Annotated in this window: 46 protein-coding genes (1 of these 46 cut by a window edge); 14 read left to right on the forward strand and 32 right to left on the reverse strand. The window is 58.5% G+C overall.

The window, feature by feature from the left end; translation table 11 throughout:
* Positions 1–669: 669 nt before the first annotated feature.
* The 4 genes from pssA to C3938_RS03810 all read right to left on the reverse strand — a co-directional run bounded on the left by pssA (position 670) and on the right by C3938_RS03810 (position 5,018).
* Complete coding sequence (gene pssA / locus C3938_RS03795; RefSeq protein ID WP_105101903.1) at positions 670–1,548, reverse strand: CDP-diacylglycerol--serine O-phosphatidyltransferase; 879 nt, start codon at positions 1,546–1,548, stop codon at positions 670–672.
* A gap of 117 nt (positions 1,549–1,665) precedes the next feature.
* On the reverse strand, positions 1,666–2,691 hold the full coding sequence (ilvC, locus tag C3938_RS03800; protein WP_105101904.1) for a ketol-acid reductoisomerase: 1,026 nt from the start codon (positions 2,689–2,691) through the stop codon (positions 1,666–1,668).
* Between the two features lie 83 nt (positions 2,692–2,774).
* A complete protein-coding gene (ilvN, locus tag C3938_RS03805; RefSeq protein WP_105101905.1) occupies positions 2,775–3,266 on the reverse strand; it encodes an acetolactate synthase small subunit in 492 nt (163 codons plus the stop codon).
* A gap of 15 nt (positions 3,267–3,281) precedes the next feature.
* Positions 3,282–5,018, reverse strand: a complete 1,737-nt coding sequence (locus tag C3938_RS03810) for an acetolactate synthase 3 large subunit (RefSeq protein WP_105101906.1) — start codon at positions 5,016–5,018, stop codon at positions 3,282–3,284.
* 564 nt (positions 5,019–5,582) lie between these two features.
* Here C3938_RS03810 and C3938_RS03815 point away from each other — a divergent pair.
* Positions 5,583–6,062 carry a DUF4124 domain-containing protein gene (locus C3938_RS03815; RefSeq protein ID WP_105101907.1) on the forward strand — a complete coding sequence of 160 codons (480 nt, stop codon included), beginning with the start codon at positions 5,583–5,585 and terminating at the stop codon, positions 6,060–6,062.
* Between the two features lie 7 nt (positions 6,063–6,069).
* Here C3938_RS03815 and C3938_RS03820 read toward each other — a convergent pair whose 3' ends face one another.
* From C3938_RS03820 to rluD, 5 genes are all read right to left on the reverse strand, one after another.
* Positions 6,070–9,186 (reverse strand): efflux RND transporter permease subunit, encoded by a 3,117-nt coding sequence (locus C3938_RS03820; protein ID WP_233998635.1) that lies wholly within the window; start codon positions 9,184–9,186, stop codon positions 6,070–6,072.
* Positions 9,187–9,215: 29 nt separating this feature from the next.
* Entirely contained in the window at positions 9,216–10,403 is a 1,188-nt protein-coding gene (locus tag C3938_RS03825; protein WP_105101908.1) for an efflux RND transporter periplasmic adaptor subunit, read from the reverse strand.
* Positions 10,404–10,446: 43 nt separating this feature from the next.
* Positions 10,447–13,053 carry an ATP-dependent chaperone ClpB gene (clpB, locus tag C3938_RS03830; RefSeq protein WP_105101909.1) on the reverse strand — a complete coding sequence of 869 codons (2,607 nt, stop codon included), beginning with the start codon at positions 13,051–13,053 and terminating at the stop codon, positions 10,447–10,449.
* Between the two features lie 561 nt (positions 13,054–13,614).
* Positions 13,615–14,376, reverse strand: a complete 762-nt coding sequence (pgeF, locus tag C3938_RS03835; RefSeq protein ID WP_105101910.1) for a peptidoglycan editing factor PgeF — start codon at positions 14,374–14,376, stop codon at positions 13,615–13,617.
* A gap of 48 nt (positions 14,377–14,424) precedes the next feature.
* On the reverse strand, positions 14,425–15,378 hold the full coding sequence (gene rluD, locus C3938_RS03840; protein ID WP_105101911.1) for a 23S rRNA pseudouridine(1911/1915/1917) synthase RluD: 954 nt from the start codon (positions 15,376–15,378) through the stop codon (positions 14,425–14,427).
* A 123-nt stretch (positions 15,379–15,501) separates the two neighbouring features.
* Here rluD and C3938_RS03845 point away from each other — a divergent pair, with 123 nt between their 5' ends.
* Complete coding sequence (locus tag C3938_RS03845) at positions 15,502–16,458, forward strand: outer membrane protein assembly factor BamD (RefSeq protein WP_105101912.1); 957 nt, start codon at positions 15,502–15,504, stop codon at positions 16,456–16,458.
* A 76-nt stretch (positions 16,459–16,534) separates the two neighbouring features.
* Here the strand turns inward: C3938_RS03845 and C3938_RS03850 are convergent, their stop codons facing one another.
* Positions 16,535–18,163 (reverse strand): NAD+ synthase, encoded by a 1,629-nt coding sequence (locus C3938_RS03850; RefSeq protein ID WP_105101913.1) that lies wholly within the window; start codon positions 18,161–18,163, stop codon positions 16,535–16,537.
* Between the two features lie 101 nt (positions 18,164–18,264).
* Here C3938_RS03850 and C3938_RS03855 point away from each other — a divergent pair, with 101 nt between their 5' ends.
* The 3 genes from C3938_RS03855 (at position 18,265) to C3938_RS03865 (ending at position 22,112) form a co-directional block, all read left to right on the forward strand.
* The gene (locus C3938_RS03855; RefSeq protein WP_233998637.1) at positions 18,265–19,923 is read left to right on the forward strand and encodes a sensor histidine kinase; all 1,659 of its coding nucleotides are present in this window, start codon (positions 18,265–18,267) and stop codon (positions 19,921–19,923) included.
* Between the two features lie 44 nt (positions 19,924–19,967).
* Positions 19,968–21,389: a sigma-54-dependent transcriptional regulator gene (locus tag C3938_RS03860; protein ID WP_105101914.1), complete on the forward strand. Its 1,422-nt coding sequence runs from the start codon at positions 19,968–19,970 to the stop codon at positions 21,387–21,389.
* A gap of 153 nt (positions 21,390–21,542) precedes the next feature.
* Positions 21,543–22,112 carry a GspH/FimT family pseudopilin gene (locus tag C3938_RS03865; RefSeq protein WP_105103211.1) on the forward strand — a complete coding sequence of 190 codons (570 nt, stop codon included), beginning with the start codon at positions 21,543–21,545 and terminating at the stop codon, positions 22,110–22,112.
* Here C3938_RS03865 and C3938_RS03870 read toward each other — a convergent pair whose 3' ends face one another.
* The 12 genes from C3938_RS03870 to murJ all read right to left on the reverse strand — a co-directional run bounded on the left by C3938_RS03870 (position 22,113) and on the right by murJ (position 36,521).
* Positions 22,113–22,556 carry a type IV pilin protein gene (locus C3938_RS03870; RefSeq protein ID WP_105101915.1) on the reverse strand — a complete coding sequence of 148 codons (444 nt, stop codon included), beginning with the start codon at positions 22,554–22,556 and terminating at the stop codon, positions 22,113–22,115. It lies immediately after the preceding gene.
* 61 nt (positions 22,557–22,617) lie between these two features.
* On the reverse strand, positions 22,618–25,950 hold the full coding sequence (locus C3938_RS03875) for a pilus assembly protein (protein ID WP_105101916.1): 3,333 nt from the start codon (positions 25,948–25,950) through the stop codon (positions 22,618–22,620).
* A gap of 37 nt (positions 25,951–25,987) precedes the next feature.
* The gene (locus tag C3938_RS03880) at positions 25,988–26,524 is read right to left on the reverse strand and encodes a pilus assembly PilX family protein (protein ID WP_105101917.1); all 537 of its coding nucleotides are present in this window, start codon (positions 26,522–26,524) and stop codon (positions 25,988–25,990) included.
* On the reverse strand, positions 26,524–27,501 hold the full coding sequence (locus C3938_RS03885; RefSeq protein ID WP_105101918.1) for a PilW family protein: 978 nt from the start codon (positions 27,499–27,501) through the stop codon (positions 26,524–26,526). Before C3938_RS03885 ends, C3938_RS03880 begins: the two co-directional genes overlap by 1 nt.
* 1 nt (position 27,502) lies before the next feature.
* Entirely contained in the window at positions 27,503–27,967 is a 465-nt protein-coding gene (pilV, locus tag C3938_RS03890) for a type IV pilus modification protein PilV (RefSeq protein ID WP_105101919.1), read from the reverse strand.
* 11 nt (positions 27,968–27,978) lie between these two features.
* Positions 27,979–28,497 (reverse strand): GspH/FimT family pseudopilin, encoded by a 519-nt coding sequence (locus tag C3938_RS18175; RefSeq protein WP_105101920.1) that lies wholly within the window; start codon positions 28,495–28,497, stop codon positions 27,979–27,981.
* 190 nt (positions 28,498–28,687) lie between these two features.
* The gene (gene ispH / locus C3938_RS03900; protein WP_105101921.1) at positions 28,688–29,620 is read right to left on the reverse strand and encodes a 4-hydroxy-3-methylbut-2-enyl diphosphate reductase; all 933 of its coding nucleotides are present in this window, start codon (positions 29,618–29,620) and stop codon (positions 28,688–28,690) included.
* Between the two features lie 18 nt (positions 29,621–29,638).
* Positions 29,639–30,079 carry an FKBP-type peptidyl-prolyl cis-trans isomerase gene (locus C3938_RS03905; RefSeq protein WP_105101922.1) on the reverse strand — a complete coding sequence of 147 codons (441 nt, stop codon included), beginning with the start codon at positions 30,077–30,079 and terminating at the stop codon, positions 29,639–29,641.
* Positions 30,080–30,126: 47 nt separating this feature from the next.
* Entirely contained in the window at positions 30,127–30,663 is a 537-nt protein-coding gene (gene lspA / locus C3938_RS03910; RefSeq protein WP_105101923.1) for a signal peptidase II, read from the reverse strand.
* A complete protein-coding gene (gene ileS / locus C3938_RS03915) occupies positions 30,656–33,460 on the reverse strand; it encodes an isoleucine--tRNA ligase (RefSeq protein WP_105101924.1) in 2,805 nt (934 codons plus the stop codon). Before ileS ends, lspA begins: the two co-directional genes overlap by 8 nt.
* Positions 33,461–33,892: 432 nt before the next feature.
* Positions 33,893–34,870, reverse strand: a complete 978-nt coding sequence (gene ribF, locus C3938_RS03920; protein ID WP_105101925.1) for a bifunctional riboflavin kinase/FAD synthetase — start codon at positions 34,868–34,870, stop codon at positions 33,893–33,895.
* Between the two features lie 97 nt (positions 34,871–34,967).
* Entirely contained in the window at positions 34,968–36,521 is a 1,554-nt protein-coding gene (gene murJ / locus C3938_RS03925; protein ID WP_199775549.1) for a murein biosynthesis integral membrane protein MurJ, read from the reverse strand.
* A 329-nt stretch (positions 36,522–36,850) separates the two neighbouring features.
* Between murJ and C3938_RS17755 the strand changes: the two genes are divergently transcribed.
* The 5 genes from C3938_RS17755 (at position 36,851) to rpsT (ending at position 41,364) form a co-directional block, all read left to right on the forward strand.
* On the forward strand, positions 36,851–36,991 hold the full coding sequence (locus C3938_RS17755) for a hypothetical protein (protein ID WP_158681553.1): 141 nt from the start codon (positions 36,851–36,853) through the stop codon (positions 36,989–36,991).
* 204 nt (positions 36,992–37,195) lie between these two features.
* On the forward strand, positions 37,196–37,918 hold the full coding sequence (locus tag C3938_RS03930; RefSeq protein ID WP_105101926.1) for an OmpA family protein: 723 nt from the start codon (positions 37,196–37,198) through the stop codon (positions 37,916–37,918).
* 256 nt (positions 37,919–38,174) lie between these two features.
* Positions 38,175–38,873, forward strand: coding sequence for a proteobacterial dedicated sortase system response regulator (pdsR, locus tag C3938_RS03935; RefSeq protein ID WP_105101927.1), 699 nt, complete (start codon positions 38,175–38,177; stop codon positions 38,871–38,873).
* Between the two features lie 10 nt (positions 38,874–38,883).
* On the forward strand, positions 38,884–40,950 hold the full coding sequence (locus C3938_RS03940) for an ATP-binding protein (protein ID WP_105101928.1): 2,067 nt from the start codon (positions 38,884–38,886) through the stop codon (positions 40,948–40,950).
* 147 nt (positions 40,951–41,097) lie between these two features.
* Positions 41,098–41,364, forward strand: a complete 267-nt coding sequence (gene rpsT, locus C3938_RS03945) for a 30S ribosomal protein S20 (RefSeq protein ID WP_105101929.1) — start codon at positions 41,098–41,100, stop codon at positions 41,362–41,364.
* Between the two features lie 129 nt (positions 41,365–41,493).
* On the opposite strand, the gene proB is transcribed toward rpsT, so the two are convergent.
* From proB to rplU, 4 genes are all read right to left on the reverse strand, one after another.
* Positions 41,494–42,627 carry a glutamate 5-kinase gene (gene proB, locus C3938_RS03950; RefSeq protein ID WP_105101930.1) on the reverse strand — a complete coding sequence of 378 codons (1,134 nt, stop codon included), beginning with the start codon at positions 42,625–42,627 and terminating at the stop codon, positions 41,494–41,496.
* Between the two features lie 73 nt (positions 42,628–42,700).
* Positions 42,701–43,906: an Obg family GTPase CgtA gene (cgtA, locus tag C3938_RS03955; protein ID WP_105101931.1), complete on the reverse strand. Its 1,206-nt coding sequence runs from the start codon at positions 43,904–43,906 to the stop codon at positions 42,701–42,703.
* A gap of 130 nt (positions 43,907–44,036) precedes the next feature.
* On the reverse strand, positions 44,037–44,294 hold the full coding sequence (gene rpmA / locus C3938_RS03960) for a 50S ribosomal protein L27 (RefSeq protein ID WP_010132157.1): 258 nt from the start codon (positions 44,292–44,294) through the stop codon (positions 44,037–44,039).
* A gap of 18 nt (positions 44,295–44,312) precedes the next feature.
* Positions 44,313–44,624, reverse strand: coding sequence for a 50S ribosomal protein L21 (rplU, locus tag C3938_RS03965; RefSeq protein ID WP_105101932.1), 312 nt, complete (start codon positions 44,622–44,624; stop codon positions 44,313–44,315).
* 325 nt (positions 44,625–44,949) lie between these two features.
* On the opposite strand from rplU, the gene ispB reads away from it, so the two are divergent.
* Complete coding sequence (gene ispB, locus C3938_RS03970; RefSeq protein ID WP_105101933.1) at positions 44,950–45,912, forward strand: octaprenyl diphosphate synthase; 963 nt, start codon at positions 44,950–44,952, stop codon at positions 45,910–45,912.
* Between the two features lie 401 nt (positions 45,913–46,313).
* On the opposite strand, the gene C3938_RS03975 is transcribed toward ispB, so the two are convergent.
* Positions 46,314–47,663, reverse strand: coding sequence for a phosphomannomutase (locus tag C3938_RS03975; RefSeq protein ID WP_105101934.1), 1,350 nt, complete (start codon positions 47,661–47,663; stop codon positions 46,314–46,316).
* Position 47,664: 1 nt separating this feature from the next.
* Positions 47,665–48,501 (reverse strand): UTP--glucose-1-phosphate uridylyltransferase GalU, encoded by an 837-nt coding sequence (galU, locus tag C3938_RS03980; protein WP_105101935.1) that lies wholly within the window; start codon positions 48,499–48,501, stop codon positions 47,665–47,667.
* A 270-nt stretch (positions 48,502–48,771) separates the two neighbouring features.
* Here galU and fabA point away from each other — a divergent pair, with 270 nt between their 5' ends.
* Positions 48,772–49,296 carry a 3-hydroxyacyl-[acyl-carrier-protein] dehydratase FabA gene (gene fabA / locus C3938_RS03985; protein ID WP_105103213.1) on the forward strand — a complete coding sequence of 175 codons (525 nt, stop codon included), beginning with the start codon at positions 48,772–48,774 and terminating at the stop codon, positions 49,294–49,296.
* A gap of 76 nt (positions 49,297–49,372) precedes the next feature.
* The gene (fabB, locus tag C3938_RS03990; RefSeq protein WP_105101936.1) at positions 49,373–50,596 is read left to right on the forward strand and encodes a beta-ketoacyl-ACP synthase I; all 1,224 of its coding nucleotides are present in this window, start codon (positions 49,373–49,375) and stop codon (positions 50,594–50,596) included.
* 81 nt (positions 50,597–50,677) lie between these two features.
* Here fabB and C3938_RS03995 read toward each other — a convergent pair whose 3' ends face one another.
* From C3938_RS03995 to C3938_RS04010, 4 genes are all read right to left on the reverse strand, one after another.
* Positions 50,678–51,538: a sugar nucleotide-binding protein gene (locus C3938_RS03995; RefSeq protein WP_105101937.1), complete on the reverse strand. Its 861-nt coding sequence runs from the start codon at positions 51,536–51,538 to the stop codon at positions 50,678–50,680.
* 17 nt (positions 51,539–51,555) lie between these two features.
* Positions 51,556–52,122 (reverse strand): single-stranded DNA-binding protein, encoded by a 567-nt coding sequence (gene ssb, locus C3938_RS04000; RefSeq protein ID WP_105101938.1) that lies wholly within the window; start codon positions 52,120–52,122, stop codon positions 51,556–51,558.
* A 216-nt stretch (positions 52,123–52,338) separates the two neighbouring features.
* On the reverse strand, positions 52,339–53,511 hold the full coding sequence (locus C3938_RS04005) for an MFS transporter (protein ID WP_105101939.1): 1,173 nt from the start codon (positions 53,509–53,511) through the stop codon (positions 52,339–52,341).
* A 127-nt stretch (positions 53,512–53,638) separates the two neighbouring features.
* Entirely contained in the window at positions 53,639–55,045 is a 1,407-nt protein-coding gene (locus tag C3938_RS04010; protein WP_105103214.1) for a mannose-1-phosphate guanylyltransferase/mannose-6-phosphate isomerase, read from the reverse strand.
* 164 nt (positions 55,046–55,209) lie between these two features.
* On the opposite strand from C3938_RS04010, the gene uvrA reads away from it, so the two are divergent.
* On the forward strand, positions 55,210–57,671 hold the 5' portion of the coding sequence (gene uvrA / locus C3938_RS04015) for an excinuclease ABC subunit UvrA (RefSeq protein WP_105101940.1). The gene runs 364 nt beyond the window's last position; only the first 2,462 of its 2,826 coding nucleotides appear in the window; it begins with the start codon at positions 55,210–55,212; its stop codon lies off the right edge, out of view.

Genomic DNA, 57,671 nt, shown 5'->3' on the forward strand with positions numbered 1-57,671 from the left:
TTAAAACGTAATTCATTGACATGAGTTACTTGCTTCCGATAAATCTTTTTCTAGCCGAAGCTAGATGTTCGATCCATCACTCCGCAAGCACCCACACATATTGCTTGATCGAATTTTTAAACAACGCAGCGTGACGCTCGGTCATCACTGGGGACGCGTATTCTACACATCCAATCTGCTGAAGCAAGTGCTTTTTGGCAGACTTTTTTGGCTTCGAAACCGTTGAACTTTCTACTGAACTTCAACGCTTTCGAGCACCTCGACCACCGCTTCCGGTGACCTTCGAAGTGGCGCGCATTATAGCGACCTCTTCGACCTTGGCAAGCGCTTTCTGAAATTCTTTTTCCGGGAAAACCCTTTGAAGATCAACAGCTTACTTCGCCTTAACGCCGCGCTTTGAGTTGCCTCGTCAGCGGCGAGGGCGCGAACTATACGAACCTGACCTCGCCGGTGCAAGCACTTTTCAAAAAAAAATTTACGCGCGTCCAGATTGGCGACAAGAAAACCCCGTGGCCACACGGGTAGCCCTGCCGTTTCTCGAGGTGGATTTCTTAAGAGTAGTCTGGCGGGGAGAATCTGCCAAAAAACGGGAGGGAAGTCCGGCCAACATCAAGCGATACCGGCCGGACAGAATCAGAAATGGCCCGGTCTCAATCCGAGCATGAGTGATCAGCTGCTTGGCTCATCATCACTTTTCGGCGACACACCTCCAGCAGCCCCCTCCTGTTGAGCCCTGCGACGCTCACGTAGCGCCTTCAAAGCCCACATAGCCGGCCCGGAGAAGGTATAGATAACCGCGATCACCAACAGGACCCTGGGGGGATCAATAGTCACCAGACTGAACACAAGGATAATGACCAACAACATGACGAAGGGGACGCGCCCCTTGAAATCGAGCTTTTTGAAACTGGTGTAGTGGAAATTGGAAACCATAAGCATCCCCGCCACCACAGTAACCAGTGCCGCCACAACGGCCAGACCGGTGCCAACATCTGCGTCGTGTCCCGCCCACACCATGCTGGCGACAATAGCCGCTGCGGTTGGGCTGGCAAGGCCGATAAACACCCCCTTGTCGACGGTGTCCACCTGGGTATTGAAGCGGGCAAGGCGCAGCGCCGCGCACGCCGCATACAGAAAGGCCGCCGCCCAACCCAGCTTACCGAGAGGGCCAAGCCCCCAGCTGAACACGACCAGAGCCGGCGCCAACCCGAAGGAAACCATATCGGAAAGGGAGTCGTACTGGACGCCGAATGCGCTCTGGGTGTCTGTCAGACGGGCAACCCGTCCATCCAGTCCATCCAGAATCATGGCCGCAAAAATGGCAATAGCGGCAGCTTCAAAGTTACCCCCCATCCCCGCGACAATTGCATAGAAACCACTAAACAGGGCACCCGTAGTGATCAGATTCGGCAGTAAGTAAATGCCTTTCGCACGCACTCTCTTACCGCTGGCTGAAACTTCCTCCTCGATATGCTCATCGACGGGAAGACGGATCTCCTCTTCCGCAGGAGAGCCTGCTGATCCCCGAGCTTCCGGTTTATCGCTCATACAACTTCCTTCCAAATCCAGTCAGGTTGATATGCCTGCGAGTGTACAGTGGCGAGCCGACAAAAAAAAAGCGGCGAGACCATCTGGTCTCGCCGCTTTTTTGCCAAAGTGCAGAGATCAGCTGTTGCCTTCGGTCTTGTCGATAATCTTGTTGGCCTTGATCCAGGGCATCATCGCACGCAGCTTGGCACCAACCTCTTCGATCTGATGCTCACTGCCGATGCGGCGCTCGGCTTTCAGGCGGGGCTGGCCTGCGAGGGACTCCAGCATAAAGTCTTTGGCGAACTTACCAGTCTGAATATCCTTCAGAACACGCTTCATTTCCGCCTTGGTTTCTTCGGTCACAATACGTGGGCCGGTTACATAGTCGCCATACTCCGCCGTATTGGAGATAGAGTAGCGCATATCCGCGATGCCACCCTGATACATCAGGTCAACAATCAGCTTCAGCTCGTGCAGACACTCGAAGTAGGCCATTTCCGGCGCGTAACCGGCTTCGGTCAGGGTTTCGAAACCGGCCTGTACCAGTGCAGAAACACCACCACAGAGCACCGCCTGCTCACCGAACAGATCGGTTTCCGTCTCTTCGCGGAAATTGGTTTCAATGATACCGGAGCGACCACCACCGTTTGCAGATGCATAAGACAGCGCCAGTTCCTTCGCATTGCCGGATGCATTTTGATATACCGCGATCAGGGTCGGAACGCCGCCCCCCTCCATGTAGGTGGAGCGCACGGTGTGGCCGGGGCCTTTTGGCGCGATCATGATCACGTCCACATCTTTCGGCGGCTGAATCAATTCGAAGTGGATATTGAAACCGTGCGCAAATGCCAATGCGGAACCGGCCTTCAGGTTTGGCTCAACCTGCTCGCGATAAACCGCAGCCTGGTATTCGTCCGGAGTCAGGATCATCACCACGTCGGCATCTTTGACCGCATCGGCCACTTCAGCAACACGCAGACCGGCTTTTTCAGCCTTGGCCCAGGATGCAGAACCTTTGCGCAGACCGACAACCACATTGCTCACACCGGAGTCTTTCAGGTTGTTGGCGTGGGCGTGGCCCTGAGAGCCGTAGCCAACGATGGCAACGGTTTTGGACTTGATCAAAGAAAGGTCACAGTCTTTATCGTAATAAACTTGCATAACTTACTTCCTGCTTTAAGTACTTTAAAAAGTCATTCCACGCTGAAAACTCAGCGTTGAAGAATTTGTTGACGGTTCGACGCTCAAATACTGAGGACCTTTTCACCACGGGCGATCCCCGAAACACCGGTGCGCACAACCTCCATAATGGTGTGCTCCCCCAGTGCCTGTAAAAAAGCGTCCAATTTCTCACTGGTACCGGTCACCTGTACCGTGTACATGTTGCTGGTGACATCAACAATCTGACCACGAAAGATGTCCACACTGCGCTTGACTTCATCCCGCTGGGCCCCGGTTGCACGCACCTTGACCAGCAGCAACTCACGCTCGATATGTGACCCCTCGGTGAGGTCCACCAGTTTCACCACATCGATCAGCTTGTTCAGATTCTTGGTGATCTGTTCAATTTTGTGGTCATCCCCGATGGTAGTCAGCGTCAGGCGCGACAGGGTCGCATCCTCGGTAGGCGCTACAGTAAGACTCTCAATGTTGTAGCCTCGCTGAGAAAACAGGCCAACCACACGCGACAACGCACCGGGTTCGTTCTCCATCAGAACTGAAATGATTCTGCGCATTCTGTCTACCTCCCTTTACGTCCGTTCCGTCTTGCTGAGCCACATATCCCGCATGGAGCCATTCGGCATCACCTGCATGGGGTAGACATGCTCGGACGGATCGACGTAAACGTCGATAAACACGGTACGATCCTTCATCGCAAATGCCTCGGCCAGTTTGCCGTGCAACTCATCGCGATGCTCGATCTTTATGCCCAGATGGCCGTAGGCCTCCGCCAGCTTGATGAAGTCCGGCAGAGACTCCTCATACACGCTGTTGGAGAGGCGACCTTCGTACTGCATTTCCTGCCACTGCTTCACCATCCCGAGAGCCTGGTTGTTCAGGCACAGGATCTTCACCGGCAGGTGATACTGGGTTGCGGTTGACAGCTCCTGGATACACATCTGGATACTGCCTTCACCGGTCACGCACACCACTTCCGAATCCGGGAATGCCATTTTCACGCCCAGCGCCGCCGGCAGGCCGAAGCCCATGGTGCCCAGACCACCGGAGTTGATCCAACGGCGGGGTTTGTCGAACAGATAATACTGGGCGGCAAACATCTGGTGCTGACCAACGTCAGAGGTTACGTAGGCATCGCCTTTGGTAATCTCGTGCACTGCGCGAATCACTTCCTGCGGCATAATCATGTCGCCATCTGTGCGGTAACGGGGAGCGGTATACAGCCCATGACGCTCTCGCCAGTCATCGATCTGACGCCACCAATCGACTATTGCTGACTGGTCCGGCATCTCTTTCGATGCTTTAAGCATTTCCAGCATTTCCCTCAAAACCGACTGCACCGTTCCCACGATTGGCACATCGGCAGTGATGGTTTTGGAAATGGAGGCCGGATCCACGTCGATATGAATAACTTTGGCTCCGGGGCAGAACTTGCCCGGGGTGTTGGTAACCCGGTCATCAAAGCGTGCGCCCACCGCCAGGATCACATCCGCATGATGCATGGCCGTATTGGCCTCGAAGGTACCGTGCATTCCAAGCATGCCGAGGAAGCGCTTGTCGGTACCCGGATAGGCTCCGAGCCCCATCAGGGTGTTGGTCACCGGGAAATTCAGATACTGGGCCAGCTCCGTCAGCAGGTCTGAACCGTCGCCCTGAACCACACCACCACCGGCGTAGATAACCGGGCGACGGGCAGACAACAGCAGAGCGACCGCTTTGCGGATCTGGCCAGTGTGCCCCTTGCCCGCGGGGGTGTAGGAACGCATGCGGAGCTTTTCCGGATACTGATACGGGAAACGATCTACCGGGTTGGTGACATCTTTGGGGATATCAATCACCACCGGACCGGGGCGGCCAGTGGAAGCGATATAGAACGCCTTTTTTACGACTTCAGGGATATCTCCCGCATTCTTCACCAGGAAGCTGTGCTTCACGATCGGCCGCGAACAGCCGACCATATCGGTTTCCTGGAAGGCATCCTCGCCAATCTTGTCGGACGGCACCTGACCGGAAATCACCACCATGGGAATGGAGTCCATATAGGCTGTGGCGATACCAGTGATGGCATTGGTGGCCCCCGGGCCGGAGGTTACCAATACAACCCCGGTCTTGCCGGTAGCGCGGGCATAGCCGTCCGCGGCGTGCGTGGCGCCCTGCTCATGGCGTACCAGCACATGCTTGATGCCCTTCTGACGGAAGATGGCGTCGTAAATATGCAGTGCCGAACCGCCGGGGTAACCAAATATCAGGTCCACCCCTTCATCCTGCAGCGCGCGAACCAACATATCGCCGCCGGAGAGTAATTCCACTTGAGCCCCCTCAAAATTTCCCAATTCTTAGGACCTGCATCATCCACAGGCCACAGAAAACCGCTTAGCGCGAAAGCCAGACGGCGATTCTAAAGGAAAAGCGTGATAAATATCAGCCTTAAACGCAGATTTAGCCCGTTTTTTAGGATAGCTTCACGGCAATGCCAAAACTGCGCGGAATCCACCCGCCGTAAAACCGGACCGGGGACTCCAAGGCCTCCAGATGGGGAGGACCTCCTCGACAGGAGGTGGTGGGCGCTTAACCCACCGGAGAGCGTATGCGGACCACAGGGTGTTGTGGTGACATCTACTTCGCCGAGTGAACCGCAAATTGTCCAGCTTGAGCCCCGGGTGTCAATAGAATGAAGCTGTTTTGCTCCATTGTGGGGCGACGTTTGGAGCACAGTTCATCCCCATAGCCCTTCTCCATGGAACAAATTGTTAACCCCGTCGCGAGTTATCCCTGCCAGCCCGCTAAAATCGAGCCTTACAAGCTGTCCGCAATGCGGTAGTGTTAACCACTGCGGGCACCACACTACGACAACAACACAAGGCAGTTCCTCCATGCGCAACTTCATCGCCTCCCTGGTACTCGGTATGGGATTGATGACATCGGTCCAGGCAGACGGCATCTACAAATGGGTCGATGAAGACGGCGTGGTGCATTTTGGTTCTCAACCGCCAAAGAAAGAGCAGGTTGAAGTCGTAAAGGCGCCGAAATCCGACCGCCTCAAACAGTGGCAGCAGGAGCAGAATGCCCTGGAGGCACAACGCCAGTTGGCCACAGCCGCCGACATCAATTCGGAAAAGGCGCCGGAGCCTCAAACAGAACAAGAACAGCAGCCCGAACAGGCCGACAGCAGCGCCGCGGAAATGGTCGCTCGCGCGCAGCGTTGCCGAAGTGCCCAGGCGCGACTGCAGGAACTCCAGTCCAGACCGCGTGTGCGCGAAGTGGATGCCAACGGCAACTACCGGGTACTGCCGGAAGAGGAGCGCCAGCAACGTATCCAGCAGGCCAAAAGCATATTGCAGAACAACTGCTGATCTTCGCTTACTCGGATGCCGGCGGGCCGCCCATGCCCGCCGCATGATCCTCCACACGCGCTTCCCGCGCCGATCCCCCCGCATAGTCCCGCCCCAGCAACAAATACATCGCCGGTACAACGAACAGAGTAAATACCGTGCCGATCGTCATCCCCGAAGCCACCACCAGCCCCATGGCGAAGCGCGCCCCGCCACCGGGTCCGGCCGCAATCAACAGCGGCACCATGGCCAGCACCAGAGAAGCTGTCGTCATGAGGATGGGGCGCAAGCGGATACTGGAGGCTTCTTCAATGGCCTCACGCTTGCTCCTGCCCTGTAACTGCAGCTGGTTGGCGAATTCCACAATCAGAATTCCGTGTTTGGAAATAACGCCAATAAGCGTCACCAGGCCTACCTGCGTATAGATATTCAGGGTCGTCAGCCCCAGGCTGACAAAAATCATTGCGCCACACACGCTCATGGGCACCGTAACCAGCATGATCAGCGGGTCGCGCCAGGATTCAAACTGAGCCGCCAGTACCAGGTAGATCACAACCAGCGCAAAGAAAAAGGTCACCAGCAGATCGGAGCCCTCATTTTTGAACTGGCGCGACTGACCGGAATAGTCCGTGGAATATTCTCGCGGCAGGACTTCCCGGGCCGCGCTTTCGAGGATACCCAGAGCCTCTCCGAGCGGCACACCGGGACGCGGTACGCCGGAAATGGTCACCGCGTTCAGCTGCTGAAAACGTTTTAACTGCTGGGGTTCCACGCTCTCTTCAATACGCACCAGGGTGGATAATGGCACCATGCTGCCGTCACCGGCGCGAATGTAGTACTGCTTTAATTGATCGCCGGTAAGCCGCTCAGTACGCACCACCTGTGGAATCACCTTGTAGCTGCGATTGTCTAGTGAAAAGCGGTTGGTATACCCCCCAGACATCATCGACCCCAGCTCACGCGCCAGATCTGCCATGTCCACACCGATGGACGCGGCTTTGTCACGGTCTATCACCACCGTCAACCTCGGCTTGTCGAGTTTCAGGTCCGCATCGAGAAAAATAAATCGCTTGCTGGCAAGCGCACGCCCCATTATTTCGTCCGAAAAACTCGCGAGCGTAGAGATCGGCTCGGTAGTGCCGATCACGAATTCCACCGGCAGGGTACCGCCCGCGGTGGGCAGGCTAGGGGGGACAAAGGTGGCGATTTTGAGACCCGCGATCTGCGAGACTTCACCATTGATCACCTCCTGCATTTCATGGGTGCTTTTATTGCGTTTGTTCCAGGAAGACAGCACAAACCCGGCAATGGCACTGTTAGAACTGTTGCCCGCGCCACCCACGCCGTTCAGCAGAAACAGGTTTTCCACTTCCGGATGTCGGTCCCGCACACGGTTGATTTCGCCGGTGTACTGCTCCATATAATCCAGAGTGGCGAAGGAGTCGCCACTGGCGATCCCCAGAACAAATCCGCGATCCTCTTTCGGCTCCAGTTCACTGGGCGATGTAATGAATAGAAAATAACAGCTCGCCAGAACAATCAGTCCGAATACCAGGATAACCAGTCGCTCATCCAGAGCGCGATGCAGGCGGCGCCGGTAACCCTCTTCCAAACGCCGCAGTCGGCGTTCAAGCCAGGCTTCAAAGCAATTGCCACGCTCACCGTCCTCTGCCTTCAGTACTTTCGCCGCCATCATCGGCGACAAGGTCAGCGCCACCACCCCGGAGAGCAGAACGGCCCCCGCCAGCGAGAAGGCAAACTCCACAAACAGCGTTCCGGTGAGGCCACCAAGAAACCCGATCGGCAGGTACACCGCAATCAACGTGGTCGTCATGGCAACAATGGGCCAGGCCAGCTCTCGCGCGCCTTTCAAGGCCGCATCCTGTGGTGTCATTCCCTCCTCGATATGCCGGTGCACGTTTTCCAGCACAATGATCGCATCGTCTACCACGATACCGATGGCAAGCACCATGGCGAGCAGTGTGAGCAGGTTGATGGAAAATCCCATCAGTAACATCAGAAACAGAGCACCGACCATCGACAGCGGAACAGCCACCGCCGGGATAATCACACTGCGCAGAGAACCGAGAAACAGATAGATAACCACAATGACAATCAGCACCGCCTCGGCGATGGTTTTTATCACCTCGTTTATGGAATCCTGAATATACTCGGTGCTGTCGTAAGGAATTTCCCCCAACATGCCCTCCGGCAGTTGCGGGAAGATTTCACCGTGCAGCTTGTCGCGCACATCCGCAATCACATCCAGCGCATTCGCGTCAGGCGCCACCTCCACCGCCACAAAGGTTGCCGACCGCCCATTGAACGTAACCGACGTGTCGTACGACTCAGACCCCAGTTCGACTTCCGCCACATCTTCCAGGCGCACCAGCTGATCGCCATCGGCACGCACCACCAGCTTGCGAAAGGCGTGCTCGGAGGCGATATCCGTATCCGCCCGAATATCCATAGCCACCCGGGTACCCTTGGTACGACCTACCGCGGCCAGTACATTGTTCTGCCGCAGCGCACTTGTGATATCCCCGGCCGTAACCCCCTGTGCCGCCATCTCCGCCGGTTTCAGCCATATACGCATCGCGAAAGTACGGTTGCCCAACAACTGCGCCCGCTGCACTCCGGGCACGGTGGATAACTTCGGTTGCACCACGCGGGTGATGTAATCGGTAATCTGGTTGTTATCGAGAATTTCCGAAGAAAAAGACAGGTACATGGCGGCAATGGTTTCTCCCACCGCCAGATCCACCGTGGAATCCTCGGACTCCAGCGGCAGCTCGTTACGCAGTTTATTGACCTTGGCAACCACCTGAGTGAGCACTTCATTGGGGTCATAGTCCAGGCGCACATAAGCCTGTATTACGGAAATACCTTGAATACTGGTGGAGACGATGTAGTCGAGGCCGTCGGCGCTGGCAATTTCCTGCTCCAGCGGCGTAGTGATAAACCCCTGGACCAAATCTGCATCCGCCCCCACATACACCGTGCTCACGGTGATAACCGCGTTTTCCAGTTCAGGATATTGGCGTACATTGAGTTCAGAGGTAGAGCGCAACCCCAGCAGGAAAATAAACAGGCTTACAACACAGGCCAGTACCGGTTTGCGAATGAAGATATCGGTAAAATTCACGCGGCGTCCCTGCCTGCGATGTTCATGCACTAACTATTGTCAGGTTTTGGCGCCAACTGATCTGGCGGGGGGTTCTCGTTGTTGATAATAACTCCGCCGTCATTGCGCAGTTTCAGCAAGCCACTTGTTGCCACTTGCTCGCCGGCTTCGACACCTTCGACGATTTCAATCAGATCGCCGCGCTCCTCACCGGTCTTGACGAAGCGCTTGACTGCCACCCACTCAGGAGGCGCGACTTCCCCCATCGGACTTTTCTGCACAGGCTTGCCCGATGTCTCTATTTTTGCCTTGCGAATCACGAACACCGCATTGCCATAGGGGGCAAAGCTGATGGAGGTCCGGGGCACCACCAGCACATCGCGAAACTTTTCCACTTTCACCGCGACATCCGCAAACATGCCGGGACGCAATTTACGCTCCGCATTTTCCAGCGTGGCCTGCAGCAGGAAGGTGCGGTTACGGGGATCAATTTCCGAATCAATGGCGGTAATACGCCCCGAGAAGACCTGTCCGGGAATGGCCGCGGCAGTGAGTTCAATACCCTGCCCCTCCCGCACCCGGGAAAAATCCCGTTCGGACAGGGAGAAATCCACAAAGATGGGATGGAGCTGTTGAAGGGACACCACCGCATCCCCGGGGGACACATTCTGCCCAAGATCCACCTGGCGAATACCCAGCTGCCCGGAAAATGGTGCGGTAATGGTACGCTCGCGGATAGTGGCGCGCTGCACGCTCAGAGAGGCAAGCACCTGATCGAGAGTCGCCTGGGCCTGGTCCAGTTCGCGCAGTGTGGCAACGCCTTTTTTATACAGTTCGGAAATCCGCTTGTAGTCTCGCTCCGCCAGCCGGCGCTCGGCTTCCAGCACCTCAATTTGAGCGGTTTCCGGTGCGGCGGTCAGCTCGGCCAGCACAGCGCCCTTGTCGACGGACTGGCCGGATTCAAAGTAGATGGCTTTAACCTCCCCCTGAGCCTGGGTAGTGACATTGACGCCATTAACTGCACGCAGGCTGCCAACGGCACTCAGACGGGTCTGCCAACGCTGCTGTGCGACACGGGTGGTGGTGACGGTGGCGGGCGGCAGCGACATGTTGTCCATAAACTGGTTCATCATGTACAGGCCAAAAAACTTGAAGCCGAAGATACCGCCGAACACAACAAGGCAGCCCAGCAGCATCCACAACATGCGCCGGCTAAACAGCTGCCTTACCAGTGACATACATCAGGTCCATTGATAATTGCCCTTCCACGGGCGACCGGTACTACTTATTGAAGACCGCTCTGTCTCCTTCAAGTGTCGCGTGAATGGTGTCACCGGGCGCGAACTTGCCGGAGAGCACGTCCTGCGCAAGTGGGTTTTCCAGCCACATCTGGATCGCACGCTTCAGCGGGCGAGCCCCGTACACAGGGTCGAAGCCCACGTCCGCCAGTTTGTTCAGCAGTGCTTCGGAAACATCCAGTTTCAGGTCGCGATCCGCCAGGCGCTTGCGCAGGTTTTGCAGCTGGATCTCGGCAATGGAGCGCACTTCCGCGCGATCCAGCGGGTGGAATACCACCACTTCGTCGATACGGTTGATAAACTCCGGCCGGAAGTGTTCGCCCACGACATCCATTACCGCCGCTTTCATCTGTCGGTAGTGAATTTCACTGTCGATTTCGTCGTCATCTCGGGCGCTCGCGTACTTCTGGATCAGATCAGATCCAAGGTTAGACGTCATCACCACCACGGTATTGCGGAAATCGACGGTGCGACCCTGGCCATCGGTGAGGCGACCGTCTTCCAACACCTGCAGCAGGATATTGAAGACATCCGGGTGCGCCTTTTCCACTTCATCCAACAGCAGTACGGAATAGGGTTTGCGCCGCACGGCCTCAGTGAGATACCCACCCTCTTCATAACCGACGTAACCGGGCGGCGCACCGATCAGGCGGGCGACGGAGTGCTTCTCCATAAATTCCGACATGTCGATGCGCACCATGGCGTCTTCGGTGTCGAACAGGAAACCCGCCAATGCTTTACAAAGTTCGGTCTTGCCCACGCCCGTGGGACCGAGGAACAGGAAGGAGCCGTTGGGGCGATTGGGATCGGAGAGACCGGCGCGGGAGCGGCGCACGGCATTGGATACCGCCTCCACCGCTTCCTCCTGTCCGATGACGCGCCGGTGCAGTTCGTCTTCCATGCGCAGCAGTTTTTCCCGCTCACCTTCGAGCATTTTTGACACCGGAATACCGGTCCAACGGGAGACGACTTCCGCCACTTCCTCATCGGTGACGCGGTTGCGCAGCAATTGGTTTTCGCTGGTATCTGAAGTGTCCGAGGCAATCTTTAGCTGCTTTTCCAACTGGGGAATCACACCGTACTGAATCTCCGACATGCGGGTGAGATCGCCGGCTCGGCGCGCGGCGTCCATGTCCAGCTTGGCCTGTTCCAGTTTGTTCTTGATATCGGCACTGCCGGCGAGCTTGGCCTTCTCCGCCTTCCAGATTTCTTCTAGGTCCGCGTATTCCTTTTCGATCTTGTCGATATCGTCTTCGAGTTTCTCCAGGCGCTTCTTCGCTGCCTCGTCATCCTTGTCTTTTTTCACGGCCTCGCGTTCGATCTTGAGCTGGATCAGGCGGCGCTCAAGCTTGTCCATTTCCTCCGGTTTGGAGTCAATTTCCATGCGAATCCGGCTCGCCGCCTCATCGATGAGATCGATGGCTTTATCCGGCAGCTGGCGATCAGTAATGTAACGCTGAGACAGTTTGGTGGCGGCGATAATCGCGGAATCGGTAATGTCGACGCCGTGGTGCACCTCGTAGCGTTCTTTCAGGCCACGCAGAATGGCGATGGTGTCTTCTTCCGTCGGTTCATCGACCAGTACTTTCTGGAAGCGACGCTCCAGCGCCGCGTCTTTTTCGATGTATTGGCGATATTCATTCAAGGTGGTGGCGCCGACGCAGTGCAGTTCGCCGCGGGCGAGCGCGGGTTTCAGCATATTCCCCGCATCCATGGCGCCTTCGGCTTTGCCGGCACCGACCATGGTATGCAGTTCATCGATAAACAGGATGACGCGCCCTTCCTGCTTCGACAGTTCATTCAGAACCGCTTTCAGACGCTCTTCGAATTCTCCGCGAAATTTCGCGCCTGCCAACAGCGCACCGAGGTCCAGTGACAGCAAGCGTTTGTCTTTCAGCCCCTCAGGAACTTCGCCATTGACGATACGTTGGGCGAGGCCTTCGACGATGGCAGTTTTACCGACACCGGGTTCACCGATCAGTACCGGGTTGTTTTTGGTGCGGCGCTGCAGGACCTGGATGGTTCGCCGGATTTCGTCGTCGCGGCCGATCACTGGGTCGAGTTTACCGGCTTCGGCGCGGGCGGTGAGGTCCATGGTGTATTTATCGAGCGCCTGGCGCGCTTCTTCCGCCTGCGGGTCGTTGACCTTCTCGCTGCCTCGCACTTTGGTGATAGCGTCCTGCAGGTGTTTTAGGTCGCCGTGGGCGTTCAGAATTTTCGATACTTCGCCGGCGGCGGGATCGAACGCTGCAAGCAATACGGTTTCGCTGGCGATATAACTGTCGCCATTTTTCTGGGCTTTTTTATCCGCCAGATTGAACAGGCGCATCAGTTCCTGCGACATGCCGACATCGCCGGTGGGTGTGCTGACGGTGGGCAGGTTGTCGAGGCGTTTGGCGAGGTCGTTGCGCAGGCCGTTGATATTGAAGCCGGCCTGGTTCAAAAATGCCGTGGTGCTGCCATTGGATTGATCCAGCAGGGCCTGCAATAAATGTTCGGGATAAATCTGGTTGTGGTCGCGGCCGACGGCAATAGATTGTGCGTCGGCAATGGCGGCCTGCAGCGGGTTGGTCATCCGGTCGATGCGCATTGTGCTTTTACCCTCTCCTAATCATTGGCGCGCCGGACAGGAAGTCAGACGACACGCGGTAACGCAATGACGAATACAGTCTAGTGCTGATCAGTAATTTGCGGGCTCGCGGCGGGTTTTCAAGCTTCTGTGCTTCGTAGCTTTGACTTCGTTCTGAAGCTGGTTGGGTGGCGGGTTCTTTAGCTGGTCCTGTGGCGGAGAGGCACTGGGTAGCTGTTTTCGAAACCGCTGTGAATACATCCCTGTACGCTGCGTCGGCGACGTCCCTGTCGCCGACGCTTTCGAAAACAGCTACCCAGCACCTCTCCTTGCGCCCGAACTAATTCACTCCGTAAGCTAGAAATTGAAAAATAGTTGCGCAGAGGCAAAAGAAGTAGCGAGTAAGATAGCTACGGAGTAAATAGGGAGAAGCGAAGGCAAAGTGCAGGGGACGGGGTTTCAGGATCGTCGGCAACAGGGATGTTGCCGACGAAGCGTACAGGGACGTATTCACAGCGGTCCTGAAACCCCGTCCCCTGTGCTTTGCCGCCACAAGACCTGCTTAAATAGAAAACCCGAATCTCACTCGAACCAGATTAAGGATGCCAAGCGCCCGGTCTCTTTATCCCGGCGATAAGAAAAGAATTCCGATTCCTCAGAAATGGTACAGCGGTCGCCACCAAAAACCTCAGTCACCCCCAACTCCGCAAGCTCAGCACGCCCCAACGCATAGATATCCGCCAGAAAATGCAGCGGTTTCTTCGAATGAGGCACAAAGCACTTGGCAATGGCTTCCGCATGCGACTCACTCATGGAAGACTCAAACGCCGCCTCCAGTACCTCCACCCCACATTCGAAAGCCTCAGGCCCAATGGCGGGCCCGAGCCACACCAGTAACTCTTCCGGCGCGCTCGCCATGGCATTGATCGTCTCGCGGATCACGCCGCCGGTCAGCCCTCGCCAGCCTGCGTGGATCGCCGCCACCTCAGAACCGTTGCGATTGCACACCAGCAGCGGCAGGCAGTCTGCGGTGAGCACCGCACAGACGATACCCGCTTCCGCCGTATAACTCGCATCTGCCGTGCGCACCATGCCATCGTTGTGGGCAACCACCGCCTTGTCACTGTGAATCTGCTCCAGCCACTGCGGTTCACCAGGCAGATTCAACTCCCTTTTCAGCTGGGCGCGGTTGGCCTCCACCGCGTCTGGTGCATCGCCCACATGGTCCGCCAGGTTGAACGCCGCATAGCTTCCCTTGCTGTGACCGCCGTACCGCAGAGAGGCGAAGGCGTGCACATTGGCCGGGGCGGGCCAGTCTGGCTTTAGGTAGTGGTCGGCAGCCATGGGATGTCCTGTGCTAAAAGCAATGTGAATAGATGTTTAATCGGGCGCTCAGCGGCTGTCCGCGCGCAACAGCGCGAGCAATTGCAGCATATCTTCCGGCATCGGCACCACCCAGTGCATGGGCTCGCCCGTTTCCGGGTGGAACAGAGCCAGTTCCGCCGCATGCAGGGCCTGGCGTGGGAATTTCTGCAGGGCCGTAATAAGCTCCGGGTCCGCACCCGGGGGCAGCTTGCCGCGGGTGCAATATAGCGTGTCCCCCACCAGCGGGTGCCGAATATGGGCCATATGTACGCGGATCTGGTGGGTGCGGCCGGTCTCCAGCTGGCAGCGCAGAAGGCTGTGGGCGCGGAATCGTTCCTGCAAACGATAGTGAGTGATGGCTTCCTTACCGCCATTGGGTACAACCGCCATCTTCAAACGATTGGTGCGGTGCCGTCCCATGGGCGCATCCACCTTGCCGCCACCACTCAACGTGCCCTGCGCAATCGCATCGTACAGGCGTGTGACCGTGCGCTCCTTCAGCTGGTCCACCAGGTCGGCCTGGGCCTGCAGGGTCTTGGCGACCACCATCAAGCCGCTGGTGTCCTTGTCCAGGCGGTGCACGATCCCGGCGCGGGGGATGTTCTGCTGCTCCGGGCAGTGGGCCAACAGGCCATTCAGCAGTGTGCCATCGGGATTGCCTGCGGCGGGATGGACCACCAGCCCTGCAGGCTTGTTGATGACCAGGATCGCATCGTCTTCGTACACGATATCCAGCGCCATATCCTGCGCCAGCCATTCCCCCTGGGGCTCCAGCTCGGCACGCAGAGAGAGCTGTTCGCCCCCGAACAGCTTGTCTTTGGGCTTCGCGCTGCGACCATCCACGGTGAGTTGGCCGCCTTTAATCCAGGCTTGCAGTCGCGCGCGGGAATAATCGGGGATCAAATCCGCCGCGATCTGGTCAAACCTCTGCCCGGCGTACTCCGCGGGCACTTCGACATTGAGATGTATTTGATTGCTCATCTAAGACGGTCTAATACTTTGGGCTCGCGGGGCGCTGTGGTTAAATAGCTGCCCTTCAGCCCCAGTGAATTTTGGGCGGCTAGTTTAATAAGGTTGAGACAAATAATGATAGAGCGAGGGGCAATGCAGTCCTGGAATAGGCAGTCATGGGCAGTGCAATGGAAAGCACTATTGCTGGCATTGCTGGCGGTTTTAGTGGCTTCCTGCGCCAGCACGGACGAAGAGGAAGAGGGGCTTCCCTCCGGCAACCGCACTGAACAGGCCTTCTATGAAGCAGCGCAGCGCCAGCTCAGATCCAGCCAGTGGGAGCTGGCGATCAAGAACCTGCGGGCGCTGGAAGACAACTTCCCCTTCGGCAACTACGCCGAACAGGCCCAGCTGGAGCTGATCTACGCCTATTACCGCGACTACCAGAACGATGCGGCCATCTCCGCGGCGGATCGCTTTATACGCCTACACCCGCAGCACCGCAACGTGGACTACGCCTATTACATGAAAGGACTGGCCTCCTTCACCGAAGGCAGCGGCCTGTTCGAGCGCTTCCTGCCCACCGACATGACCCGGCGCGACCCGGGTTCCGCCCGTGAGTCCTTCGCCTACTTCGCCCAGCTGATGGCGCGCTACCCGGACAGCCGCTACGCCCCGGATGCGCAGAAGCGCATGATTCACCTGCGCAACCTGCTGGCACGCTATGAAATTCACGTGGCCAACTACTATTTCAAACGCGGTGCCTATCTGGCCTCTGCCAATCGCGGCCGTTTTGTGGTGGAAAACTTCCAGCAGACCCCGGCGGTGCCCGATGCGCTGGCGGTAATGGTGCAGTCCTACCATCTGCTTGACATGTCACAGCTGGAAAACACCTCGCTCGAAGTACTGCGTACCAACTACCCGGACCACCCGGCATTCAATAAGGACGGCAGTTTCAACTACAAGTACTACGCCGGTGCCAAGGGCCGGAGCCTGGCCCACCGTATGACCCTCGGTCTGTTCGAAAAATCCGACCCACGTGGATTCGACAGCCGCGAGATTTATAACGCCGAGTACCGGCCGGAAAATGCGCCGCTGCCACCAGAACTGTAAGCGGCTGCATACGCTCGAAAAAAAGGCCCCGCGGCGAAAGCTGCGGGGCCTTTTTTAATTGGCGCAGAGTGAATTGCTACTCGCCAGCTTTCCAGCCGTTGGTGATCGGATAGCGGCGATCGCGGCCAAACCCGCGCTCGGAAATCCGCACCCCCACCGCGGCTTGGCGGCGCTTGTACTCGTTGCGGTCCACCAGGCGCACCACCCGCATCACGGTTTCCTCGTCAAACCCCATGGCGATGATGTCTGCGGCGCTGTGATCGAGATCGATGTACTGCCGCAGGATCTCGTCGAGAATCTCGTAGGGTGGCAAGCTGTCGGAATCGACCTGGTCCGGGGCCAGCTCAGCGCTGGGCTCACGGGTAATCACTGTTTCGGGGATGACTTCGGAAACGGTATTGCGATAGCGGGACAATGCGTATACGAGCACCTTGGGTACATCCTTCAGCGCATTGTAGCCACCCACCATATCCCCATAGAGCGTTGCGTAGCCCACGGACATTTCGCTCTTGTTGCCAGTAGTCAGCACCATAAAGCCCTTCTTGTTGGAAATGGCCATCAGCAACATACCGCGGGCACGCGCCTGCAGGTTTTCCTCGGTGGTATCGCGCTCGCTCCCGGCAAACTCGCTCTCGAGCGCTTTCATCGCCGCATCGAAAATCCCCTCGATGCCGATAACCCGGTAGTGCACCCCCATGCGCTTCGCCTGATCCGCGGCGTCATTTCTGGACAGGTCCGATGTATAGCGAAACGGCATCATTACCGCCTCCACCCGATCGGGGCCGAGTGCATCCACGGCAACCGCCAGGGTCAGAGCCGAGTCAATACCACCGGAAAGACCAAGCACCACGCCTTTGAAGCCATTCTTGTTGACGTAATCCCGCACGCCGAGCACCAGTGCCTGATACACAGAAGCAAGCACATCCAGCGGCGCCGCATCATTGCCTCGAGCCAGCGAGACATCATCACCGTCGAGTTCCACAGTGACGGGCAGCAGGCTCTCCACAAACTCCGGCGCACGCGCGCGCAGCTCACCAGTCTTGTCTACCGCAAAGGAACCGCCGTCGAACACCAGCTCATCCTGCCCCCCCACAGTATTGACGTACACGATCGGCATATTTCCAGCCTGCGCCTGCCGGCTCAGCAGCGCCAGGCGCTCTTGCGCTTTGCCGCGATGGAAAGGAGAGGCGTTGATGTTGAGCATCAGTTTTGCCCCGGCGCGTTCCGCCTGGGCAACGGGTTCCGGATGCCAGATATCTTCACAGATGGTAACCGCGGTAGGGATGCCCTTGATGTCGACCACGCAGGGCTTGTCACCGGGCACGAAGTAGCGCAGCTCGTCGAATACCTGGTAATTGGGCAACTTCTGCTTGGCGTACTCAGCTACCAGTTCACCACCCTGGATCAGGCCGGCCATATTGAGCACGGTGCCCGCAATCACCCGGGGATACCCGATGAGCACGGCACAGGGCAGATTCGCCTGCTTGAGTTTTTCCAGTGCGGCATCGATGCGTTTTTGCATGCTGGGGCGAAACAGAAGGTCCTCCGGCGGATACCCACACAGGGTCAGCTCCGGGAACAGCACCAGATCGGCATTGTGCTCGCGGTGGGCGCGACGGGTTACCTCGACCACTTGGTCGGCATTGCCGTGAATATCCCCCACTAGCAGATTGATTTGCGCCAGCACTAGCTGCAAAGTAGACATCTTTTTACCCCGTTGGACTGAGGCGGCTATTGTAGCCACGCCACCCGGGGGCACAACATCTGCAAGAAATCAGTCCCACTCACAGCAATTGAGAATAAAAAGTGAGCAGCTCCTCTTCCGCCAGCGCGGTGCCGCAGGAGGTGGCAGCGCATGACGCCGATCCGTCACAGCGTCCCACCGCCCCCGGTATCAGCAGTCTCCGCATGCGCCAGCGCGACCTGCTGCGCGTCTATGCATGGTATCGGGTTGCCATAGCACTTGTTCTACTCGGGCTGTTTGCCTCCGGAATCAGCCGTGGCGCGGTGGGCACCCTGCACCCCGCACTGTATCTCAACACCGCCATTACTTATGCGGTCCTCAATATCGCCTGGCTGCTGTTCCTGTACCCGAGCCGCTTCCAGACAACCCCTCTGCGCATCGGCAGTATTCTCGGCGGGGATCTGATTGCGTTTCTGTTGCTGATTCAGGCCAGCGGCGGTCTCGATTCGGGTGTCGGCTACCTGATGCTTACGACCTGTGCCGTCGGCTCGCTGCTGTTGGATCGGCGTATGGGCGCGTTTCTTGCCGCCATCGCCAGCATCGCGGTCATTGCCCAACAGCTGTTCGGCATACTCACCGGGCGCGCCGATACGCAAGATATCGTCTCCGCGGGGAGCCTGGGCATTCTGCTGTTTACCTGTGTAACCGCCCTGCAATACCTTTCTACGCATATACGGCTCGCCAATCAGAAGGCGGAACAGGAGCGTCGACAGGCCCAACATCTGCAGCGGCTTACCCAGCAGATCGTCGCGCAGATGCGCACGGGTGTTCTGGTCGTGGACGGCAGCGGTCGCCCCGAGCTGATTAACCGCGCCGCCCAGCAGCTACTGGGGATGCCGGCGGATGCCTCCAGTGCATTAAGCCCGGAGCTGCAGAAGATGCTGGACACACTGAAAACGCAGCCTGACAAAAGCAGTCGCGTCATCCAGGGCGCCGGCCACGGAGAGCTGCGCGTAAGCTTCACCGCCCTTTCCAATGATAATCGCGTCAGCTCACTGGTATTCCTTGACGACAACCGCAAGCTGGCACAACAGGCTCAGCAGCTGAAACTCGCCTCCCTTGGACGCCTCACTGGCTCCATTGCCCATGAAATTCGCAATCCTCTGTCTGCCATCAGCCACGCCGCGGAACTGCTTGGGGAATCAGCGGACTTATCCTCCGAAGACCGACAGCTGACCGATATCATCTGCCGCCACAGCCAGCGAGTGAATCAGATTGTCGAAAATGTGATGCAGCTTTCGCGACGCCGCACGACGGAACCACAAAGGCTGGACCTGAGAAAGTGGGCGGAGGAGTTTTTACAGGATTATCAAGTCGGCAATCCGCGATGCGACATCGTCCTCACGCAACCCGCAGAACCCGTATATGCGCGTTTCGATCCGCAACAGATCGCGCAAGTTGTCACAAATCTCTGCAACAATGCCCTGCGTCACTCCGAGCTCGCCACCGGGCGCGCCATCGCCGAGCTCGCCGTAAGTGTCAATCCTGAGCGCGAATGCGCGCAACTTGAGGTACTCGACACCGGTTCCGGAATTCCCGACGAACACAGAGAGCAGATTTTCGAACCCTTTTTCACCACGGAAACCTCGGGCGCCGGCCTCGGCCTGTACATTGCCCGAGAACTGTGTGAATCGAATCGGGCAACGATTTATTACTGTCGCGCTCAAGACAGCCGGAGCTGCTTCAGAGTAGAATTCGCCAACGCCGAACAGATTTTCTGACAGTCACAACACCAATAAGCTCGGTAACAATAAACTCGATCGCCATGGCCGACCGACACCCCATAGCCTTGGTAGTGGATGACGAGCCCGACATCTGCAACCTGATTTCAATGACCCTGCAGCGCATGGACGTGCGCGCGGATATCGCCATGTCCGTGGCCGAGGCGAATCGCCGCCTCGCGGAGAAACGATACGACTTCTGCCTCACCGACATGCGCCTGCCCGATGGTGATGGCCTGCAGATCGTAGAAGCCATTCAGGAGCTGCCAGCCGATCGCATGCTTCCCGTCGCTGTCATCACCGCCCACGGCAATATGGACACCGCCATCGCCGCACTCAAGCTCGGGGCGTTCGATTTTGTCAGTAAGCCCGTGAATCTTGAACGTCTGCGCAATCTCGTGCACTTGGCCCTGCGCCTGAACGAAGGTCGCTTCCTCGAGAGTCAGGAATTTCCGCCGCTATTCCAGGGGCAGTCAGAAGCCATCAGGACCCTCCGTGCGCGGATTGAAAAAATTGCGCGCAGTGATGCGCCGGTACATATTGTCGGTGAGGCGGGCTCGGGAAAGGAGCTGGCGGCGAGATGTATCCACGATCAGGGGCCTCGCGGCAACCGGGCATTTTTCCCCGTGCACTGTGCAACCATCCCATCAGCGCAACTGGAAGAGACCCTGTTCGGCGGATCAACATCATCGGAAAAGAGTCTCGGGCTACTGCAGGCCGCTAACGGCGGCACACTCTACTTCGATGAAGTCAGCGAGTTGCCGCAGGATATTCAGGTCAGATTACTGAAAGCCATTGAGGAAAAAGGTTTTCAGGATGCGGCGACGGGCGAAAACATTAAGTTGGACATTCGCATACTGACAGGATCGCGCAAATCACTCGCCGACGAAGTCCGAATCGGAAAATTTCGCAGTGATCTGTATTACCGCATCAATGTCATCCAACTAGAGATGCCACCTCTGCGTCAGCGACGGGAAGATATTCCACTGCTCGCACGCAATCTTTTGAGGCATATCAGCAATCCGTCCCGGGGCGCCACACCCAAGGCGTCCCAGGAAGCCATCGTCGCGCTGCAGACCTACGGGTTCCCGGGCAACCTGAGAGAACTGGAAAATATCCTGGAGCGCGCCGTTACCCTTGGGGAAAGCAGCACTCTCTATGCGCGGGACTTGCTTCTGCCGGAGACCTCCCCTACGCCAAGCGTTCAGGAACCGGAAAATCCCACCCTCCGGTACGCCCCCCTTCATTCACCCTCCGCCATGGAGGATCAAGGCGCCAACTACCCGGGCCAGTTTGACGCCTCTGACTTTGAAACACTGGATGACTTCCTTCAGTCCATTGAGAGGGAAGCGATTGAGAGCGCGCTGAATGAGACAGGGTGGAACCGAACCGCGGCGGCAGAGAAGCTGGGAATTAGTTTTCGTTCGCTGCGGTATCGGTTGAAAAAACTCAATATGGATGAGTAAGTAAGGCGGCCTGTTCATGGTTGTTTACATGGCTACTTTTACCCCCTGATTATCTCGCGCCCAGACTAGTACCATCGTACTGTAATGGCTTGTGATTGGCTTTCCAGGAATCCTTGTTATTCTGCGTATCCTCACGGATGAGGAACCCAAGCCATGCAACGCCAACCCGGATTTACCCTGATTGAACTGATCATCACCCTGGCAATTCTTACCATTGTCCTTTCACTGGCCGCACCGGGCATGTCCGAGCTTGTACGCCGCTACCAGTCGGAGGCAAAGGCGCGGGAGCTTTTCGATCTTCTGCAGTTAATGCGCAGCCGCGCCTACAGCGAACGGCAAAAATACTCACTATGTCCCAGCAGTGACGGCGTGAGCTGCGGAACCGACTGGTCTTCAGGTGCGCTGCTATTTGCTGACAGCAATGGCGATGGCGAGAAAAACAATGGCGAGGTAATAGAAAAAATATTTTCCGGAGCGGAAGCTGGCGGATCTTTGCGCTGGCGCGCATTCAATAATCGAGGCTATATCCTCTTTCGTCCCGATGGAACCACACCAGCACAAAGCGGTAACTTTTCTTACTGCCCTCCGGATGGCGAGGCCAAAAATGGCTGGGTCATTGTGATGAACGCCATAGGGCGTCCCTATTTAGGCAAAGATAACGACGGTGACGGCGTGAGGGAAACAGGCAGCGGGGAGAACCTCAGCTGCCCGATGGCAGACTGATCAACTGCAGGTTTTATTCCAACACATGTCTCCAGCACCGAATGCACCATCATTGCCGCGATCCCATGCTTTTTCCCCTGTAGATTTGAACTGAAGATCACCGTCATCAGCCTGGGCATTTTTTGCCTGAGCCTGAAGTGTATAGGAACTGCCATCCGCCGCCGTCACTCGGAGATTATAAAACTTGGTACCGCCGTCCAACGGGGCCTCGCCAGCGAATATCGACGGAACACCATTGCCATCAGCCGCACCCGTATAGGTTCCATTTGCGGTAAAGTGCTGCTCCATTGCCTGAGCCAGTCCCAGAAGTGCGCCCTGGGCATCCGCCCGGCGCGATGTCTTGACATGCTCCTGGTACGACGGCCAGGCAACGCCGGCAAGTATTCCAATGATAGCCACGGCGATCATCAGCTCAATCAAGCTGAACCCAAATTGTTTTTTCATTGCCAAATCCACTCACTTGCTAATTTTTTAAACCCGGCTTCTCGCTAGGCATGTTGGGCAATCAGTTGGGAATCATTTCTTCCCAGGCCAGTCGTCCCTCGCGGTCACCCCCGCCCACATTGATATCCCGGTCATTGATAGTGCCGGCACTGGTAGAGGTGTACTGTCTCTTGCCTCCCAGGAAGCCCGGCTTATTCGGGATCCCCTCATTCACCATTTCACCGACTACGCCCATATCCGCACTATCGATAACACCATCATTGTTCGCGTCGTACACCGCATACTCTGAAGGTGCGAGCCCGGTCCGTACATCGACCGACATCAACCACCCGTATCCGCCAGCGGAACACACCTGCCCGGTAGGAATGAGAGTGTTAAAGAAAAGTACATTACGCAGCAAATCCGGACGCGTGGTAACCCGCTCTCCGCCATCCGGGGAAACACCAGACAGCAGGGAGATATACCAACCGGATTTATTGCTCCAGTTCAACGCCGTTCCACTGAGCGTGCGATGCTGAACTGTCCCTCCACTGCTCTGCGTGACGTCCTTCGTTCCAATAGACCGGGGCTCCAGATTATTTTTGTCCAGGTTATACGTTCCGTTATCCGACACTGCATAAAAACCTCCCGCAGCGGTATTCGCAGTATCGGCATCCGTCAGATACTGGCCGCTACCGAATGTCACCAGCAGATTGGGAGAGGCTCCGTTTTCATTCGCAGTATTTCTCGCCACCAGTGGAGCACCGGTGATTGGCTCGCCGGCAGCGGTGAACAGTTTATTCACCGTGCCAGTAGCAACCCCTGACGTCCATTTCGCATTGGTTTCCACGTCAAAAGCCCACATATTGCCACGCAGATCGCCGGCATAAACGCGGTCGATCGTGCCATCGAGATCGGTATCGATAATTGCCGGGGTCGAAAGGCCGTTCTTATCTGCCTGGCTACCTGTACTGGTAGACAGGTAAACATGTCCACTGCCATCCAGATAGACGATAAACAACCCGGCGTCACCGGTAAGACTGTTATAGCCATTACCAAAAACTGCCGCCCACTTGCCATTTGACATGCGACCAATCTGTGGACGGCTGTAAGAGTAACCAAGATTACTGTTACTGCTGTCAGTAAACTCCCACAGTACTAGAGAGCCAGCGTTAGCGGCAGTAAATGAGGCGGGGTTGGTGATGTCGAGCGCAAAGTACCCCTTGCCACCGCCCCCCAGTCCACCGACAAGAACGGTTTTCCAGGCGCTATTGATATACGCATCTCCAACCGTTGGAGTACCGTCCACATAGTATTTGTGAAGGTAGTTCTGCGATGTCAATGCGTGTAAACCGAGCTCAGTTTCAGTACTGGAAAGCACAGAAGGGAGGTAGCCAATCAGTTCTTTACCGGCATCCGTACCTGTTGTTGAGGCATTGAAACCATGCAGGAAGCCATCATTCGCGCCCACATATACCATCGGTGTGCGACTTGCCTTGCCGCTCTTGAATGCAGCGTAACTGCTCGCTTCCGCGAACTCCGCATTCTCCCACTTACCGACTGGCTCACCTACATACACCGGCGTCGAATTGACAATATCGCCGAGACGGCTGCTACGCTGACGGAACTCATTGCTCCCGTTGCCTTCCTTGGTACGATCACCACGCAGATAGTCAACGCGCTCCGACGCGCGATTATCTGCCACGGATACGCCGGTCGACGTATTGATATTCAAGTCCAGCTCGGTATCTCCATCACTACCGGTAAAATCTAGTCCGGCAGCAGTAAATGCGACGCCACCAGTGCCAGGCTTATAGGTGAGCAGTGTCCGTGTACTCGGCGCGGTTTGGTCGAGTATGGTTCCGGCTTCCCAAGAAGCAGTTGTGGAAATATTGCCCGCGCTGTCGATAGCCAGAGCGGACAGTTCACCGCTCCAGTCGCCGCTGTCGAACTTGGCCGCGTAGATAGCGGAGTCCGCTTCCAGCGAGGTTGAGTTAAAGGCTACGGAGCTGGAACTTCCGACAATTGCATGGACCTTGCTGATGATCTGATTGAAGGTGACTTTCAGCTCGGCCGCGTTGTCCGCAGTGTAAACCCCACCGCCACCAAGCTTGCCGGCATTTTTCATTACATCGGTTTCTGTTAGGCCATCATTGGCGAATCCGATGATATAACTGATGATATTGTGTTTTACCGGGGTACCGTCTGGTTCTTTCAAATCCGGGCGAAGATCAATGTCATATAACGCTTTGATGACATCATCCATTTCACTGCTGGTGCACCCTCCAGGATTACCCGAACAGTTGTAGTCATATCCCTTTAGATGATCACTAATGCTGTCATCACTGGTGGGCTCACCATCGGTGAGTGCCACCATGAAGCTTTTTTGGCAATAAAACTGTATTGCGGCCCCTTCAGTGCTACTGGTTGGCTTAGCGACATTCGGGGTGACATCATCCCAGTCTGGAGAAAAATTGAAAATATTTTTACCCGCGGTCGTCACCGTGCCGCCATCACTACCTTTGTACGAAAGATCTTTATTCTCGAACCCCGTAATAAAATAGCGTCCGACACCAGTGAAGCTCTCTGCCAAGGGAGTGCTTCCATCCGCTGTAATACCCTTAATCACATTCAGATAATCGGTGCGATTATCGTCAGTAACACTTTCGAGCCCACGTAATGCTCGTGCACCATCACTACCATCAAATTGCATCAATCCTATACGAACATCCTCTAGATCCGACACCAACTCAATTGCTGATGTTTTCATGACATCGGTTCGTGTGACCGCAACTTTTGAGCGTGCCGCATCTCCGTCGAACTCAAGAAATTTGGCTGCTTCGTATGTCCCAGCTTCATTTCTAGACGAGAAAAACCAATTCAACAGATGCCCACTGGCCGACTCATCTCTGTAATCTCCAAACTGAGGATCGCTACCAGTATAGTAGTAATCATTAGACGTATTGTACGCATGTATCCAGGCACGATAATCAGCATCATCATCAAAGCAGTCGTTTGTAGAATCCCATTCCCTCCAGTTTTCCTCCGTTTTCCCACCAGAATCCATCTTGAATTTTACGCTGCCGTCATCAATATCCACTTGAAATTGAACTTCATAATTCCCTGTTCGCCATTTTCCGTTACTCCAATAGCGGTATGTCGAAGATATAGGGTTCGCGCAGCTCGCATATGTTGCATTTTCATCATATTCACTTGGAGGCCAAATCTCTCCCTGCATTGATCCTGAAGAATCCAGCACAAACATAATATTTGGCTCCGCGGATCCACGGGTATATAGCGGGACATCGGAGAGATCACCCGGAGCCGCTGAAACGCTGGTGGCCAGTGACAATAGAAAAGCCGCACTGAGGGAACGGAGAGACAATCGCTGTTTGATCTTGTTATTCCATTTCATGGTTAGTTCTCAATTCAAATGGTTGCCGCCGCAGGCATTACATTGCCTTACCGTAGAGAGTCACGATAATACGTTCCGTACCACCGATCCCCGTCCCCCGCGTGACGATCTTGAAGACACGGGTATCATCGAACTCAAGACCGGTATTACCGGTACTCAAATCCACATCGGCAGCATTGGAATCGTCGGAGGCCAGTCCCGCCAGCTCAATAAAAATACGTCCTTTCAGTTTCGTGTTGCCATCGGCTCCCTTCATACCCACGTCCCACTCCTCGGAATTGGTATCCGTCCAGGTAGCATCGGCAAACAGGTCATCGGGGCCGTCACCTTCGCTGCGCAACCAGCCGGTTGTGCCAAAGCCGCTGATATCGCTCAGACCATCGATATAGGCCTCTCCCTGCCTCGCCATGGACTCGGCGACTTCCAGAGCGATCTTGGCATCACGGGAGGCGAAGGTCATGCGTTCGCCCATCATTACACCACGCGCTCCTGCGATACCGATCATGGTCAGCACCAGCAGTAAAACGAGGCTGACGATCAACACGGCTCCCCGCTGACGATTTACACTCTTCATCACATACTCCCGCGATTGCGCACTTTGACAGTAGCAACATAAAGTTTGCGTAACTGCCCGTCGGTATATGTCGTTTCGGTGCCGTCCAGCTCGGTTACCTTCTGGCTGGTAACTCCAGCACCATCCTCACTGGCGACCAACAATTGCACTTTGATCGCGGTGGCCTGCGCCATGTTATCCAGGTTGCTCTCCGCCGATTGCCAGATATCAACCACACCGTCCCCGGATGTGTCACGTCCATAGGTAATCTGCATATCCTCAATGCCGGGAACCAGTTCCTGGGTGTTGTCATTTTCATCGCGCATAAAGAGGGAAGTACCGCCCGCCGCACTCTCCGCAATAAAATACGTTCGCTGGTATGGTTTCAGAATTTTGGCGTCGGCACCGTAGGCTTCCTGCAATGTCGCACCGTGGGAAATTACACGATTCCCGGCTCCAAGGTCACCGGTTACCCCCGTGATACTGAATACGTCACCAGCTCGACAGTTCGCAACCAGCACAATGTCTCCCGTCGCAATGGGACAATTGGCGCTCACCTCCGGCAACAGTGGATTTGCTGGATTGACCATTCGGCCGGCTCCGCCACAAGCGTCGACGGTACTTCCTATAATCAATACATCAGTACCGGCGACGACGTCTTTTCCTCCGACTTTTTCTCCCGCGGCGGCGTCATTCAGGCCCTGTATGCCATCCGCACCCACGGACGAAAAAAATGCGCTCGGAGAAGCCAGGCTATTAGAAATGCTGTCCGGTCCCGGAGCACACCCCCAATAATCCGCCGCTCTTATTTCCTTACTCAGTAAGTCAATGGCAAAGCGACCACTTTCCTGTATACGGGAAAGGGCAGTCTGGGATCGGGAGGTGCTGGTATTGCTCTGGAATACCTGCAGCACACCAAGTAATAACAACGAGCTCAACAAAAGCCCGATCATGAGCTCAATCAAAGACAGCCCACCCTGCTTGGTCAGCGATGACATATCAAAGCTCCACGATCATGGTAAAGTTGGCATCTTCCGCTCCGCCATTGGAGCTCCCGTAGTTTTTGCCGGTGTGCTGCTGCTTCCATGCAATGGTCACAGTTACCTCGCCGGCATTTCGGCCAATCGTACCTGTCGCGGACGGCAGGTTTGTCTGGATCAGACGTCCCCATTCGTACAAATCGAGACTGGCCAATTCAGTAACACTGCACGCAGTAGCGCAGGTTTGCTGCGTCTCACTGCCGTTCACCGTGCCATCATAACTGCCCTGCTCAAGGCCGCTCGGGTTTGCACGCATACGCTCGACAATATCCTGGGCAGCCAATGCCGCCATGTAACGCTGATTGGCTCCGTTGCCATTTTTAAGGCTGAGCGTCTGGGTTGCTGCAACTCCCAGGAGGCCAACGGCCAGCACAAGCACCGAGATCAGAACCTCAATCAAGGTCGCGCCCTGTTGTTGTTTCATATTCTTTTCCCTTATCCGGTACACGCGGTATTTTTTAACAGGCGTACAGATCCAGAAACCAGCATCTCCAGCTGGCGACCGTGGTTGCCGGTGCGTTCGTCACACAAACCCAGGGTCAACGTATCGGCAAGCCCTGTTTCTCCACGCGCGTTGAAAACAAGCTGCAGGTTGGCGGTACCAGTAGCACCAACCTCCGCAGTCAAAGCAAGGTTGGCACTCTCCACATTGAAAACGCGTAGCTCTTCACCACTGTCGTAGCTGTTATTGCCATTTTCATCTACCCAGACTCTGAGGCCATTGGCTACATCGCTTCCAACGCCTCCCACCCTGACGCCACCGCCGAGACGAACGGCCTCCGCCCTGGCGAATTGCAAGGTGCTGTTGATTTCATCCGTAGTGGTGACGATCCGGTAGTCCTGAATCACCGATCGAAACGACGGGACCGCTACGGCGGCAATAATGCCAAGGACTGCGATGACGACCATTAACTCGACCAGCGTGAAGCCGAGCTGGTTAAGGGGCTTATTCATGATCAAATTACTCTAGAGCCAGGGGCGAACGGACTTCCGCATCGCCAGATTGCGCACGAAAGCTTTATATCAATTGGGCAAAAAGAAGGAAGTAATCCCGTCACAACACCAGGACGAGACCGACAGACGGTAGCGGTGATACGACAGGCGGATAGAGGGCTCCGCCTGAACCCGATCTCAGGGAATGGCGTTAGCGCAGCTCTTTGGGAAGGCTGAAACTGATATTTTCCGGGATTCCCGCCACTTCATCCGGCGCCTTGGCACCGAGATCGCGCAGCTTCTGAATCACCCGCTCCACCAACACCTCCGGTGCCGAAGCGCCGGCGGTGATACCGATGATTTTTTTACCATTCAGCCAGGTGGAATCCACACAATCGGGACCATCGATCAGATACGCATCGGTACCACAGCGCTCGGCCAGTTCCCGCAGACGGTTGGAGTTGGAACTGTTGGGGCTACCCACCACCAGCACCAGATCGCACTCCAGTGCCAGCTGGCGCACGGCGTCCTGGCGGTTCTGGGTGGCGTAGCAGATATCGTCTTTGCGCGGGCCACGGATATTGGGGAATTTGGCCCTCAGAGCATCGATCACCCGGGAGGTGTCGTCGACGGAAAGCGTGGTCTGGGTGACGAACGTAAGATTGTCCGGGTCTTTGACGTCGAGTTTCGCCACATCCTGTTCATCTTCCACCAGATAGATGGCACCGCCATTACGGGTGTCGTACTGGCCCATGGTTCCTTCCACTTCCGGGTGGCCTTCGTGGCCGATGAGAATGCACTCGGCTCCGTCACTGCTGAACTTACTCACTTCCATATGCACTTTGGTGACCAGCGGACAGGTGGCATCGAACACCTTGAGACCGCGGCTGGCGGCTTCATCCTGCACCGCTTTGGACACGCCGTGAGCACTGAAGATGACGATCACATCGTCCGGCACCTCATCCAGCTCATCGACAAATACCGCACCGCGTTCGCGCAGGGTGTCAACCACGAATTTGTTGTGTACCACTTCATGACGCACATAGATGGGTGCACCGAACACATCGAGCGCGCGGTTAACGATGTCAATCGCGCGATCGACGCCGGCACAGAAACCGCGGGGATTGGCGAGGCGAATCTGCATGCTGCTCCGTCCTTTGACCTAGTTGACCGAGGCCACTTCGAGAATTTTTACATGGAAGAACACCGTCTGCCCCGCGAGTGGATGATTGAAATCTACCTCCACTTCGTCTTCACCGATCTCGCGAATAATCCCCGGAAGCTCTCCGCTGCCGTTATCAAAGGAGACCACGAGCCCCTCCTCCAGCTGCATATCGGGTGAGAATGTATCCCGACGCACGGTCTGGATATTGGCGGGATTACGCTGACCGAAAGCCGCTTCCGGCGGAATCTCGATTTCCGCTTCATCACCGGTTTTCAGCCCGAACAGAGCCTGCTCAAAGCCTGGCAGCAGGTTGCCATCGCCGACAATAAAGGTGGCGGGGTCGCCGTCGAAATTGGAATCAATCTCTGCGCCGTCATCCAGCTTGAGACTGAAGTGCAGGGTGACGCGGCTGTGCTCGCCGATAACATTGTTGCTCATACTACTGCTCTAAAAGGTACTGCCCTAGTTGGTACCGCTCTGAAACCTTACACTTCCGCGCCATTCTTGCCGGTTTTTTCTTCGCCTTTGTCTTTGAAAAACAACAGTTCGATGACCAGCATGGCGGCGCCGACGGAGATGGCCATGTCGGCCACATTAAATACGGGAAAATGCCAACTGCCGTAATACACGGAAATAAAATCGCGCACATAACCGAGCAGCATGCGATCCCACAGATTACCCAGCGCACCACCGAGAATCAGCGCCAGTGCGGTGGGCTCCCAGCGTTTTGTGGCCGGCAACCGCTTGATCCACATCACCACTACGGTGCTGAAAATCAGCGCGATGGCGCCGAAAAACCAGCGCTGCCAGCCGCCGGCATCAGCGAGGAAGCTGAACGCGGCACCGTAATTTTCCGCATAGGTAAACTGCAACAAACCGGGAATGATCTGCAGGGCGGGACCGTACATGAAACGTTCCACTGCCCACACTTTGGTGGCGATATCCACCAGAATCACCAGCAGCGCCAGCAGGTACCAGCGCCACGGGTGCTGTATTGCCTTGAGCCCAACAAAATTAGGCATAGTGGCGCACCTCGCCATCACCGCTCACGTTATCCACGCAGCGACCGCAAAGCTCCGGGTGCTCGCGGTTGTGGCCCACATCCTCGCGGTAGTGCCAGCAGCGGCCGCACTTGGGCGCATCTACCTTGTGCACCGCCACTCGCAATCCGGCGAGTTCGGTTTTCTCGGCGCCGGCGGCGTCGGTGAGAGGCTGCACAGACGTCGAAGAGCAGATCAGGACGAAGCGCAGTTCGTCTTTAAGTGCTTCCAGTTTCTGTTGCAGTGTTTCATCCGCAAACAGGGTGACGGAGGCCTGCAGTGAACCACCGATGTTGCCGGCCGCGCGCTGCTCTTCGAGCACCTTGTTCACCGCTGTTTTCACATCGGCAATGGCATCCCAGAATTCCGCATCCATGACGACGTCCCGGGGCAGCTCGGGGAATTCATGCCATTCGGCCAGCATCACACTGTCTTCACGGTTGCCGGGGATAAACTGCCACAGCTCTTCCGCGGTGAAGCTCAGAATCGGAGCAACCCAGCGCACGAACGCCTGCACGATATGGTACAGCGCGGTTTGCGCTGAGCGGCGGGCGACGCTGTCGGCCTGGGTGGTGTACTGGCGATCCTTGATGATATCGAGATAAAAACCACCCATTTCCACCACGCAGAAGTTGTGCAGTTTCTGGTAGATCTGATGGAACTGGTAGCGATCGTAGGCCGCGATGATTTCAGCCTGCAGTTTCGCCGCCTGCTCGATAGCCCAGCGGTCCAGCGCCAGCAGTTCGTCCACCGGCAGCAGATCTTTCGCGGGATCAAAACCGGCGAGGTTGGACAGGAAGAAGCGCGCGGTATTGCGCAGGCGGCGATAGGAGTCCGCGGTGCGCTTCAGGATTTCGTCGGATACCCCCATCTCGCCGCTGAAGTCGGTAGCGGCCACCCATAAACGCAGCACGTCCGCGCCCAGCTTGTTGATCACATCCTGCGGCGCCACTACGTTGCCGATGGACTTAGACATCTTTCGGCCCTGGGCATCTACGGTAAAGCCATGGGTCAATACCTGCCGGTAGGGTGCACAGTCATTAATGGCGATGGAGGTCTTCAGCGAGGACTGGAACCAGCCGCGGTGCTGGTCGGAGCCTTCCAGATACAGATCCGCCGGGAAACGCAGAGCCTCGCGACGTTTCAGCACCGCATGATGGGTCACACCGGAATCGAACCATACGTCGAGAGTATCGGTAACTTTCTGGTAGTTGTCCGCGTCGTCCCCCAACAGCTCTTTGGCATCCAGCTCAAACCACACATCCATGCCCGCCTTTTCCACCTGCTGCGCGACTTTTTCCATCAGCGCCGGGGTGTCGGGATGAATTTCCTGGGTCTCTTTGTGCACAAACAATGCAATGGGCACACCCCAGGTGCGCTGACGGGAAATGCACCAGTCAGGGCTCGCATTCAGCATCGAGTCAATGCGCGCCTTGCCCCAGCCGGGAACCCACTGCACCTCATCCGCCGCTTTCTGCGCATGATCCAACAGGTCATTTTGCTGCATGCTGATAAACCACTGCGGGGTAGCGCGGTAGATCAGCGGGGTTTTGGTGCGCCAGCAGTGTGGATAGCTGTGTACCAGCTTGCTCTGGTGTAGCAGCGCGCCTTTCTCTTTCAGCAGATCGACAATCTTTTCGTCCACCTTGTACACATGTTCGCCGGCAACCAGCGGTGCAGTGTCACGGTACACGCCGTTGTCATCGACATAATTCAGTGTATCGATGCCGTAACGCTTACCCACATTGAAGTCGTCCGGGCCGTGGTCTGGCGCGGTGTGCACGCAGCCGGTACCGGCGTCGGTGGTAACGTGGTCGCCGAGGATGATCGGCAACTCTTTATCGTAGAAAGGATGCTTGATTTTCAGGTGCTCCAGCGCCGCGCCGCGGATGCGGCCGACCACGGAACCTTCAAGGCCCGCCTGCGCCAGTACGGCCTCTTTCAGCGCTTCCGCCAGCAACAGGCGCTTGCCGCCTACCTGTACCACCACGTATTCCAGTTCACCATTGACGGAAACCGCCTGTGAAGATGGCAGGGTCCAGGGAGTAGTAGTCCAGATCACTACGGAGAGAGGACCTTCACCGGCGTGACCGCCAGCGGCGTCGGCAATAGCGAGCGCGGTTTCTTCGGTCGCCGGGTAATTCACATAGATGGAATAGGAGGTTTTATCCTGGTACTCCACTTCTGCTTCCGCCAGTGCGGAACCGCCCACCACACTCCAGTACACGGGTTTGAAGCCACGGGAGAGGTGACCGTTCTTCACGACGCCAGCGAGGGCGCGGATGATGTCGGCTTCAAACTCGAAGTCCATGGTGCGATAGGGATTTTCCCAGTCGCCGAACACACCGAGACGGATGAAATCTTTCTTCTGCCCGTCCACCTGTTTCGCGGCGTATTCGCGGCACTTCTGGCGGAAGGTTTTGTGGTCCACCTTGGTGCCGGCCTTGCCGACTTTCTGCTCCACTTTGTGTTCGATGGGCAGGCCGTGGCAGTCCCAGCCGGGCACGTAGGGGGCATCCAGACCGCTCAGGGTTTTGGATTTGACGATGATGTCTTTGAGAATTTTATTGACCGAATGACCGATATGAATATCGCCGTTGGCGTAGGGAGGGCCATCGTGCAGGATAAACTGTTCGCGACCAGCGCGGGCCTCGCGAATTTTTTCGTAGAGCTTGCCTTCTTGCCATTGCTTCAGAATTTCCGGTTCCCGGCTCGGCAGATTGCCGCGCATGGGGAAGTCGGTTTCGGGCAGATTCAGGGTCGCTTTGTAGTCGGTCATTGGTTATCTACTTCGGTTGTAGCGCTAAAACAATTCATCGGTCGTTCACTGAACTTCGAAACCCACGGGCTTACGAAGCGCAGAACTAAAAATCTAAGCCGGAGTGCTGGGGATCAGGTTTCAAAACCGTCGGCGACATGGACGTCGCCGACGGAGCTTACAGGGATGTACTTGCAGCGTTTTTGAAACCTGATCCCCAGTGCTCCGGCGCCACCGGACTAACTACAGAGCTCTGATCTCAGGCTCCGGGGTACCTGCTCGGCCAGTTCGGTGGCGGCAGAGCACCGGGTACGGGTTTTCAGGACCGCTGTGAATACGTCCCTGTACGCTGCGTCGGCAACATCCCTGTTGCCGACGCTCCTGAAAACCCGTACCCGGTGCTCTGCCTTCGCATCTGGGATTTGTGCCATTCGGATGCGAAGGAGTAATTTTTTAACTGGGTTTGCCGTTGGCAAACCACGCTTTCGCGTTTTCTATGTCTTCAGCGATTTTTTGTTTGAGGATATCCAGGGACTCAAATTTTACTTCATCGCGCAACTTGTGGTGGAAAGTGACGGCGATTTCGCGGCCGTACAGGTCGCCGCTGAAATCGAACAGGTGCACTTCCAATAATGGCTTTGCACCCTCGCCTTCCACCGTCGGGCGGAAGCCCACATTGGCCACGCCGGCCACTTCCATGCAACTGCCGCTCATCGGGCTGCCGTTGGTGCGCTTCGCGCTGACGGTGTACACGCCCACTAACGGTGAGCGGTAGCGATGCAAACGCACATTCGCCGTGGGCGCGCCCAGCTGACGCCCGAGAGCGCGGCCGCGGGCCACCAGGCCGGTGATTCTGTAGGGTTTGCCCAGCAACTGTTCCGCCAGCGCAAAGTCCGCGTTCTGCAGGGCCTCGCGGATGCGGGTGCTACTCACGCGTTCACCGGCGATTTCCAGTGTCGCCGTGTCTTCGACGCTGAAGCCCGCATTTTCACCGGACGTTTGCAACAGCGCATAGTCGCCGCTGCGGTCGCAGCCGAAACGGAAATCATCACCGACAACCAGGTGGCGTACGCCGAGGCCATCCACCAGTACCTGCTGGATGAACGCTTCCGCACTCAGATGGCGCAACCGCTCGTTGAACTGCAGGCACAACACGCGGTCCACACCGGCAGCGAACAGCGCCAGCACTTTCTCCTTGAAACGCATCAGCCGCGCCGGTGCTTTTTCACCGGAGAAGTACTCATGGGGCTGAGGCTCAAAGATGATGGCCACAGAGGGCAGATTGCGCTCCGCCGCACGCGCCCGCAGCTGGGTAATGATGGCCTGGTGGCCCAGGTGCACGCCATCGAATGAACCGATGGTCGCCACACATTCCCGGTGTCGCGGCCGCAGGTTGTGCAACCCGCGAATCAGTTCCCGTTGCTCGGTCACAGTGCTTCACCCACCCTTCTGCTTACCCTGGCTCGCCCTTGCAAAATCAAGCGGCGCAGTATAACGGATTTGCCCGCCTTCTGGGGATTTCGGTCAATCATGAGGTCGCGCGGAAATGTCGCGGGCGCAGGCCACTGGCCAGTAACACCAGGCCGTAGGTGGCGCCACCAGCGGCTACCACTACCCCCATACGCCAGGCGCGCTCCCACCAGGGCCACAAGTGCCACTCTGGCCAATAGTGGAGGATGCCCAGCAACACCGCGGCCATGGCGAGATTGGCCATCAGCAGGCGGGTTAGGAATCCGCGCCAACCGGCTTCCGGCGCATAAACACCGCCCTCGCGGAGGCCCCGGTAGAGTAGAAAGGCATTGATGGCCGCCTGGCCGGCGGTGGCCGCGGCGAGCCCCATATGGCCGAGCTTGAAGTAAATATGCAGGGGAATCACGAACAGCAGGCTCAGCACCATCTTCGAGGCAATGGCGATCAGGCCAAACTTCACCGGCGTTACCGTGTCCTGGCGCGCGAAGTAGCCGGGTGCCAGCACCTTGATCAGCATGAAAAACAGCAATCCGAAGGTATAGGCACGCAGTGACCAGGCCGCCATATCCATATCCCGCGGGGTCATATTGCCACGCTGGAACAGTACCGTAAGCAGCGGCTCCGCCAGTACGAAAAGCGCCACCGCCGCGGGCACGGCGATCAAACTGACGCAGCGCAGGGCCCAGTCGATGGTGTGGCGGAACTTTTTCGGATCGCCCCCCGCATGCTGCCGGGACAGATTTGGCAATATCACGGTAGCGACCGCCACCCCAAATACCCCCAGGGGCAACTCGACCAGGCGGTCAGAGAAATAGAGCCAAGTAACGGAGCCGGTGGGCAGGAAGGAGGCCAGAACTGTATCCAACACCAGGCTGATCTGGGTGACCGAGACGCCAAATATCGCCGGCGCCATCAGCCGCAGAATCTTGCGCACCCCCGGGTACTGCCAGTCCCATTTGGGGCGCGGCAGCAACCCCTCCCGCATCAAAAACGGAATCTGGAACAGTAACTGCGCCACACCCGCGGCGAGCACACCCCAGGCAAGTGCCATCACCTGAGGTTCGAACCAGCCCGCAGCGATGGTGGCAGCTGCAATCAACACCAGATTCAGCAGGATTGGCGTCAGCGCGGGTATCGCGAAGCGGTCAAAACTGTTCAGCATCGCCCCGGCAAAACCGGTCAGCGAGATCAGCATCAGATACGGAAAAGTAATGCGCAGCATCTCGGTGGCCAGGGCAAACTTTGCCGGCTCACTGCCGCCCCACCACCAACCAAAGGCGAAGACCCCGGCGACAAGCGGGGCGCACAGAACGCCAAACAGAGTCACCAGCAATAAGGTGCCACCGAGGGCGCCGGCTACCCGGTCATTCAGTTCGCGCACCGCGGCGATGCCACCTTTTGTACGATATTCCGCCAACACCGGCACAAAAGCCTGCGAGAAAGCGCCCTCGGCAAATAGCCGGCGGAAGAAATTGGGGATTTTAAATGCCACAAAAAATGCGTCCGCGGCATCACTGGCGCCGGTGAGCCCTGCCAATACGATATCCCGCGCCAACCCCATGACCCGTGACAACAGTGTGGCGCCCCCCACCACCGACGTACCGCGCAGCAACCCCCGATGGGAGCTACCTTTCTTTGCCTGTGAATCGGGAGTTTGTGAATCGGAGACCGCGCCCTCGGGAGCATGGCGCTCCTGGGAAGTCGACCTGGACTGTTCCTGCTCGGGCGAAGGTGCTGCCACGTCCCTGATTCCTGATGATCGCCGCCAAATACGGCCTGTAGATTGAAACTAGATGGAAAATAATGGGCGGCAAGTCTACCTCAAACCAGTACTGCGGCGACATGCTCCTTGCGCGCCCTACGATTGGCGCGATACGGAACTATACTCAGTTTAAGCCGTTGCCGAGCCGCAGGGAGTGGCGGCCACAGAGGAGAGACGGAATGACCATAAACGCACTGATTATCGCGCTGATCCTGGCGGTACTGCTGTATGCGGTTGTCGCCATGGGGCCGCGCCCCCAGCGGGTACGGGTACGTATCGACCAGACCCGCGACAGCCGCTACCGGCGACGGATGGAATGACTACCCGGCAATCTTTGCGGAGACTGAACTGAATCACAGGGCAAACGGCCACAATTCGCCATAATTGCTGCGCTATTTGCCCCACTGGCGCCACGCCAGTGCCTCCTTGCGGGGTTTAAATGACACTCAACCGAGACGGAAACACCAACCCGATCGGCACCGAAGAGCAGTCATCAAAAACCCGAAATCGCAAGGAACACGATCATGAAAAAGATGTTGTTGGCAGTAACCCTGAGCAGTCTGGCCCTGAACAGCTTCGCCGCGCCCGAGGCCGCCAAAAACACCGAGAAGAAATTTCAGGGCTCAGCCCTGACCCCGGCCAAACAGGCCACTGTATTTACCGGCGCCGCAGTTGCGGGCGCTGCCGTAGGTGGCCCGGTCGGTTTCATTGCCGGCGCCCTCGGCGGAGCCTGGCTGGGCGAACAGATCAAGCAAGCAGAAGAGGCCGACATGCTCGCAACACAACTGACTGCACAACTGACTGAAAGCCGCGCGGAGCTGGGCAACCTGGCACAGCAACTGGACGCGGCACAGCTGTCCGCCAACGATGCCCGCCAGCTGGCACTGGAAAGTCTGGAGTTCCAGATGCTGTTCACTACTGGCGACGACCAACTGCAGGAAGCGCAGGAACAACAGGTTGCCGCGATGGCCGACTTCCTCAACCGCCACCCGCAGCTGCAGGTTTTGCTCGAAGGCCACTCCGATCCCCGCGGCAGCGACGGTTACAACAACGTACTCTCCGATCAGCGCGCTCTCAGCGTGCAGCGCGCCCTGGAAGCCTATGGCGTGGCGCCTGAGCGCATCGAGCGCCGCGCTCTCGGCGCCAGCCGCTCCAAGGCACTGAAGGGCGATCTCGACGCCTACGCCCTCGAGCGCCGTGTGGATATCCACTTTGGCGCGCCGGAATCCACGGCCGGCACCTTCTGACGCACGTCCCATCGGTCGCCGTTCCACAAAAGCGGCGGCCGGCTGGCTTCCACCGGTGAGTGAAAACCGGTCAGTTTCCTCGCGGCCTCGCCGCAATGCTCCGTAAGCAACCCTGTAAGACGTAACCTTGCGCGCGGCCAAAACGCCGCGCGCTTTTTTATATCCCGTATTGTTTTGCCAGTAACCCCATTGTTCGGGCATGATTTTCCGCCACATTCCAACAAAGAACCGGTGCCGGAGTCTTGCGAGAAGCCCTATGAACAGCCCTACCATCGCCATCGTCGAAGATGAAATCGCCATCGCCGAGAACTATCGCGATGCCCTGCGCCGCACCGGTTACCAGGTTCAGCTCTACCACACCCGCCCGGAGGCGCTGGCTGCATTCCAGCAGCGACTGCCGGACCTGGCGGTCATCGATGTGGGCCTTGGCGCTGAGATCGAGGGGGGATTTGACCTGTGCCGGGAGCTGCGCGCCATGGCTCCCACCCTGCCGATCCTGTTCCTGACCGCGCGGGACTCGGAACTGGACATCATTTCCGGCCTGCGCCTCGGCGCGGATGACTATCTCACCAAGGACATATCCCTGCCGCATATGCAGGCACGCATCAGCGCCCTGCTGCGCCGGGTGAGTATTCTGCAGTCCAAAAGCGACGATAGCGAAGTTCTCACCCAGGGCGACCTGGCACTGGACGTTTCGCGCCTGCACTGCCACTGGAAAGGGGAAATGGTGGATCTTACGGTGACCGAGTTCTGGATCGTACACGCGCTCGCCAAGCGCCCCGGGCACGTGAAGAGCCGGACCCAGCTGATGGAAGCCGCGCGGGTAGTGCTGGACGACAACACCATCACGTCCCACGTGAAACGCATCCGCCGCAAGTTCCAGGCGATCGACCCCAGCTTCGACGCCATTGGCACCGCCTACGGCATGGGCTACCGCTGGCAGGCAGCGGCATAAGAGAAAGCACATGAACCTGCGTCGCCAACTGGTCCTGCTGAGTCTCTGCACCCTGGCCCTGCCCTGGGCCAGCTGCCAGTACCTGCGCCAGGTGGATCAGGCTCTCGCCCAGGGGCAGATACAGACGCTGGAGGCCACCGGCAACGCCATCGCCGCGCGCCTCGCCAGCGTGCCGGAATTGATTGCACCGGACGCCCGCCGCAACGGCCGCCCGCCCGGTGCCCAGCTCTACCTGAACCCACTGCCACAAGCCCCGATTCTGGATGGCTATGGTGAAGAGTGGCGGGCACTGCGCCTGCAACCCCGCCAGTTGCTCGACCAGGATGGCGCCCCCTTCGCGCAGGTCACCCTCGGTCGCCATGGCAGCCAGCTCTATCTGCTGCTCACCGCCAGCGACCGCAGCCCCAACTACCACGACCCGCGCCACAGCGGCGTCTCCAGCGGCGACACGGTGGAGATATACACCGCCCGCCAGCAATACTCGCTGCCAGTAGCGAGCCAGGGCCCGGTACAGGCCATGTGGTACAACCCTCGCCGCGGACAGTATGAGCGTGAGCTCCGCATCCGCGGCCGCTGGACCGCCTCCCCGCACGGCTACCAGCTGGAACTGACTCTTCCCGCGTCACTAGGCGACGGCGAACTCGCCATCCGCGTGCTGGACCGGACAGACAGCAACGGCGGCACTCCGGCGCGGCTCACCAGCACGCTGCCGAGTGACGGCCGCCCAGGCGTACTGGTGGAGCCATTGCCACAACTGCAGCGGGAACTGGAACATTTCGCGCGCCCGGAGCTGCAACTGACGGTGGTGGACCAGGAGGGGTTCCTGCTCGCTCGCACCGGCCGCAACGGGTATGACGATCATATCCAGGAGGCCCCCTCCACCAGCTCGGTGCAACCCTGGTTGCGGGAGTGGTTCTACCGCAAGGTGCTCGCCACCGACTCGCTGCCACGACTCCCCGAGGACCAGCTTCCCGTCAGCCTCACCCGCAACCGGGAAACCGCCAGCCAGTGGTTCAGCGCCCCGGAAGAAAGCGCCCGCGCACCGGGCGACGAGCGCATCGGCGCAGTCAGCGTACCCGTGGTGACCCGCGCCGATGACATCATTGAGCGCCCACTGCTGGGGCGAGTCATCGCTACCCAGTCCGCCAGCGCGCTACAGTCCCTCACGGAATCGGCCGCCCGGCGCCTGTGGCTCACCACCGCCGGCGCCGCCGGCCTGGTCCTGCTGTTACTGCTGGGCTACGCCAGCTGGCTGTCCTGGCGCATCCGCCAGTTACACCGGGCCGCGAGCAATGCGGTGGATGCCAGCGGACGACTGCGTGGGGATTTTCCGCGGCCCTTCGTCAACGACGAGCTCGGCGCGCTCAACCGTGCCTTCGCCAGCCTGCTGGCGGAACTGGACCACTACCACCAGTACCTGCGCAGCCTCGCGAGCAAACTCTCTCACGAGCTGCGCACACCGCTGGCCGTGGTCCGCTCCTCCCTCGACAATCTCGCTGCCGGCGACCTCGATAGCGACAGCCGGCGTTACGCCGAGCGGGCGGCGGATGGCGGCGCGCGCCTGTCGTCGATCCTCAATGCACTCTCGGCGGCGAATCACCTGGAGGCGAGCATCAGCCAGGCCGACCGCGAGGATTTCGATCTCGCGGACCTGATACAGGTACTCAGCCAGAGCTACGCGGACGCCCACCCCGGCCACCGTTTTGAACTGCAGGGCCCGGACACCCCCCAACCCTTCCACGGTGCGCCGGAGCTGCTGGCACAATTGCTGGACAAGCTGGTGGATAATGCCGTGAGCTTCGCGCCAGAGGGCAGCGCTATCCAGATGACACTGACGGCCGAACGCAAGAATTACCTCCTGAGCGTCAGTAACACTGGACCGCTGCTACCACAGGGATTCGGTCAGAAGCTGTTCGACTCTCTGGTCTCAGTTCGCGACGACGGCGGCAAAGCCGGCCACCTGGGCCTGGGACTGCATATTGCCCGCCTGATTGCCGACTTCCATCACGGCGAGCTCAGCGCCGCCAACCGCGAAGACGGCAGTGGAGTCACCTTCACCCTGCGCCTGCCCCGCTGAATCCCGGCCGATTCGGGCGTCGGCAAGCCGGCCACAAACTCAGCGTGCGAGCGGTTGACAAACAAACAATGCTGGGGATAATGTCGCGTCCCAAACGGGCCCCCGGCCCGATTGTTCGAGTTATCAAGATCCAGACAGGAGCAACCGGTGGCCAACTCACCTCAAGCGAAGAAACGCGCGCGCCAGAACGACAAGCGCCGCAATCACAACGCCAGTCTGCGCTCCATGGTGCGCACCTACATCAAAAAGGTAGTTGCAGCCATCGATGCAGGTGACGCTGAAAAAGCCAAAACCGCTTACGCGGCTGCTGTGCCGGTCATCGACCGCATGGCCGACAAAGGCATCATTCACAAGAACAAGGCTGCTCGTCACAAGAGCCGCCTGAACGCCCAGATCAAGAAACTGGCCGCCTGAGCCGATTTCTGACTGAGCACAAAAAACCCCGCAATTGCGGGGTTTTTTATTGCCTGGAATAACGTGCGGATTCGCCAATGAAGGTACCGACATCGGTACCGCCATCCGGCCTTTCGATTACCCACCAAATCACAACAGGATCAGGTTGTCGCGATGAATCAGCTCGTCGTCATCGCGATACCCCAGCAACGCCACAATCCGCTCAGACGACTGACCGCAAATCTTGACCGCCTCGCTGCTGTCGTAGTTCACCAACCCTCGCGCGACCTCCTCGCCATCGGCATTGACACAACTCACCAGTTCGCCGCGATGAAAGCGGCCCTCGATACCCACCACGCCCACCGGCAACAGGCTCTTGCCCTGATTGCGCAGCGCGCGCTCGGCCCCGGCGTCCAGGTAGAGCTTGCCTCGCACCTGTAGCTGCCCCGCCAGCCAGCGCTTACGCGCCGTCAGCGGGTCCGCCTCAGGCATTAGCAAGGTACCGATATCTTCCCCCGCCGCCACACGCTCGATCACCGACTCGATGGAGCCACCAACGATCACCGTGCGCGCCCCGGAGCGCGCCGCCAGCTGGGCCGCACGCACCTTGGTGGACATACCGCCGCGCCCCAGGCCACTGCGGGAACCTCCCGCCATTGCCACCAGCCGAGGATCGGTGGCCACCGCCTCGCGCACCAGCTCCGCCTCGGGGTTATCGCGCGGATCCTCCGTGAACAGGCCATCCGCGTCAGTGAGAATCAAGAGCACATCCGCCTCCACCAGGTTGGCCACAAGGGCCCCCAGGGTGTCGTTGTCGCCGAAGCGGATCTCGTCAGTGACCACCGTGTCATTTTCATTGATGATCGGTACCGCCCCCAGCGACAGCAGGGTGCGCAGGGTGCTGCGGGCATTGAGATAGCGGGTGCGATTGGAAAGATCATCGTGGTCCAGCAGGATCTGCGCAGTACGGCAGTCATACTGACCGAACGCGTGCTCGTACACCTGTACCAGATGGCTCTGGCCGACGGCGGCGGCCGCCTGCAATTGATGGATGGACTCCGGGCGCTTGCGCCAACCCAGGCGATCCATACCCGCAGCCACGGCGCCAGAGGAAACCAGCAGCACTTCAATGCCCTGTCGGCGCAGGGCACTGATCTGACCGGCCCAGTTGTGGATCGCGGCGCGGTTGACGCCGCGCCCATTGTCGGTGAGCAATGCGCTGCCGATCTTGATCACCCAGCGCTTGCTGGCGGAAAGTTGCTGACGCGACGCAATGGAGTCCATTTCTTCCTCATATCAGGACACGCCCCTGCGGGTCGTACCTGTATCAGGACAATCCTCTGAATGGGCGGAAATCTTAGCGACGATATTCTACATCCACGTCGTACTCATCGTCGTCCCAATCTTCATCGTCCTCGTCACTTTCTTCAGCACCCAGGCGCCTGGCACGCTGAGCCAGACGCACTTCCTCGATGCGCTCGCGCGCCTCCTGCTGCATCTGACGCTGCGCTTCCTGCTCCGCCTCGAACAGATCGCCATCCAGCTCTTCCCGCTGCTTCACGTCTTCGAGGTAATCCATCAACTGACCGGAGAGCACATCGGTCCCCTCACCGCGAATGGCGGCGACGCGGAACACCGGCCCCTGCCAGCCGAGGGCGCTGACGATTGACTGGCAGCGCTCCTCGAGCTCAGCCGCCGGCACCAGGTCGGTCTTGTTCAATACCAGCCAGCGCTCGCGACCGGCCAGGGTCGGGCTAAAGGATTTCAGCTCGCGCTCGATGGCGAGCGCATTCTGCACCGGGTCGGAGCCGTCGAACGGCGCCAGGTCCACCAGGTGCAGCAGCACGCGGCAGCGGGTCAGATGCTTGAGGAAACGGATACCCAGCCCCGCCCCCTCAGAGGCACCCTCGATCAGACCGGGGATATCGGCGATCACAAAGCTGCGGTATTTCTGCACCTTCACCACGCCCAGGTTTGGCACCAGGGTGGTGAACGGATAATTCGCCACTTTCGGCTTGGCCGCGGACACGGCGCGGATAAAGGTGGACTTGCCCGCATTCGGCAGGCCGAGCATGCCCACATCCGCCAGCACCTTGAGCTCCAGCTTTAGATGGCGGAACTCACCGGGGTAGCCCGGCGTGGTCTGGCGCGGCGCGCGGTTGGTACTGGACTTGAAACGGGTGTTACCGATGCCGTGGAAGCCGCCCTGGGCCACCAGCAGTTTCTGCCCGGGCTCCAGCAGGTCACCGAGAGTCTCACCGGTATCCACGTCGATCGCAGTGGTACCCACCGGCACTTTCAGCACCAGATCCTCACCCTTGGCACCGGTACAGTTGCGACCGCGCCCAGGCTCGCCGTTCTCAGCCTGATGGTTGGGCTGAAAGCGGTAGTCCACCAGGGTATTCAGGGAATCGTCGGCCAACAGATACACGGAGCCGCCGTCGCCGCCGTCACCGCCATCGGGACCACCCTTGGCGATGAATTTCTCGCGCCAGAAGCTGCAACACCCTTTACCGCCGTTGCCGGCCTGCACCTTGATCGGTGCCTCATCTACAAATTTCATGACTCTACTTACCGGTTACCCGGTCTTCAGTGTAATTTGCCCGGAAACAATCCAGAAACAATACAAAAATGCGGGCAAGATACAAAAAAGCCCCGCGATTGCGGGGCTTTTTATCGGACGCTGCGACCGCTTAGGCCGTTTCGATAGAAACGAACTTGCGGTTGTTGGCGCCTTTCACCTCAAACTTCACCACGCCATCGGCGGTAGCGAACAGGGTGTGATCTTTGCCCATACCAACGTTCACACCCGCGTGGAACTTGGTACCGCGCTGACGCACGATGATGCTGCCTGCGGAGACAGCCTGACCACCAAAGCGCTTCACGCCCAGGCGTTTACTTTCGGAATCGCGACCGTTGCGCGTACTACCGCCAGCTTTCTTGTGTGCCATGAGTCGTTACTCCTCTGCTTATGCCTTGATGCCAGTGATTTTAACTTCGGTGTACCACTGACGATGACCTTGACGCTTCATGGAGTGCTTACGACGACGGAACTTGATGATTTTCACCTTGTCGCCGCGGCCGTGGCTCAGCACTTCTGCAGTCACCTTGGCACCTTCCACTACGGGCGCACCAATATTGATGGTGTCGCCGTTCACTACCATCAGAACCTTGTCGAAATCGACGGATTCACCGGTAGCGGCTTCAATTTTTTCCAGGCGCAGAACTTCGCCTTCTACAACACGGTGTTGTTTGCCACCGCTTTCAATAACAGCGTACATATTTCTATGCTCCACAAAATGGACGACACGAAGCAGCGGCAGGGTCGAATCACCATCATCCGGTGACTGACAAGCCAGCATTTTGGGAGCTTGCGCCGTTTGGTTAAAACGTCTTCCCGACTCTGGACCACCCCATGGACTAACATGGCAAACGGGCCCGGTTCGAGCGGGGCGCAGATTCTAATCAATTCAGCCGCCCGGCACAATAGCGCGTTTTTCAGACAGCCAAACCCTTGCGCTTCCCTCCCCGGCCTTTCCGCCCGGGGCCAAAACCGCTAGTCTTGCCGCCGATAGAACACCAAAGTGCTGTATTAAGGAACCCTGCATGCTGCCTTTCCACCAGGTAGCCGCCGACGATTTTGCGGCGGTCAATCAGACCATCATCGACCAACTGCACTCAGACGTTCCCCTGGTGGAGAACATTGGCCACTATCTGGTCGAGGCCGGCGGCAAGCGCCTGCGCCCGCTGCTGGTACTGCTGTGCGCCCGCGCCGCCGGCTACCGGGGCGAGGATCATATTCCGCTGGCGGCGATCATCGAATTCATCCATACCGCGACGCTGCTGCACGACGATGTGGTGGACACCTCGGATATGCGCCGCGGCCGCATCACCGCCAATGCCCAGTGGGGCAATGCGCCGGCGGTGCTTGTGGGCGACTTCCTCTATTCCCGCGCCTTCCAGATGATGGTGGCCCTGAAGGATATGGACATCATGGCGATCCTGTCCGATACCACCAACACCATTGCCGAGGGTGAGGTGCAGCAGCTGGTGAATGCGGGCGATCCTGCGGTCACTGAAGCCAATTACCTGAGCGTTATCCATAAGAAAACCGGCGCGCTGTTCGAAGCGGCCTGTGAAACCGCAGCGGTTCTGGCCGGCTGCAGCGCGGACGAACGCGAATCCCTGAAACTCTATGGTCGCCATCTGGGTTCCGCGTTCCAGCTGGTGGACGATGCGCTGGATTACCGCGGCAATTCCGAAGAGCTGGGCAAGAATGTGGGCGACGACCTGGCCGAGGGCAAGCCCACCCTGCCACTGATTTATGCGATGGCGAATGGCACGGAAGAACAGGCCGCGCTGGTGCGCGAGGCGATCGAGCAGAAATCCGCGGACAAACTAAATGAGATTGTTGCGGTCATCGACGCTTGCGGTGCGCTGGATTACACCTTTGACCGCGCCCGGAAGGAAGTGGAACTCGCTCTGGAGAAACTTGAGTTTTTGTCGGATGGGGAGCACAAGACTGCACTTCGACAGTTAGCGGAATTTTCGATTCAGCGGACGACCTAATAAAAAGCCCCGGAAATCCCGGGGCTTTTTGTTTGTGGTTCTGAAGCGGGTCCTGTGGCGGCGGGGCACCGGGTGCGGGTCTTCAGGACCGCTGTGAATACGTCCCTGTACGCTGCGTCGGCAACATCCCTGTTGCCGACGCTCCTGAAAACCCGCACCCGGCACCCCGCCTTCGCATCGAAATTTTTTACTTCGGCCCAAGAGGTAAGTACGAAGTACAAAAATTCAATGCGAAGGCCCTGATATCGGGTACAGCTTTGCGAGACCTTCCGCGAGAGGGACCTCGCGGAAGAGCCCCCATGGATGGGTTGAGGGGGGGCGCCTAGCTCGTGTCTCGCAAGGCAGAACCCGATAGCAGGGGCGCCACCTGACTACTCTACGGAGCCCCTCTCAAAAACCACTTATCCCCGAATCAGAGCCAACAACTCCTCAGTCTTGGCCTTCATCAACGCCTCATCCCCACGGGACTCGACATTCAAACGCACAACCGGCTCGGTGTTGGACATTCGCAGGTTGAAACGCCAATCGTCAAAGGCAACGCTCAGACCATCCACATGCTCGACGCTGTTGGCACCGGCCGCGTACTTCTCTTCCGCCGCCTGCAATAGGGCTTTCGGGTCGACAACCTTGGAATTGATTTCACCACTGCACGGGAAGGCTTTCATGCGCTCACCTACCAGTTGCGACAAAGGTTTGCCGCTGCGGCTCACCAGCTCCGCCACCAGCAGCCAGGGGATCATGCCGCTGTCGCAGTAAGCGAAATCGCGGAAGTAGTGGTGAGCGCTCATCTCGCCGCCGTAAATCGCGTCTTCCTTGCGCATACGCTCCTTGATAAACGCGTGGCCGGTTTTGCTCTGTACCGGCTCGCCGCCCGCGGCTTTCACGATATCTTCGGTGTTCCAGGTCAGGCGTGGGTCGTGTACCACTTTGGCCCCCGGGTGCTTGGCGAGGAAGGCTTCCGCCAGCAGGCCGACGACGTAGTAGCCCTCGATAAACTCACCACTCTCATCAAAGAAGAAACAGCGGTCGAAGTCACCGTCCCAGGCGATACCGAAATCCGCGCCGCTCTCGCGTACCGCAACCGCGGTGGACTCGCGATTTTCAGGCAGAATCGGGTTGGGGATGCCGTTGGGGAAGCTGCCATCGGGTTCATGGTGCACACGCACGAATTCAAACGGCAGGTGGGGAGCAAGAGCGTCCACTACGGAACCGGCGCCGCCATTACCGGCATTGACCACAAGCTTCAGCGGTTTCAGTGCGGAAACATCCACGTAACCCAGCAGGTGTTTTACGAAATCACTGCGATGCCCGAACGTGTGCAGTGCGCCGCGGTGTTCTACCGCAGTGAAATTATTGTCTTCCGCCAGTTTCTTGATATCCAGCAAACCGGTGTCACCACTGATCGGCTGAGAGCCGGCGCGCACGAACTTCATGCCGTTGTAGTCCATGGGGTTGTGACTTGCGGTCACACAGATACCGCCGTCGAAGTCGCCATGAAAGGTGGAGAAATAGATCTCTTCAGTACCGCATTCCCCAATGTGGAATACATCCGCGCCGGCATCGCGCAGACCATCGGCCAGGGCATCGGTCAGCTCGCCGCTGGTGAGGCGAATATCGTGGCCCACCACAACACGGCGCGCACCCAGAAACTGGGCAAAAGCGCGGCCCACGCGATAGGCCACATCGGTGTTCAGTTCATCCGGCACGCGGCCGCGCAGATCGTACGCTTTAAAACAGGTCAACTCAGACATCTCAGCCCTTTTCCCCCGGTAAATACATTGTTTTGTAGACGTGATTGGTCGCTTCGATAAAACCGTCGACTGAACCGCAGTCGAAGCGGCGCCCCTTGAATTGATACGCGAGCACGCAACCGCGCTGTGCCTGTGTCAGCAGCGCGTCGGTGATCTGCACCTCACCGTTCTTCCCCGCAGGCGTTTCGCGAATCAATTCAAAAATATCCGGTGTGAGAATGTAACGACCAATGATGGCCATATTGCTCGGCGCATCTTCCGCCGCCGGCTTCTCCACCATATTGGTAACCTGATACAGGCCCGGCTTGATTTCATTGCCGGCAATAACGCCGAACTTGTGGATCTGATCCTGCGGCACTTCTTCCACCGCAACGATGCTGCAGCGAAACTGTTTGTACAGCTGCACCATCTGTCCGAGTACGCCGAGGCCGTCGTTGAGACACAGATCATCGGCGAGCACCACCGCAAAGGCTTCGTCGCCAATAAGCCGCTGCCCTTGCAGGATGGCATCGCCAAGACCACGCATTTCACCCTGGCGGGTATAGGAAAAGCTGGCGCTGTCGATCACCTTGCGTACGCAGTCGAGGTAGCGCTCTTTGCCGGTACCAGCAATCTGGTGTTCCAGCTCAAAGTTGGTGTCGAAATGGTCTTCGATGGCGCGCTTGCCGCGCCCGGTGACAAAACCAATCTCGGTCAATCCGGCCTCGATGGCCTCCTCTACGCCGTATTGCACCAGCGGCTTGTTGACCAGCGGCAGCATTTCCTTGGGCATGGCCTTGGTCGCGGGCAGGAAACGGGTACCGTAGCCCGCCACCGGAAAAAGACACTTTTTGAGCATGACACGCCTCACTAACATTCTTCCTCAGCGCCACCCCGCGCCGGTTGGCCGCAAGTTATCACAAAACCATGACAATGATCAGGCAAGATTCGGACCGCTCCGGAAGCCGGGGCAAACTGGCAAGATGTCCGGAGTTTCGCGCCACAGAGGGTGGGTCAAGGGCTATTTGAGACAGTTCCAGTCACAAAAAGGGTTATGACTGACTGGACAAGCTATCCTTAGCCCTTAGAATGCCGGCTCGTGTAAAGAATGCCCAAAATCGGGGACCCAATGAGTAATTTCGTTCAAAAAAGCAGCTACACCCGCGAAGAACTCCTGGCCTGTGGCCGTGGAGAAATGTTCGGCCCGGGCAACGCCCAGCTGCCAGCCCCCAATATGCTGATGCTGGACCGCATCACTCACATTGCCAAAGACGGTGGCGAGTTCGGCAAAGGCGAGCTGATCGCCGAGCTGGATATCACTCCGGACCTGTGGTTTTTTGACTGCCACTTCCCCGGCGACCCGGTAATGCCTGGCTGTCTCGGCCTAGACGCTATGTGGCAGCTGTTGGGTTACTTCCTCGCCTGGAAAGGAAACCCCGGCCGCGGTCGCGCCCTGGGCTGTGGCGAGGTGAAGTTCACCGGCCAGATCCTACCGACCAACAAAAAGGTTACTTACCATATCCAGATGAGCCGCCTGGTAGAGCGCAAGCTGGTGATGGGCATCGGCAACGGTTCCGTGTCCGTCGACGGCCGCGAAATCTACACCGCCAAGGATTTGCGTGTAGGCCTGTTTACCCGTACCGACAACTTTTGATCCGGCAACGGGTCAAACCAGCGTCTGTCACATAAAAAAATAACAATTCACACAACAAGTTTTACTGGAGATCACTATGCGCCGGGTAGTCATTACCGGAATGGGCATCACTTCCTGCATCGGTAACAATACGCAGGAAGTGCTGGCCTCCCTGAAGGCCGGCCGCAGCGGCATCCGCTTTATGGACGAATACGCCGAGCTGGGCCTGCGCAGCCAGGTCGCTGGCGTTGTCGATATCGATTTCAAGGAACACATCGACCGCAAGCACCTGCGCTTTATGGGCGACTCCGCTGCCTACGCGTACATTGCCATGGCTGAAGCCATCGCCATGGCGGGCCTGGAAGAGTCCGACATTTCCAATGTCCGCACCGGTCTGGTGATGGGCTCCGGCGGTACCTCCACCGCAGCCATCATCGAGTCCGCCGAGATCACCAAGACCCGAGGTGTGCGCAAGGTCGGCGCCTTCCGCGTGCCCCAGGTCATGGGCAGCACCGTGTCCGCGTGTCTCGCCACCCCGTTCAAGATCAAGGGCGTGAACTACTCCATTTCTTCCGCCTGTGCCACGTCCGCGCACTGTATCGGCAACGGCGCAGAGCTGATCCAGATGGGCAAGCAGGACATCGTGTTTGCCGGTGGCGGTGAAGAGCTGGCCTGGAGTCTGACCCACCTGTTCGACGCCATGGGCGCGCTGTCGTCCAAGTACAACGACACCCCCACCAAGGCCTCCCGCCCCTACGACGCCAACCGCGACGGTTTCGTGATTGCCGGCGGCGGCGGCTGTGTGGTGCTGGAAGAGTATGAACACGCCAAGGCCCGCGGCGCCAACATCATTGCCGAACTGGTGGGCTACGGTGCCACTTCCGACGGCTACGACATGGTGGCGCCCAGCGGTGAAGGCGCAGCGCGCTGTATGCAGCAGGCGCTGGCCGGCATGGATGGCAAGGGTCTGGAAGGCAACGTGGACTACATCAACACCCACGGCACCTCCACTCCGGTGGGCGACGTGGCCGAGCTGCGCGCGATGAAAGAAGTGTTTGGGGACAAGGTGCCAGCTTTCGCTTCCACCAAGTCTCTCACCGGTCATTCGCTGGGCGCCGCCGGCGTACAGGAAGCCATCTACACCCTGCTGATGATGCAGAACGGCTTTATCGCCGCTTCTGCCAATGTGGAGACGGTAGACGAAGCCGCCGAGGGCCTCGACCTGGTCACCGAGCTGCGCGAGACGGAGATCCGCCGTGCGCTCTCCAACAGCTTCGGCTTCGGTGGCACCAACGCCAGCCTGATCTTCGACAAGATCTGATCCCCGGCACACCGCAAAAACAAAAGGGCGAGCCGCATTGCGACTCGCCCTTTTTTTTGGCCCGCCCGACTGGCAGCGACCTCAGTTCTCCGCCTTCTGCAACCGCTCCAGCCACAGCTCTACCTGGCGCGTCAGTCCCTGCCGCCAGCTGCGCTGCTGGATGCCGAACACATCCCGCAAGCGCTCGCAGCTCAACACCGAGGAGCGATCCTCAGGCACGGGTTCGACAGCCCGCAGGTCCGCGGCATAATCTTCTCCGTACAGAGAGCGCACGCGATCAACCACCTCGCAACCAAACTCCATGGCACTGCAGTTGTCCGCCGAACCGTAATGATAAATACCGGATTTCGGCGCGCCACTGGCCAGCTGCTGGGTCACGGCAACCACCACCCTCACCAGATCGGCCACAGTCACCGGATTACCACGGCTCACATCGTCGAGGGTAACTGGCTTGCCGTTCAGCAAACTGCGGATGACCCGCGCCAGAAGGGCGCGCTCGCTGCGGTCCACCTGCCACCCGAGGCGCAGAATACTGACATTGCGTTCCTCAAGGCTGTCACCCGCCAGAATCTGCTCGCAAGCCAGCCAGTGCCGCCCGATCTCCGAACTGGGCTCGGGTACGGTTTCCTCGTCAATTTTCTTGCTGCGGGCACGCCCAAACACCCCGTAGGAAGAGAGGTGCAGCAGCGCAGCGTATGGCTGGTCCCGCAGAGCCTCACACACGGCACGGGCTTCGCTCATGTAGGCGCTACCCGCGCAGGCAGCAGCATTGATCACAATGACACCCGCTCGACTGGCAATGGGGGCCGCCGCGAGCTGCTCGAGCCCCAGCAACTGCACCCGGAAACCGACCTTCTGCAGCCCCTTCTGCAAGGGGCCGTCAATGGCGTTACCGGCGCCGATCAGCGCGATGGTATCCGGCTGATATCCCGTGTGATGCATGGAAGAACCCGCTCTGATCAGAAGGGGATATCGTCGTCGAAGCTGTTATCGAATCCACCCATCGGCGCCGGATTATTGGCGGGGCGATTCTGCGGCTGATTCTGGGATTGATTGGACGGCGCCATCGGAGAGGGCGCGGAGCGGCCCTGGGCGTATTCATCCTGGTAACCGCCCTGGTTGTAATCGTTCTGCTGTGAATAGCCGCCACCCTGGCCGCCCTGCGGATAACCGCCTCCCTGTTCACCTCGGCCGTCCAGCATCTGCATTTCGCTGGCGACGATCTCGGTGGTATAGCGATCCTGGCCACTCTGCTTGTCCTGCCACTTGCGGGTGCGCAGGGAGCCTTCCAGATAGACTTTGCTGCCCTTGCGCAGGTACTCACCGGCGATTTCCGCCAGGCGGTTGAAGAACACTACACGGTGCCACTCGGTGCGCTCCTGCTGCTGGCCGGTCTGCTTGTCTTTCCAGGTCTCGGACGTCGCCAGGGTCACATTGGTGACGGCGCCGCCACTGGGCATGTAGCGGGTTTCCGGGTCGCCGCCCAGGTTGCCAATAAGAATTACTTTGTTAACGCCCCTGGCCATAAGCCTCTCCTCTCGATGGGCCCGCCTGCGGGCCCCTATCATTGTTCAAAGGTTCAGAGTTAAAAATTCAGTTTCGCGAAATCACTGGCACGACCGGTCATTCACCGGTAGCCAGCCTCTTCAACGGTGTATTTTTATCCAGCAGCATACAACACTCGGGAGGGAGCCGTCACCGCTGCGCCAAGCCACTCAGCCACCGGTGGAAAATGATCCCACTCAGCGGCTCGCAAGCGGTACGCGGGCACCACGCATCTGCCACCAGGCAATGGACCACACCACCAGAATACCGAGGGCGAGGGTCGCCACAGCACCCGCGCCACCGAGGCCGTACATCACACCGCCGAGACTGCCACCGGCAAACGCGCCGAGAAATTGCAGAGTCGCATAGAGGCCGGTGGCGGCGCCGCGACACTCCGCCGGCGCCACCCGAGTCAGCTGGGCCGGCAATAGTGCCTCCAGCAGGTTGAAGGCGAGGAAGAACACACCCAGGCATACCACAATCCAACGCCCGTGGACCTGGGGCATCAACGCAACGCCGCCGAAGACCAGTCCCAACAGTGCCAGCCGCATGGCCGCGGGCACCTGCCGGCGCTTCTCCGCCGCGCGCATCAGCGGCACCATCAGCACAAAGGCACCCAGCATCAGTGGGCCATAGAGTTTCCAGTGCTGGTCACTGGCCATATGGAGCTGGCCCACCAGCAGGTGCGGTAATGGCACGAACATCATGGTAAGTAGCAGGTGCAGAAAAAACACGCCGCTCACCAGCCGCCACACATCCCCCTGCCCCAGCAGGCGCGAGAAGTCCCCCTGCCCGGGGCCGCGCCGCACCGAGTGCTGAGGGTTTGGCACCAGCCGCCATACCAGAAGAATGCCCACCAGCGCCAGCAGCGCGGTGAGCCAGAAGATGGCCGACAGCCCGCCGAGACCCGCCACCAGCGGCCCCAGTACCACCGCGAGCACGAACGCTACACCGATGGAGGCACCGATCACCGCCATCGCCTTGCCACGATTCTCGTCCCGGGTCAGGTCCGCCGCCAGCGCCATGGTGGCAGCGGCGATGGCACCGGCGCCCTGCAAGATGCGTCCGGCAATCAGGCCGTACACCGAGTCTGTCAGCGCCGCCACCACGCTGCCGATGGCGAATACCGACAACCCGAGAAAGATCACCGGCTTGCGTCCCCAGCGGTCGCTCAGCATCCCCAGAGGGATCTGCAGCAGCGCCTGACTCAGGCCGTACGCACCCAGCGCCAAACCCAGCAGCGCCGGGGTACTGCCGCGGTAATCCGCGCCGTACAGGGACAGCACCGGCAGCACCATAAACAGGCCCAGCATGCGGAAGACATAGAGGGAGGCGAGACCGGCGAGCGCGCGTCGTTCAGTGGCATTCATGCAGGAGAATCCGGAGACAGCGAAAAACGGGGCGCATTGTAACAGCCACGGCGGCAGAGATTGATCCCCCGCCACCTAACGGCTACATGGCGTCACTTTATCGACAAACCCATGTCGATTCTGTCCGTCAATTACGCCCGTATTTGTCCTCGAAGCGGACGATATCGTCCTCACCGAGATAACTGCCGGACTGCACCTCGATCAGCTCCAGCGGGATGGCACCCGGGTTCTCAAGGCGGTGCACCACACCCAGGGGAATGAAAGTGGACTCGTTCTCGGTCAGCAGCAGCTGGTCGTCCCCGCGGGTCACCTTCGCGGTGCCGCGCACCACAATCCAGTGCTCGGCGCGGTGGTGGTGCATCTGCAGGGACAGCTGGCAGCCGGGCTTGACCACGATGCGTTTCACCTGGAAGCGCGGGCCGGCATCAATGGAGTCGTAGTAACCCCAGGGGCGGAACACCTTGCGGTGGGTTTCCGCCTCACTGCGCTCGCTCTGCTTGAGGCGCTGCACCAGTTTCTTTACATCCTGCACGCGACTCTTGTGGGCGACCATCAACGCATCGTCGGTATCGACCACCACCAGGTCCTGCACCCCGAGAATACCCACAAGGCGATCACCGCCGTGCACCAGGCAGCCGCTGGCGTCCTCCGCCAGCACGTCACCGCGCAGCAGGTTGTCGTTCTCATCCCGATCCGCCAGCTCCCACAGCGCGGACCAGGAGCCTACATCACTCCAGCCCGCCTGCATCGGTATCACGGCGGCAGATTCGGTTTTTTCCATCACCGCGTAGTCCACGGAATCCGCCGGGCAGCGGCCGAAGGCTTCGGCATCGATACGGGTGAAATCCAGATCGCGGGCGGCACCGCTCAGCGCGGCGCGGCAGGCATCGAGCATCGCCGGATGGTGCTGTGCCAGCTCTTCCAGATAGCGTGAGGCGCGGAACAGGAACATACCGCTGTTCCAGTTGTACTCGCCACTGGCCAGATACTGCTCGGCAGTGGCGAGATCGGGCTTTTCCACAAACTCCGCCACCTTCCAGCCGCCCTCCAGCGCATCGCCGCTGCGAATATAGCCGTAACCGGTCTCGGCGCACGTCGGTACGATACCGAAGGTGACCAGCAGGCCATCCTCCGCCAGTTTCTTCGCCGAGTTCACCGCCTGCTGGAAGGCCGCGGTGTCCGCCACCACATGATCCGCTGGCAGCACCAGCAGCAGTGGGTCCTGCCCGTTCTCTACCGCGCTCAGTGCCGCCAGCGCAATGGCCGGGGCGGTATTGCGGGCGCACGGTTCCAGCAGGATGGACTGGGCCGCGCGCCCCACTTCCTGCAACTGTTCAGCGGCGGCAAAGCGGTGGGCCTCATTGCACACCAGGATCGGCGCTTCCACATGCGGCAGGCCGTCCAGCCTCAGGGCCGTGGCCTGTAACATGGTCTGGTTGCCGGCGAGGGAGAGGAACTGCTTGGGATAGGCTTCGCGGGACAGCGGCCACAGGCGCGACCCGGTACCACCGCAGAGAATGACGGGGATCATGATTTCCGTATCCACACTGGGTTATTCACTGGAAATGGGATTGGCTGGCATTTTGGCACAATCGCCCCTCGGATTATACTTGACCGTTTTCTCCCGCCGGGTCCCTGAACCGGGCACTTTCACCGCAAAAAACGCACACGAAACCAGACAGCAAAACAGGACACCGAGTGGACACGATTTACGTCAGAGGTGCGCGCACCCACAACCTGAAGAATATCGATCTGGATATTCCCCGCGACAAGCTGATCGTGATTACCGGGCTGTCCGGCTCCGGTAAGTCCTCACTCGCGTTCGACACCCTCTACGCCGAGGGCCAGCGCCGCTATGTGGAGTCCCTCTCTACCTACGCGCGTCAGTTCCTGTCGATGATGGAAAAGCCGGATGTGGACACGGTGGAGGGGCTGTCGCCGGCCATCTCCATCGAGCAAAAATCCACCTCCCACAACCCCCGCTCCACCGTGGGCACCATCACCGAGATTTACGACTACCTGCGCCTGCTGTTCGCCCGCGTGGGTGAGCCGCGCTGCCCGGACCACCACGAGCCGCTGCAGGCGCAGACCGTCAGCCAGATGGTGGATCAGGTGCTGGCGCTGCCCGAGGGCACCAGGATCATGCTGCTGGCACCGGTGGTGCGCGACCGCAAGGGCGAGCACTTGCATGTGTTCGAACAGCTGCGCCGCGATGGCTTTGTGCGCGCGCGTATCGACGGCACCGTGTGCGACCTCGACGACACCCCGAAGCTCGACAAGCGCAAGAAGCACACGGTGGAAGTGGTGGTGGACCGCTTCAAGGTGCGCGACGACCTGCAGCTGCGTTTGGCGGAGTCCTTTGAGACAGCGCTCAACCTGACCGACGGTATCGCCTCCATCAGTTTTATGGATGGGGAAAAGGAAGACCACCTGTTTTCCGCCCGCCACGCCTGCCCGGTATGTGATTACTCACTGGACGAACTGGAGCCTCGCCTGTTCTCGTTCAACAATCCGGCGGGGGCCTGTCCCGGTTGCGACGGTCTCGGAGTGAAGCAGTTCTTCGACGAAGACAAGGTCATCCTCGACCCGGAGAGCAGTATCTCCGAGGGCGCCATCCGCGGCTGGGACCGGCGCAACATCTACTACTACCACATGCTTACCTCCCTGGCGGAGCACTACGGTTTCGATATCGACAAACCGTGGCAGAAGCTGGCGAAAAAATACCGCGAAGTCATTCTGCACGGCAGCGGCGATACCCCCGTCGATTTCAGCTATGTGAACGACCGCGGCGACGTCACCATTCGCCGGCACACCTTCGAGGGCATCATCCCCAATTTCCAGCGCCGCTACCGCGACACCGAGTCCCAGAGCGTGCGCGAGGAACTGGCCAAGTATCTGAGCACCCAGAAATGTCCCGAATGTGAGGGCACCCGCCTGCGCCGCGAGGCGCGCAACGTATTTGTGGACGACCGCACCCTGGCGCAGATCACCGAACTGCCGGTGGGCGATGCATTTGACTACTTCGCCAACCAGCTGCAATTCCAGGGCGCGCAGAAAGAGATTGCCGACAAGATCCTCAAGGAGCTGCGCGACCGTTTCCGCTTCCTGGTAGATGTCGGGCTCAACTACCTGACCCTGAACCGCAGCGCCGAAACCCTGTCTGGCGGCGAGGCCCAGCGCATTCGTCTGGCCAGCCAGATCGGCGCCGGTCTCGTGGGTGTGATGTATATTCTCGACGAGCCCTCCATCGGACTGCACCAGCGCGACAACGAGCGCCTGCTGAACACCCTCACCCACCTGCGGGATATCGGCAACACCGTGATCGTGGTGGAGCACGATGAGGATGCGATCCGTGCGGCGGACTTCCTGATTGACATCGGCCCCGGCGCTGGCGTACACGGTGGTGAAGTGGTCGCCGCCGGCACCCACGAGCAGGTGGCCGGTTGCGAGCGCTCACTTACCGGCCAGTACCTGTCCGGCAAGAAGCAGATAGCTATACCGGAAAAACGTATCAAGGCCGGCGACAAGTATCTGCGCATCGAGGGCGCCACTGGCAACAACCTGAAAGACGTCACGCTGGAAATCCCGGTGGGACTCTTTACCTGTGTCACCGGTGTATCCGGCTCCGGTAAATCCACTCTGATCAACACCACCCTGTATCCGCTCGCCGCCACCGCGCTGAACAAGGCCACCACGCTGAAGGCATCGCCGCACAAGGCCATCAAGGGGCTCGAACATTTCGACAAGTGTGTCGACATCGACCAGAGCCCCATCGGCCGCACCCCGCGCTCCAACCCCGCCACCTACACCGGTATTTTTACGCCGATCCGCGAACTGTTTTCCGGCACCCAGGAAGCCCGCTCCCGCGGCTACAAACCGGGCCGCTTCAGCTTCAACGTGAAGGGCGGCCGCTGTGAGGCCTGTCAGGGCGACGGCGTGATCAAGGTGGAAATGCATTTCCTGCCGGACATTTACGTGCCCTGCGACACCTGCAAGGGCAAGCGCTACAACCGCGAAACCCTCGAGGTGCAGTACAAAGGCAAGAGCATCCACGAGGTACTGGAAATGACCGTGGAAGATGCGCGGGAGTTTTTTGATCCGGTGCCGGCCATTGCCAAGAAGCTGCAGACGCTGATGGATGTGGGCCTCTCCTACATCAA

This window comes from Microbulbifer pacificus, assembly GCF_002959965.1.
GTDB classification, from domain to species: Bacteria; Pseudomonadota; Gammaproteobacteria; order Pseudomonadales; family Cellvibrionaceae; genus Microbulbifer; species Microbulbifer pacificus_A.

Bases quoted from the DNA above. Each gene is read 5' to 3' on its own strand.
- C3938_RS03870 (WP_105101915.1), bottom strand. From the start codon at position 22,556: ATGAAAAAACAATTTGGGTTCAGCTTGATTGAGCTGATGATCGCCGTG.
- C3938_RS03975 (WP_105101934.1), bottom strand. From the start codon at position 47,663: ATGTCTGAGTTGACCTGTTTTAAAGCGTACGATCTGCGCGGCCGCGTG.
- C3938_RS04005 (WP_105101939.1), bottom strand. From the start codon at position 53,511: ATGAATGCCACTGAACGACGCGCGCTCGCCGGTCTCGCCTCCCTCTAT.
- rluD (WP_105101911.1), bottom strand. From the start codon at position 15,378: ATGAGCAATCAAATACATCTCAATGTCGAAGTGCCCGCGGAGTACGCC.
- pilV (WP_105101919.1), bottom strand. From the start codon at position 27,967: ATGAAACAACAACAGGGCGCGACCTTGATTGAGGTTCTGATCTCGGTG.
- C3938_RS17755 (WP_158681553.1), top strand. From the start codon at position 36,851: ATGACCATAAACGCACTGATTATCGCGCTGATCCTGGCGGTACTGCTG.
- ssb (WP_105101938.1), bottom strand. From the start codon at position 52,122: ATGGCCAGGGGCGTTAACAAAGTAATTCTTATTGGCAACCTGGGCGGC.
- C3938_RS03825 (WP_105101908.1), bottom strand. From the start codon at position 10,403: ATGTCACTGGTAAGGCAGCTGTTTAGCCGGCGCATGTTGTGGATGCTG.
- C3938_RS03850 (WP_105101913.1), bottom strand. From the start codon at position 18,163: ATGTCTACTTTGCAGCTAGTGCTGGCGCAAATCAATCTGCTAGTGGGG.
- pgeF (WP_105101910.1), bottom strand. From the start codon at position 14,376: ATGGCTGCCGACCACTACCTAAAGCCAGACTGGCCCGCCCCGGCCAAT.
- C3938_RS18175 (WP_105101920.1), bottom strand. From the start codon at position 28,497: ATGAATAAGCCCCTTAACCAGCTCGGCTTCACGCTGGTCGAGTTAATG.
- C3938_RS03995 (WP_105101937.1), bottom strand. From the start codon at position 51,538: ATGCATCACACGGGATATCAGCCGGATACCATCGCGCTGATCGGCGCC.
- ispH (WP_105101921.1), bottom strand. From the start codon at position 29,620: ATGCAGATTCGCCTCGCCAATCCCCGCGGTTTCTGTGCCGGCGTCGAT.
- lspA (WP_105101923.1), bottom strand. From the start codon at position 30,663: ATGCCTAATTTTGTTGGGCTCAAGGCAATACAGCACCCGTGGCGCTGG.
- galU (WP_105101935.1), bottom strand. From the start codon at position 48,501: ATGCTCAAAAAGTGTCTTTTTCCGGTGGCGGGCTACGGTACCCGTTTC.
- C3938_RS03875 (WP_105101916.1), bottom strand. From the start codon at position 25,950: ATGAAATGGAATAACAAGATCAAACAGCGATTGTCTCTCCGTTCCCTC.
- clpB (WP_105101909.1), bottom strand. From the start codon at position 13,053: ATGCGCATCGACCGGATGACCAACCCGCTGCAGGCCGCCATTGCCGAC.
- ilvC (WP_105101904.1), bottom strand. From the start codon at position 2,691: ATGCAAGTTTATTACGATAAAGACTGTGACCTTTCTTTGATCAAGTCC.
- rpmA (WP_010132157.1), bottom strand. From the start codon at position 44,294: ATGGCACACAAGAAAGCTGGCGGTAGTACGCGCAACGGTCGCGATTCC.
- C3938_RS03880 (WP_105101917.1), bottom strand. From the start codon at position 26,524: ATGAAGAGTGTAAATCGTCAGCGGGGAGCCGTGTTGATCGTCAGCCTC.
- C3938_RS03940 (WP_105101928.1), top strand. From the start codon at position 38,884: ATGAACCTGCGTCGCCAACTGGTCCTGCTGAGTCTCTGCACCCTGGCC.
- C3938_RS03930 (WP_105101926.1), top strand. From the start codon at position 37,196: ATGAAAAAGATGTTGTTGGCAGTAACCCTGAGCAGTCTGGCCCTGAAC.
- C3938_RS03845 (WP_105101912.1), top strand. From the start codon at position 15,502: ATGCAGTCCTGGAATAGGCAGTCATGGGCAGTGCAATGGAAAGCACTA.
- proB (WP_105101930.1), bottom strand. From the start codon at position 42,627: ATGGACTCCATTGCGTCGCGTCAGCAACTTTCCGCCAGCAAGCGCTGG.
- rplU (WP_105101932.1), bottom strand. From the start codon at position 44,624: ATGTACGCTGTTATTGAAAGCGGTGGCAAACAACACCGTGTTGTAGAA.
- cgtA (WP_105101931.1), bottom strand. From the start codon at position 43,906: ATGAAATTTGTAGATGAGGCACCGATCAAGGTGCAGGCCGGCAACGGC.
- ilvN (WP_105101905.1), bottom strand. From the start codon at position 3,266: ATGCGCAGAATCATTTCAGTTCTGATGGAGAACGAACCCGGTGCGTTG.
- fabA (WP_105103213.1), top strand. From the start codon at position 48,772: ATGAGTAATTTCGTTCAAAAAAGCAGCTACACCCGCGAAGAACTCCTG.
- C3938_RS03860 (WP_105101914.1), top strand. From the start codon at position 19,968: ATGGCCGACCGACACCCCATAGCCTTGGTAGTGGATGACGAGCCCGAC.
- ileS (WP_105101924.1), bottom strand. From the start codon at position 33,460: ATGACCGACTACAAAGCGACCCTGAATCTGCCCGAAACCGACTTCCCC.
- ispB (WP_105101933.1), top strand. From the start codon at position 44,950: ATGCTGCCTTTCCACCAGGTAGCCGCCGACGATTTTGCGGCGGTCAAT.
- C3938_RS03905 (WP_105101922.1), bottom strand. From the start codon at position 30,079: ATGAGCAACAATGTTATCGGCGAGCACAGCCGCGTCACCCTGCACTTC.
- pssA (WP_105101903.1), bottom strand. From the start codon at position 1,548: ATGAGCGATAAACCGGAAGCTCGGGGATCAGCAGGCTCTCCTGCGGAA.
- fabB (WP_105101936.1), top strand. From the start codon at position 49,373: ATGCGCCGGGTAGTCATTACCGGAATGGGCATCACTTCCTGCATCGGT.
- C3938_RS03885 (WP_105101918.1), bottom strand. From the start codon at position 27,501: ATGTCATCGCTGACCAAGCAGGGTGGGCTGTCTTTGATTGAGCTCATG.
- C3938_RS03815 (WP_105101907.1), top strand. From the start codon at position 5,583: ATGCGCAACTTCATCGCCTCCCTGGTACTCGGTATGGGATTGATGACA.
- C3938_RS03865 (WP_105103211.1), top strand. From the start codon at position 21,543: ATGCAACGCCAACCCGGATTTACCCTGATTGAACTGATCATCACCCTG.
- pdsR (WP_105101927.1), top strand. From the start codon at position 38,175: ATGAACAGCCCTACCATCGCCATCGTCGAAGATGAAATCGCCATCGCC.